General features: G+C 72.9%; 52 protein-coding genes and 1 riboswitch (1 of these 53 cut by a window edge). Of the genes, 25 read left to right on the forward strand and 27 right to left on the reverse strand.

The features are described from left to right. Positions 1-186: 186 nt before the first annotated feature. The 10 genes from ACZ42X_RS31905 to ACZ42X_RS31950 all read left to right on the forward strand — a co-directional run bounded on the left by ACZ42X_RS31905 (position 187) and on the right by ACZ42X_RS31950 (position 10429). Positions 187-795 (forward strand): CDP-alcohol phosphatidyltransferase family protein, encoded by a 609-nt coding sequence (locus tag ACZ42X_RS31905; RefSeq protein ID WP_355367145.1) that lies wholly within the window; start codon positions 187-189, stop codon positions 793-795. Between the two features lie 115 nt (positions 796-910). Then, positions 911-3406 (forward strand): mannose-1-phosphate guanyltransferase, encoded by a 2496-nt coding sequence (locus tag ACZ42X_RS31910; protein ID WP_355367142.1) that lies wholly within the window; start codon positions 911-913, stop codon positions 3404-3406. 123 nt (positions 3407-3529) lie between these two features. Further along, on the forward strand, positions 3530-4459 hold the full coding sequence (locus tag ACZ42X_RS31915; protein WP_468297486.1) for a DUF881 domain-containing protein: 930 nt from the start codon (positions 3530-3532) through the stop codon (positions 4457-4459). Then, positions 4456-4788, forward strand: coding sequence for a small basic family protein (locus ACZ42X_RS31920; RefSeq protein ID WP_064068997.1), 333 nt, complete (start codon positions 4456-4458; stop codon positions 4786-4788). Before ACZ42X_RS31915 ends, ACZ42X_RS31920 begins: the two co-directional genes overlap by 4 nt. Before the next feature lie 5 nt (positions 4789-4793). Next, positions 4794-5774 (forward strand): DUF881 domain-containing protein, encoded by a 981-nt coding sequence (locus ACZ42X_RS31925; RefSeq protein WP_468297489.1) that lies wholly within the window; start codon positions 4794-4796, stop codon positions 5772-5774. Positions 5775-5856: 82 nt separating this feature from the next. Next, positions 5857-6735 (forward strand): FHA domain-containing protein, encoded by an 879-nt coding sequence (locus ACZ42X_RS31930; protein ID WP_361420822.1) that lies wholly within the window; start codon positions 5857-5859, stop codon positions 6733-6735. 17 nt (positions 6736-6752) lie between these two features. Continuing rightward, entirely contained in the window at positions 6753-7505 is a 753-nt protein-coding gene (gene ftsR / locus ACZ42X_RS31935; protein WP_468297491.1) for a transcriptional regulator FtsR, read from the forward strand. 64 nt (positions 7506-7569) lie between these two features. After that, complete coding sequence (locus ACZ42X_RS31940; protein ID WP_033327106.1) at positions 7570-8043, forward strand: bifunctional nuclease family protein; 474 nt, start codon at positions 7570-7572, stop codon at positions 8041-8043. Positions 8044-8280: 237 nt separating this feature from the next. Continuing rightward, on the forward strand, positions 8281-8910 hold the full coding sequence (locus tag ACZ42X_RS31945) for a MerR family transcriptional regulator (RefSeq protein WP_468297494.1): 630 nt from the start codon (positions 8281-8283) through the stop codon (positions 8908-8910). A 79-nt stretch (positions 8911-8989) separates the two neighbouring features. After that, on the forward strand, positions 8990-10429 hold the full coding sequence (locus ACZ42X_RS31950; RefSeq protein WP_468297497.1) for a DNA polymerase IV: 1440 nt from the start codon (positions 8990-8992) through the stop codon (positions 10427-10429). Between the two features lie 115 nt (positions 10430-10544). Here ACZ42X_RS31950 and ACZ42X_RS31955 read toward each other — a convergent pair whose 3' ends face one another. Beyond that, the gene (locus ACZ42X_RS31955; RefSeq protein WP_468297500.1) at positions 10545-10928 is read right to left on the reverse strand and encodes a PRC-barrel domain-containing protein; all 384 of its coding nucleotides are present in this window, start codon (positions 10926-10928) and stop codon (positions 10545-10547) included. Positions 10929-11051: 123 nt separating this feature from the next. After that, a riboswitch (glycine riboswitch) is annotated at positions 11052-11151 on the forward strand. 179 nt (positions 11152-11330) lie between these two features. On the opposite strand from ACZ42X_RS31955, the gene gcvP reads away from it, so the two are divergent. Next, positions 11331-14216 carry an aminomethyl-transferring glycine dehydrogenase gene (gcvP, locus tag ACZ42X_RS31960; RefSeq protein WP_468297502.1) on the forward strand — a complete coding sequence of 962 codons (2886 nt, stop codon included), beginning with the start codon at positions 11331-11333 and terminating at the stop codon, positions 14214-14216. Between the two features lie 69 nt (positions 14217-14285). On the opposite strand, the gene ACZ42X_RS31965 is transcribed toward gcvP, so the two are convergent. Both ACZ42X_RS31965 and ACZ42X_RS31970 read right to left on the reverse strand, forming a co-directional pair. Continuing rightward, positions 14286-14492: a DUF5999 family protein gene (locus ACZ42X_RS31965; RefSeq protein WP_468297505.1), complete on the reverse strand. Its 207-nt coding sequence runs from the start codon at positions 14490-14492 to the stop codon at positions 14286-14288. Between the two features lie 252 nt (positions 14493-14744). After that, positions 14745-15347: a hypothetical protein gene (locus ACZ42X_RS31970; protein WP_468297507.1), complete on the reverse strand. Its 603-nt coding sequence runs from the start codon at positions 15345-15347 to the stop codon at positions 14745-14747. Between the two features lie 505 nt (positions 15348-15852). On the opposite strand from ACZ42X_RS31970, the gene ACZ42X_RS31975 reads away from it, so the two are divergent. Both ACZ42X_RS31975 and ACZ42X_RS31980 read left to right on the forward strand, forming a co-directional pair. Then, entirely contained in the window at positions 15853-17358 is a 1506-nt protein-coding gene (locus ACZ42X_RS31975) for a glutamate-cysteine ligase family protein (RefSeq protein ID WP_468297510.1), read from the forward strand. A 45-nt stretch (positions 17359-17403) separates the two neighbouring features. Further along, on the forward strand, positions 17404-18210 hold the full coding sequence (locus ACZ42X_RS31980) for a CPBP family intramembrane glutamic endopeptidase (RefSeq protein ID WP_468297512.1): 807 nt from the start codon (positions 17404-17406) through the stop codon (positions 18208-18210). 87 nt (positions 18211-18297) lie between these two features. Here ACZ42X_RS31980 and ACZ42X_RS31985 read toward each other — a convergent pair whose 3' ends face one another. Further along, positions 18298-19107 carry a PhzF family phenazine biosynthesis protein gene (locus ACZ42X_RS31985; protein ID WP_468297514.1) on the reverse strand — a complete coding sequence of 270 codons (810 nt, stop codon included), beginning with the start codon at positions 19105-19107 and terminating at the stop codon, positions 18298-18300. Between the two features lie 195 nt (positions 19108-19302). Here ACZ42X_RS31985 and ACZ42X_RS31990 point away from each other — a divergent pair, with 195 nt between their 5' ends. The 3 genes from ACZ42X_RS31990 (at position 19303) to ACZ42X_RS32000 (ending at position 22248) form a co-directional block, all read left to right on the forward strand. Then, positions 19303-19965: a PadR family transcriptional regulator gene (locus ACZ42X_RS31990; protein WP_468297516.1), complete on the forward strand. Its 663-nt coding sequence runs from the start codon at positions 19303-19305 to the stop codon at positions 19963-19965. Positions 19966-20120: 155 nt separating this feature from the next. Beyond that, positions 20121-21113 carry an EamA family transporter gene (locus ACZ42X_RS31995; protein ID WP_468297519.1) on the forward strand — a complete coding sequence of 331 codons (993 nt, stop codon included), beginning with the start codon at positions 20121-20123 and terminating at the stop codon, positions 21111-21113. A gap of 193 nt (positions 21114-21306) precedes the next feature. Next, complete coding sequence (locus ACZ42X_RS32000) at positions 21307-22248, forward strand: DMT family transporter (RefSeq protein ID WP_468297672.1); 942 nt, start codon at positions 21307-21309, stop codon at positions 22246-22248. A gap of 116 nt (positions 22249-22364) precedes the next feature. Here the strand turns inward: ACZ42X_RS32000 and ACZ42X_RS32005 are convergent, their stop codons facing one another. Continuing rightward, positions 22365-23060: a pyridoxamine 5'-phosphate oxidase family protein gene (locus ACZ42X_RS32005; RefSeq protein ID WP_468297522.1), complete on the reverse strand. Its 696-nt coding sequence runs from the start codon at positions 23058-23060 to the stop codon at positions 22365-22367. Between the two features lie 35 nt (positions 23061-23095). On the opposite strand from ACZ42X_RS32005, the gene ACZ42X_RS32010 reads away from it, so the two are divergent. Beyond that, complete coding sequence (locus ACZ42X_RS32010; RefSeq protein WP_468297525.1) at positions 23096-24427, forward strand: aminotransferase class I/II-fold pyridoxal phosphate-dependent enzyme; 1332 nt, start codon at positions 23096-23098, stop codon at positions 24425-24427. A gap of 57 nt (positions 24428-24484) precedes the next feature. Here ACZ42X_RS32010 and ACZ42X_RS32015 read toward each other — a convergent pair whose 3' ends face one another. After that, positions 24485-25441 carry a DMT family transporter gene (locus tag ACZ42X_RS32015; RefSeq protein ID WP_468297527.1) on the reverse strand — a complete coding sequence of 319 codons (957 nt, stop codon included), beginning with the start codon at positions 25439-25441 and terminating at the stop codon, positions 24485-24487. Positions 25442-25515: 74 nt separating this feature from the next. Between ACZ42X_RS32015 and ACZ42X_RS32020 the strand changes: the two genes are divergently transcribed. After that, positions 25516-26421 (forward strand): LysR family transcriptional regulator, encoded by a 906-nt coding sequence (locus ACZ42X_RS32020; protein WP_468297530.1) that lies wholly within the window; start codon positions 25516-25518, stop codon positions 26419-26421. 166 nt (positions 26422-26587) lie between these two features. Here ACZ42X_RS32020 and ACZ42X_RS32025 read toward each other — a convergent pair whose 3' ends face one another. From ACZ42X_RS32025 to ACZ42X_RS32070, 10 genes are all read right to left on the reverse strand, one after another. Next, positions 26588-27046 (reverse strand): Rieske (2Fe-2S) protein, encoded by a 459-nt coding sequence (locus ACZ42X_RS32025; protein ID WP_468297532.1) that lies wholly within the window; start codon positions 27044-27046, stop codon positions 26588-26590. Positions 27047-27168: 122 nt separating this feature from the next. Further along, positions 27169-27720: an NADPH-dependent FMN reductase gene (locus tag ACZ42X_RS32030; RefSeq protein ID WP_468297535.1), complete on the reverse strand. Its 552-nt coding sequence runs from the start codon at positions 27718-27720 to the stop codon at positions 27169-27171. Beyond that, entirely contained in the window at positions 27717-28499 is a 783-nt protein-coding gene (locus ACZ42X_RS32035; protein ID WP_468297538.1) for a cyclase family protein, read from the reverse strand. Before ACZ42X_RS32035 ends, ACZ42X_RS32030 begins: the two co-directional genes overlap by 4 nt. Before the next feature lie 5 nt (positions 28500-28504). Next, entirely contained in the window at positions 28505-29800 is a 1296-nt protein-coding gene (locus tag ACZ42X_RS32040) for an FAD-dependent monooxygenase (protein ID WP_468297540.1), read from the reverse strand. A gap of 11 nt (positions 29801-29811) precedes the next feature. Further along, the gene (locus ACZ42X_RS32045; protein ID WP_468297543.1) at positions 29812-30582 is read right to left on the reverse strand and encodes an SDR family oxidoreductase; all 771 of its coding nucleotides are present in this window, start codon (positions 30580-30582) and stop codon (positions 29812-29814) included. An 80-nt stretch (positions 30583-30662) separates the two neighbouring features. Then, the gene (locus ACZ42X_RS32050; protein ID WP_468297545.1) at positions 30663-30929 is read right to left on the reverse strand and encodes an acyl carrier protein; all 267 of its coding nucleotides are present in this window, start codon (positions 30927-30929) and stop codon (positions 30663-30665) included. Positions 30930-30957: 28 nt separating this feature from the next. Then, positions 30958-32223 (reverse strand): ketosynthase chain-length factor, encoded by a 1266-nt coding sequence (locus ACZ42X_RS32055; RefSeq protein ID WP_468297549.1) that lies wholly within the window; start codon positions 32221-32223, stop codon positions 30958-30960. After that, complete coding sequence (locus tag ACZ42X_RS32060; RefSeq protein WP_468297552.1) at positions 32220-33488, reverse strand: beta-ketoacyl-[acyl-carrier-protein] synthase family protein; 1269 nt, start codon at positions 33486-33488, stop codon at positions 32220-32222. The genes ACZ42X_RS32055 and ACZ42X_RS32060 overlap by 4 nt, the downstream gene beginning before the upstream one ends. Then, positions 33485-34297, reverse strand: coding sequence for a thioesterase II family protein (locus ACZ42X_RS32065; protein WP_468297555.1), 813 nt, complete (start codon positions 34295-34297; stop codon positions 33485-33487). Before ACZ42X_RS32065 ends, ACZ42X_RS32060 begins: the two co-directional genes overlap by 4 nt. A gap of 147 nt (positions 34298-34444) precedes the next feature. Beyond that, on the reverse strand, positions 34445-35266 hold the full coding sequence (locus ACZ42X_RS32070) for an AfsR/SARP family transcriptional regulator (protein ID WP_468297558.1): 822 nt from the start codon (positions 35264-35266) through the stop codon (positions 34445-34447). 236 nt (positions 35267-35502) lie between these two features. Here ACZ42X_RS32070 and ACZ42X_RS32075 point away from each other — a divergent pair, with 236 nt between their 5' ends. From ACZ42X_RS32075 to ACZ42X_RS32090, 4 genes are all read left to right on the forward strand, one after another. After that, positions 35503-35655: a hypothetical protein gene (locus ACZ42X_RS32075; protein WP_468297561.1), complete on the forward strand. Its 153-nt coding sequence runs from the start codon at positions 35503-35505 to the stop codon at positions 35653-35655. A gap of 83 nt (positions 35656-35738) precedes the next feature. Continuing rightward, entirely contained in the window at positions 35739-38018 is a 2280-nt protein-coding gene (locus ACZ42X_RS32080; RefSeq protein WP_468297563.1) for a TOMM precursor leader peptide-binding protein, read from the forward strand. A gap of 43 nt (positions 38019-38061) precedes the next feature. Next, on the forward strand, positions 38062-39666 hold the full coding sequence (locus ACZ42X_RS32085) for a SagB/ThcOx family dehydrogenase (protein WP_468297566.1): 1605 nt from the start codon (positions 38062-38064) through the stop codon (positions 39664-39666). Between the two features lie 211 nt (positions 39667-39877). Continuing rightward, positions 39878-41110, forward strand: a complete 1233-nt coding sequence (locus tag ACZ42X_RS32090; RefSeq protein WP_468297568.1) for a sensor histidine kinase — start codon at positions 39878-39880, stop codon at positions 41108-41110. A 5-nt stretch (positions 41111-41115) separates the two neighbouring features. On the opposite strand, the gene ACZ42X_RS32095 is transcribed toward ACZ42X_RS32090, so the two are convergent. The 10 genes from ACZ42X_RS32095 to ACZ42X_RS32140 all read right to left on the reverse strand — a co-directional run bounded on the left by ACZ42X_RS32095 (position 41116) and on the right by ACZ42X_RS32140 (position 52746). Continuing rightward, positions 41116-41721, reverse strand: coding sequence for a response regulator transcription factor (locus ACZ42X_RS32095; protein WP_468297571.1), 606 nt, complete (start codon positions 41719-41721; stop codon positions 41116-41118). Positions 41722-41808: 87 nt separating this feature from the next. Beyond that, positions 41809-42624: a 4'-phosphopantetheinyl transferase family protein gene (locus tag ACZ42X_RS32100; RefSeq protein ID WP_468297574.1), complete on the reverse strand. Its 816-nt coding sequence runs from the start codon at positions 42622-42624 to the stop codon at positions 41809-41811. Beyond that, the gene (locus tag ACZ42X_RS32105) at positions 42621-44471 is read right to left on the reverse strand and encodes an acyl-CoA dehydrogenase family protein (RefSeq protein WP_468297577.1); all 1851 of its coding nucleotides are present in this window, start codon (positions 44469-44471) and stop codon (positions 42621-42623) included. Before ACZ42X_RS32105 ends, ACZ42X_RS32100 begins: the two co-directional genes overlap by 4 nt. Further along, positions 44468-45394, reverse strand: coding sequence for an SAM-dependent methyltransferase (locus ACZ42X_RS32110; protein ID WP_468297580.1), 927 nt, complete (start codon positions 45392-45394; stop codon positions 44468-44470). Before ACZ42X_RS32110 ends, ACZ42X_RS32105 begins: the two co-directional genes overlap by 4 nt. Before the next feature lie 65 nt (positions 45395-45459). Continuing rightward, positions 45460-46638 carry a nucleotide disphospho-sugar-binding domain-containing protein gene (locus ACZ42X_RS32115; RefSeq protein ID WP_468297583.1) on the reverse strand — a complete coding sequence of 393 codons (1179 nt, stop codon included), beginning with the start codon at positions 46636-46638 and terminating at the stop codon, positions 45460-45462. Between the two features lie 33 nt (positions 46639-46671). Next, on the reverse strand, positions 46672-48090 hold the full coding sequence (locus ACZ42X_RS32120) for an MDR family MFS transporter (RefSeq protein WP_468297586.1): 1419 nt from the start codon (positions 48088-48090) through the stop codon (positions 46672-46674). Positions 48091-48184: 94 nt separating this feature from the next. Further along, positions 48185-49162 (reverse strand): quinone oxidoreductase family protein, encoded by a 978-nt coding sequence (locus tag ACZ42X_RS32125; protein WP_468297589.1) that lies wholly within the window; start codon positions 49160-49162, stop codon positions 48185-48187. Positions 49163-49198: 36 nt separating this feature from the next. Then, positions 49199-50254: an NAD-dependent epimerase/dehydratase family protein gene (locus ACZ42X_RS32130; protein ID WP_468297592.1), complete on the reverse strand. Its 1056-nt coding sequence runs from the start codon at positions 50252-50254 to the stop codon at positions 49199-49201. 99 nt (positions 50255-50353) lie between these two features. Continuing rightward, positions 50354-51241 (reverse strand): mycothiol conjugate amidase Mca, encoded by an 888-nt coding sequence (mca, locus tag ACZ42X_RS32135; protein ID WP_468297595.1) that lies wholly within the window; start codon positions 51239-51241, stop codon positions 50354-50356. A gap of 71 nt (positions 51242-51312) precedes the next feature. Beyond that, complete coding sequence (locus tag ACZ42X_RS32140) at positions 51313-52746, reverse strand: MDR family MFS transporter (RefSeq protein WP_468297598.1); 1434 nt, start codon at positions 52744-52746, stop codon at positions 51313-51315. Positions 52747-52855: 109 nt separating this feature from the next. Here ACZ42X_RS32140 and ACZ42X_RS32145 point away from each other — a divergent pair, with 109 nt between their 5' ends. After that, complete coding sequence (locus ACZ42X_RS32145) at positions 52856-53527, forward strand: TetR/AcrR family transcriptional regulator (RefSeq protein WP_468297601.1); 672 nt, start codon at positions 52856-52858, stop codon at positions 53525-53527. Between the two features lie 18 nt (positions 53528-53545). On the opposite strand, the gene ACZ42X_RS32150 is transcribed toward ACZ42X_RS32145, so the two are convergent. Beyond that, positions 53546-54418, reverse strand: a complete 873-nt coding sequence (locus ACZ42X_RS32150) for an aromatase/cyclase (RefSeq protein WP_468297604.1) — start codon at positions 54416-54418, stop codon at positions 53546-53548. Between the two features lie 139 nt (positions 54419-54557). On the opposite strand from ACZ42X_RS32150, the gene ACZ42X_RS32155 reads away from it, so the two are divergent. Beyond that, positions 54558-55604, forward strand: a complete 1047-nt coding sequence (locus tag ACZ42X_RS32155) for a class I SAM-dependent methyltransferase (RefSeq protein ID WP_468297607.1) — start codon at positions 54558-54560, stop codon at positions 55602-55604. A 13-nt stretch (positions 55605-55617) separates the two neighbouring features. Beyond that, positions 55618-56476, forward strand: partial view of an aldo/keto reductase family protein gene (locus ACZ42X_RS32160; RefSeq protein ID WP_468297610.1) — the 5' portion only. The gene runs 146 nt beyond the window's last position; only the first 859 of its 1005 coding nucleotides appear in the window; its start codon is at positions 55618-55620; its stop codon lies off the right edge, out of view.

Here is a 56476-nt window from a genome sequence, read left to right on the forward strand (position 1 = left end):
GTACTGCAGGGGGGACCCTGTGGGAGAGTAGGACGCCGCCGAACAATTTTTGGGGAAAGCCCCGCACCTTCTGGTGCGGGGCTTTTCTGCGTTCCACAGCCGGGGCCGGCACCCCTGTGCACGGGCCGGTCCGTGCTGACGGTAAAGTCAGGGGGCATCGTTGGCACGTTCCCCAGGAGGCCCCGGGTGGAGGTACAGGAGACCCGCGTTCAGACGGACCGGGTGCTCACCATCCCCAACATCCTGAGCATGGCTCGCCTGGTCGGCGTACCGCTCTTCCTGTGGCTGATCCTCCGCCCCGTCTTCGGCGGGCCGAATAGCGATGGCTGGGCTCTCCTCGTACTGATGCTCAGCGGTGTCAGCGACTATCTCGACGGCAAACTCGCCCGTCGATGGAACCAGATCAGCAGCCTCGGACGCCTGCTCGACCCCGCTGCGGACCGGCTCTACATCCTTTCGACGCTGCTCGGGCTCACCTGGCGCGAGATTCTCCCTCTGTGGTTGACGATCGCACTATTGGCCCGTGAGCTGATGCTGCTGGTGATGGTGGGAATCCTCCGCCGGCACGGCTATCCGCCGCCTCAGGTGAACTTCCTCGGGAAGGCGGCCACGTTCAACTTGATGTACGCGTTTCCGCTCCTCCTGCTCAGCGATGGGGACGGGTGGCTTGCATCACTCGCTGAAGTTTTCGGGTGGGCGTTCGCCGGATGGGGTACAACTCTCTATTGGTGGGCAGGGATCCTCTATGTGGTCCAAGTCCGCCGACTTGTCAAGGCGGATGCCACAGCCGATTGAGCCTGTCCCTCTGGTGCGGTGCAGCGACGAAGCGCGCCCCAAGACGTAAGACGGCCAGTTACCGGATGGGTGAAGTCGGCTAGACCGTCGTCTCTGCAAGGAGGACGCTTCCGACATGAAAGCCGTTGTGATGGCTGGTGGTGAAGGCACGCGCCTTCGCCCCATGACCTCGAGCATGCCCAAGCCACTCCTGCCGGTGGCCAACCGGCCGATCATGGAGCACGTGCTGCGGCTGCTCAAGCGGCATGGGCTCACTGAGACCGTTGTTACCGTGCAGTTCCTCGCCTCGCTCGTAAAGAACTACTTCGGCGACGGCGAAGAGCTCGGCATGGAGCTCACCTATGCCAATGAGGAGAAGCCACTCGGCACCGCGGGGAGTGTCAAGAACGCCGAGGAGGCGCTGAAGGACGACGCCTTCCTCGTCATCTCCGGTGACGCGCTCACCGACTTCGACCTGACCGACCTCATCAGGTTCCACAAGGAAAAGGGCGCCCTCGTCACGGTGTGCCTGACCCGGGTGCCGAACCCGCTCGAATTCGGCATCACCATCGTGGACGAGGAAGGAAAGGTGGAGCGCTTCCTGGAGAAGCCCACCTGGGGACAGGTTTTCTCGGACACGGTCAACACCGGCATCTACGTCATGGAGCCGGAAGTCTTCGACTACGTCCAGCCCGACGTCCCGGTCGACTGGTCCGGCGATGTCTTCCCGCAGCTGATGAAGGAAGGCAAGCCGATCTACGGCTATGTCGCCGAGGGCTACTGGGAGGACGTCGGCACGCACGAGAGCTATGTGAAGGCCCAGGCCGACGTTCTCGAGGGCAAGGTCGACGTCCAGCTCGACGGCTTCGAGATCTCGCCCGGCGTGTGGGTCGCCGAGGGCGCCGAGGTGCACCCGGACGCGGTCCTGCACGGGCCCCTGTACATCGGGGACTACGCCAAGGTCGAGGCCGATGTGGAGATCCGCGAGCACACCGTCGTCGGGTCGAACGTGGTGGTGAAGAGCGGCGCCTTCCTCCACAAGGCGGTTGTTCACGACAACGTCTACATTGGGCAGCACAGCAACCTGCGGGGCTGTGTGATCGGCAAGAACACCGACATCATGCGGGCCGCCCGCATCGAGGACGGCGCCGTCATCGGCGACGAGTGCCTCGTCGGTGAAGAATCGATCGTTCAGGGCAACGTACGGGTCTATCCGTTCAAGACGATCGAGGCCGGCGCCTTCGTCAACACCTCCGTCATCTGGGAGTCGCGCGGGCAGGCGCACCTCTTCGGGGCCCGCGGCGTCTCCGGAATCCTCAACGTGGAGATCACACCCGAGCTGGCGGTCCGGCTCGCGGGCGCGTACGCCACGACCCTGAAGAAGGGCGCGACCGTCACCACGGCGCGTGACCACTCCAGGGGTGCGAGAGCGCTCAAGCGGGCGGTGATCTCGGCGCTGCAGGCCAGCGCCATCGACGTACGCGACCTGGAGAACGTACCGCTGCCCGTCGCGCGTGAGCAGACGGCTCGCGGCAGCGCCGGCGGCATCATGATCCGGACGTCGCCCGGGGTGCCCGACTCCGTGGACATCATGTTCTTCGACGAGCGGGGCGCGGACCTGTCGCAGGGCGGGCAGCGGAAGCTGGACCGCGTCTACGCGCGCCAGGAGTACCGGAGGGCCTTCCCCGGCGAGATCGGCGACCTCTCCTTCCCGTCCAGCGTCTTCGACTCGTACACCGGGTCCCTGCTGCGCAACGTCGACACGACGGGCATCGCCGAGGCGGGCCTCAAGGTCGTCGTGGACGCCTCCAACGGCAGCGCCGGGCTCGTCCTGCCGAGCCTCCTCGGGCGGCTCCAGGTGGACTCGCTGACGATCAACCCCGGACTCGACGAGTCCCGGCCCACGGAGACGGCCGAGTCCCGGCGCGCCGGGCTCGTACGGCTCGGGGAGATCGTGGCCTCGGCGCGGGCGGCCTTCGGTGTGCGGTTCGACCCGGTCGGCGAGCGCATCTCGCTGGTCGACGAGCGGGGCCGGATCATCGAGGACGACCGGGCCCTGCTGGTCCTGCTCGACCTGGTGGCGGCCGAGCGGCGCAGCGGACGAGTCGCGCTGCCGGTGACCACGACGAGGATCGCCGAGCAGGTCGCGGCGTACCACGGCACGCAGGTGGAGTGGACGACCACATCGCCGGACGACCTGACCCGCGTCGGCCGCGAGGAATCGACCATCTTCGGCGGCGACGGCCGCGGCGGCTTCATCGTGCCCGAGTTCAGCAGCGTCTTCGACGGTACGGCGGCGTTCGTGCGGCTGATCGGGCTGGTGGCGCGTACGCAACTCACGCTCAGCCAGATCGACGCGCGCATACCCCGCGCCCATGTGCTGCGGCGCGACCTGGCCACCCCGTGGGCGGTCAAGGGCCTTGTGATGCGGCGGGTCGTGGAGGCGGCCGGGGACCGGCACGTCGACACGACCGACGGCGTGCGGGTGGTGGAGGCCGACGGCCGGTGGGTGATGGTGCTGCCCGACCCGGCGGAGGCCGTCACCCATCTGTGGGCCGAAGGCCCGGATGACGCGTCCGCGCAGGCACTGCTCGACGAGTGGGCCGCCGTGGTGGAGAGCGCCGGCCGCTGACGCTCGGAACGGATCCTGATGCGGATCCGGATACGGATGTGCCGGGAGGCGCCCAGGGGCGCCCCCCGGCACACCGGTGGGGCCATTCGGCGGTAGCAGCCGCGACGTGCGACGATGTGCGGCATGTCGCAGCAGCCCCCCGTTCGGAGCACAGGTTCCCCACCTCCGCGTCCCGACGCGTCCATGTCGCTGCTGACCAATGTCATGGACCACGCGCTCGACGACGGGTACGCGGAGGCCTCGGCCCGCCGCACCGCCGAGGGCGGCGGCCTGCCGCGCACACTGCGGGCCAAGCTGGGGCTCGCGGCGGGGCTGGTACTGGCCGCCGCGGTGGTCACGCTCGGCGCCGCGCAGGCGCAGATCTCGGCCCCGGTCGTCGCCAAGGAGCGCGAGGAGCTCATCGACCGGATCGAGTCGGAGACGACCGCGGCCGACAAGCTCGAGGAGCGGATCGAGGCGCTCCGCACCGAGGTGGGGGAGCGTCAGCGCAAGGCGCTGCAGGAGCACGGTGGGGACCAGGGGGAGCTCGTGGCGCTGCTCTCCGGGGCGACGGAGGTACGCGGCCCCGGCATCAAGCTGGTCGTCGACGACGCCAAGGAGACCGAGCAGGGCGGCGACGGGCCGCGTGAGAGCAGCGGTTTCGCGGACACCGGGCGGGTGCGCGACCGCGACATGCAGCGCGTGGTCAACGGGCTGTGGCAGTCGGGCGCCGAGGCGGTCGCGATCAACGGACAGCGGCTGACCGCCCTGTCGGCGATCCGCGCGGCGGGCGACGCCATACTGGTCGACAACAAACCGCTGGTGCCGCCGTACACGGTGCTGGCGGTGGGAGACGGGAAGAAGCTGAGCACCGCGTTCCAGGACAGCCCCGACGGGCAGTACCTGCACGCGCTGCAGGAGAACTTCGGTATCCGTACCAGCATTTCGGATCAGGGTGAGGTGCGCCTGCCGGCCGCGTCGAGCCTGATCGTACGCACAGCAGAGCCGAGTCCCGCCGGAGCCGGCACGGATGCCGGGCGGGGCGCGGCCGACACAGGGAAGGGCACATCTTGATCGCCGTACTGGGCCTCGTCGTGGGAGTCGTGGTCGGCCTGTTCATCCGGCCCGAGGTGCCGGCGGTCGTCGAGCCCTACCTGCCGATCGCCGTCGTGGCGGCGCTCGACGCGGTCTTCGGAGGGCTGCGGGCCATGCTCGACGGCATCTTCGTCGACAAGGTCTTCGTCGTCTCCTTCCTCTCCAACGTCGTCGTGGCGGCGCTGATCGTGTTCCTGGGCGACAAGCTCGGCGTCGGCGCGCAGCTGTCCACGGGCGTGGTCGTGGTGCTGGGCATCCGCATCTTCTCCAACGCCGCCGCCATCCGGCGGCATGTGTTCCGGGCGTGAGGCCGATGAGCGAGAACGAACCGACTCCGCACGAGAAGCCGACTCCCCCTCCGACTCCGGGGGAGGGCGACCGGGGGCCGCAGAGCCCGGAGCCGCGGCGGCCGGAGCCCCAGCGGCCGGAGCCGCCGGCTCCGCAGGCCATGCCCCCGCAGGAGCTGCCGCCCGAGGCGAAGAGCCCGGAGGCGGACGGTCCGGAGCCGCCGTCGCGGACGGCAGCGCAGCCGTACGCCGCCGAGCCCGGCCCCGGCCGGCCCGCCGATCCGGAGATGACCGGGCGGCAGCGGCTCGCGGCCGGGCTGTGGCCGCCGCGCGTCACGCGCGCCCAACTCATCGTCGCCGTACTGCTCTTCGTCCTCGGCCTGGGTCTCGCCATCCAGGTCCGCTCGACCAGCGACAACAGCGCCCTGCGCGGCGCCCGCCAGGAGGACCTGGTGCGCATCCTGGACGAGCTGGACGACCGGACACAGCGGCTGGAGGCCGAGAAGGCGCGCCTGGAGGACCAGCGCACCGAGCTGGTGAACAGCTCCGACCAGGCGGAAGAGGCGCGTAAGCAGACCCAGGAGAAGGAGCGTCAGCTGGGTATCCTCGCCGGTACGGTGGCGGCGCAGGGTCCCGGGATCACGCTCACCATCGACGACGGCGCCGGGGCGGTCGAGCCGGACATGCTGCTGGACGCCGTCCAGGAGCTGCGCGCGGCGGGCGCCGAGGCGATCCAGGTCAACGACGTCCGGGTCGTCGCCGACACGTACATCTCCGGTGAGGCCGGGGACATCGAGGTGGACGGCCGGGAGATCCGCGCACCGTACCGCTTCAAGGTCATCGGGAAGCCCCAGGACCTGGAGCCCGCGCTGAACATCCCGGGAGGTGTCGTACAGACGCTGGAGAAGGAGCAGGCCACCGCGTCGGTGACCAGGTCCGAGAAGATCGTCGTGGATGCCTTGCGAGCGGCGGAGCGGCCTCACTACGCTCGGTCGTCATCGCAGTGAGGCGGGGGTGCATGGGGGCCGCGAGACAAGGGCATGAGGTTGCGGGGGGTCGGCGCATCACCCGCATGGTGCGTGGTGGAAACTGTCCGGAGGATACGGACGTTGTGAGGGTGTCCGGGTCGGCAGGTGTGTTCAGTCAGGGTTCGTCCTGCCCCACGGGCGGGTCTGTTTCGGTCAAGGGGAATCGCCCGTGAAGTTGTTTGCGAAGTTGTTCGGCAAGAGCGCACGCGAGGACGGCAGCAGTGCCAAGCACCGCGCGTCGCGCCACGCCCAGAATGAGGAGCAGGGCGGCGAGCGCCCGCTGTTCCGCGATGAGGTCGCCGGTCCGGGCGGTGTTCCGGGGGGCCAGGGCGCGTCTGTTGACCCTGCTGGTTCCGGCCGCATAGGTTTCGGGGAACCATCGACCTCGAGTACGGGCGGAGACTCGTCCATGCCGGTTTGTACGAGGTGCGGGCACCGTAACGCCGAGGCGAGCCGGTTCTGCTCCAACTGTGGCGCCCCGCTGCGTCCGGGTGTCCCGGCGGAGCGCGCGTCCGAGACGACGTCGACGATCTCGATCTCGGGCCTGGAGGCGTACGACTCCGAGGCCACCGGTCAGACGCAGCTGCCGTCGCTGTCGCCCGAGGCGCAGGCGGCCGTGGAGGCACTGCCGCTCGGCTCGGCGCTCCTGGTGGTGCGCCGCGGGCCGAACTCGGGCAGCCGCTTCCTGCTGGACTCCGACCTGACGACTGCGGGCCGTCACCCGCAGAGCGACATCTTCCTCGACGACGTGACGGTGTCGCGGCGTCATGTGGAGTTCCGCAGGTCGCCGGAGGGCAGCTTCACGGTCGCGGACGTCGGCAGCCTCAACGGCACGTACGTCAACCGCGAGCGGATCGACTCGGTGGCGCTGTCCAACGGCGACGAGGTGCAGATCGGCAAGTACCGGCTGGTCTTCTACGCGAGCCAGCGGGGCGTGTGACCCGGCAGGGGAGGCGCATGCCGCGACCACCGACGGGCGGTGCCGGACACGGCACCGCCGGGGCGGCCGACCAGCTGGTGAGCATCGGGACGGTGCTCACCCGGCTGCGGGAAGAGTTTCCCGAAGTGACCATCTCCAAGATCCGGTTCCTGGAGGCGGAGGGGCTCGTCGAGCCGCAGCGGACGGCTTCCGGATACCGGAAGTTCAGTCCCGCGGATGTGGAGCGGCTCGCGCGGATCCTGCGCATGCAGCGGGACCACTACCTGCCGCTCAAGGTGATCCGCGAGCACCTCGACGCCCTGGAGCGCGGGGAACAGGTGCGGCTGCCCGCACCGACCCCCGGTGGACCGCGCGAATCGGTGGACGCCGGCCCGTGGGCGCCGGACTTCGACACGCCGACGGCGGCCAGGATCGGCCGTGCGGAGCTGCTCGCGGCCGCCGACGTCGGCGAGGACGAGCTCGCCGAGTGGGAGTCGTACGGGCTGATCGCGCCCGTGGCGGACGGCGCGTACGACGCCGAGGCGGTGACCATCGCCAAGCTCGTCGCGGAGCTGGGCGGATTCGGTCTGGAACCGCGCCATCTGAGGGCCGTGAAGGCCGCCGCCGAGCGCGAGGCCGGGCTGGTCGAGCAGGTCGTCGCGCCGCTGCGCCGGCACCGGAATCCGCAGACCAGAGCCCATGCGGAGGCGACCGCGAAGGAGCTCGCGGCCCTGTCCGTACGGCTCCACGCGGCGCTGCTGCAGACGGCTCTGGGTGTCCGGTTGCACTGACCTCCGAGGGGTCCGGAGGGGCCCCGACTACCCAAACCGGTCCAGCACGTCCTAGGGTTGCAATGTGAACGAGCTCGATGTTGTCGGTGTCCGGGTGGAAATGCCGTCCAACCAGCCGATCGTGCTCCTGCGTGAAGTGGGAGGCGACCGGTACCTCCCCATCTGGATCGGTCCCGGGGAGGCGACGGCGATCGCCTTCGCCCAGCAGGGCATGGCCCCTGCGCGACCGCTCACCCATGACCTCTTCAAGGACGTCCTGGAGGCCGTGGGTCAGGAGCTGACCGAAGTCCGGATCACGGATCTGCGGGACGGGGTCTTCTACGCGGAGCTGGTCTTCGCCAGCGGTGTCGAGGTGAGCGCCAGGCCGTCCGACGCCATAGCGCTGGCCCTGCGGACCGGTACGCCCATCTACGGAAGTGACGGGGTGCTGGACGACGCCGGGATCGCGATCCCGGACGAGCAGGAGGACGAAGTGGAGAAGTTCCGCGAGTTCCTCGACCAGATCTCGCCCGAGGACTTCGGCACCAACAGTCAGTGACCCGGCCGCTTTCGGTGACGCCGGCGCGGTGAATCCGCGGCGGCGTCGGCCGGGTTTCGCCGCTCCGGGCGGTGCCGCGCCCCGTCTTCAGCGCATTCGGTGAGGTGTTCCCGGAAGAGGGACACGGGAAACCACCCTCAGGGTGATTATCACTCGGCGTGCCGAGTGTGGCGATCGTTGACGCACCCCGGGTGACTGCCTACCGTCGAGATGGCAGGTCAAGGACGGAGGGTCGGCGTGATGAGCAGCGGCGACGGTGCGGTTGGGGGTATCCCCGGACGAAGTTGTCCGGGGCAGAGCGGGCCGTATCCGCTTCACGGAAACGCGTCCGTCCACGGGGTGGTTCAGGAGGAGTCGGCCGATCCGACGGCCGACGTCATCGGATACCGGGGCCCGACCGCCTGTGCGGCGGCCGGCATCACCTACCGGCAGCTCGACTACTGGGCCCGTACGGGCCTCGTCGAGCCCAGTGTGCGGCCCGCGTACGGGTCGGGGACGCAGCGGCTCTACAGCTTCCGCGACGTCGTCGTCCTCAAGATCGTCAAACGGTTCCTGGACACCGGGGTGGCGCTGCAGAACATCCGCACCGCCGTCCAGCACCTGCGCGCCCGGGGCGATCGCGACCTGGAGCGCATGACGCTGATGAGCGACGGCGCCACGGTGTACGAGTGCGCGTCGCCCGACGAGGTCGTCGATCTCCTCCAGGGCGGTCAGGGTGTCTTCGGGATCGCCGTGGGCGTGGTGTGGCGGGATGTCGAGGCGGCGCTGTCGCAGCTGCACGGGGAGCGCGTCGACACCGGCGAGACGCTCATCGGGCACAATCCGGCCGACGAGCTGGCGCGGCGCAGGCGCGACAGGGCCGTGTGACGGCGGCGTGGCCGCGTTGCCGCGTGGGCTCGCACGTACGTGCGGGCGATTGTCAGTGGCGTAGGGCAGCATCGGTGATGTGAGAGCCGCGCCGACGATTCTGCATCTGGACATGGATGCCTTCTTCGCCGCCGCCGAGCAGGCGGCGAAGCCGAGCCTGCGCGGAAAGCCCGTGGTGGTGGGCGGCCTCGGGCCGCGCGGGGTCGTCGCCACCGCCTCGTACGAGGCGCGGCGCTTCGGGGTGCACTCGGCGATGCCGATGGCCCAGGCGCGGCGGCTGGCGCCGAACGCCGCGTACCTGGTGCCGCGCTTCACGCTCTACCGGGCGGTGAGCGACCAGGTCATGGAGCTGTTGCGGCGGCTGTCGCCGCTGGTGGAGCCGCTGAGCCTGGACGAGGCGTTCGTCGACCTGGAGGCGGGCGAGGCGGGCGGTACGGCCCGGGACGCGGCGACGGCGCGGGCGACCGGGGAGCGCCTGCGCGCGGACATCCGGGCGGTCACGGGGCTGACCGGCTCCGTCGGCCTCGCGGGCTCGAAGATGCTGGCGAAGATCGCGTCGGAGCAGGCGAAGCCCGACGGGCTGGTGCTCATCGAGCCCGGGACCGAGCGCGAGCTGCTCGGGCCGATGTCGGTGCGGATCCTGCCGGGAGTCGGCCCCGCCACCGGCGAGCACCTGCGGCGGGCCGGGATGACGACCGTGGCCGACCTGGCGGAGGCGGGCGAGGACGAGCTCGTACGGCTCCTGGGCAAGGCGCACGGGGCCTCGCTGTACCGGATGGCCCTGGGGCACGACGACCGGCCCGTGGTGGCCGAGCGGGACGCCAAGTCCGTCTCCGTCGAGGACACCTTCGACGTGGACCTGCACGACCGCGTGCGGGTGCGCCTGGAGGTGGAGCGTCTGGCCGACCGGTGCGTGCGGCGGCTGCGTGGCGCCGGGCGCTCCGGGCGGACGGTGGTGCTCAAGGTGCGCCGGTACGACTTCTCGACGCTGACCAGATCCGAGACCCTGCGCGGACCGACGGACGACCCCGCGGTGGTGCGGGAGGCGGCGGCCCGGCTGCTGGAGTCCGTGGACACCACGGGCGGCGTGCGGCTGCTGGGCGTGGGCGTGACGGGGCTCGCGGACTACACCCAGGAGGACCTGTTCGCCCAGGCCGCCCTGGTGGAGGCTCCGGCGGGTGCACAGGGCGACGGGGCCCCGGAGCCGCAGGAACCGCCTGCAGGGGCAGGGGCAGGGGCAGGAGCAGGCGGGGGCGGGAGCGGTGAACCGGGGGCCGCGGAGGACGCCGGCGGCGGGGAGCGCAGGTGGATGGCCGGGCAGGACGTACGGCACGCGGAGTACGGGCCGGGGTGGGTGCAGGGCAGCGGGGTGGGGCGCGTGACCGTGCGGTTCGAGGAGCCGGGCTCGCCCCCGGGCCGGGTGCGGACCTTCCGGACCGACGACCCGGACCTGGAGCTGTCGGACCCGCTGCCGCTGGTCGCGGTGGAGGCGGCGGTGGAGCGGGCGCCGTCGCCCTGAAGGGCGGGCCGGACGGGCCGGACGCCCGGGGGGCCGCGGCCTGCGGGGCCGCCCTGCCGGAGCCTGGCGTGCTGGGCGTGTTCGGCCGCCGGTGCCGCGAGTTCCGGAAGGCGCGTCAGCCGTCGCGGCCGGCCAGGTTGCCGAGGCCGGGGTCGGGGTCCGGGTCGGGGTCCGGGTCCGGCGGAGACGGGAGCTCCAGGCCGTAGTGGTGGTAGAGCTGGAGCTCCTGCTCGGGGGAGAGGTGGCGGCCCACGCCGAAGTCCGGGGCGTCCTTGATCAGGGCGCGGTCGTACGGGACGTGCAGGCCGTCGGCGGCGAGGTCGCTGGGGGCCAGGGGGACGAAGGCGTCGCGGCCGAAGAGGCCGGTACGGACGGCGGCCCACTCGGGGACGCCCGTCGCGTCGTCCAGGTACACCTCGTCGACGGTCCCGATCTTGTGGCCGTTGCGGTCGTAGGCCTTGCGGCCGATCAGGCTCCGCGGATCGATATCGGTCTGCACGGTCCCTCCAACAGGTCGCACCCGCTCGCAACTGCGCTACATCACTACGAAAGTGCACATCGGTGACGTCGGCCACTCGAGGGATCGGGCCCGGACCTCGCTGGTAGGCTGGCAGACGGCTGTTGACCCCATGCGGGAGAGTCCTTCGGAGAAACCTTTCGGAGGCGCCGAAGGAGCAAATCCTCCCCGGAATCTCTCAGGCACCCGGTACCGCATGGACGAGGTCACTCTGGAAAGCAGGGCGGGCGTCGGACGGCATCCGCTCTCACCGACGGTGAAAGCCGGGCGGCTCCCCATGGCGCCCGGTGAAGCTCTCAGGTTGAGATGACAGAGGGGGAGGCCGTCCGGGCACCCGCGCCATGGTGCCCCTCGCAGGTCGTGACGACCAGGAGGCCTCCGTAGATGACCGCCAACCGTACTCCGCTCTCCGAGCTTGAGCAGGGCATCCCCTTCGAGCAGCGGCACATCGGCCCCGACGCCGAGGCCCGCGCCAAGATGCTTGCGCAGGTCGGCTACGGCTCGCTCGACGAGCTCACCGCCGCCGCCGTGCCGGATGTGATCAAGACCGCCGAGGCGCTCGGTCTGCCGGCCGCGCGCACCGAGGCCGAGGTCCTCGCCGAGCTGCGCTCGCTCGCCGACCGCAACCAGGTGCTCGCCCCGATGATCGGGCTCGGCTACTACGGCACCTTCACGCCCCCGGTCATCCTGCGCAACGTCATGGAGAACCCCGCCTGGTACACGGCGTACACGCCCTACCAGCCGGAGATCTCGCAGGGCCGCCTGGAGGCGCTGCTCAACTTCCAGACCATGGTCGCCGACCTGACCGGGCTGCCCACCTCCGGCGCCTCGCTGCTCGACGAGGGCACCGCCGCCGCCGAGGCCATGTCGCTGGCCCGCCGCGTCGGCAAGGTCAAGGGCGGTGTCTTCCTCGTCGACGCCGACGCCCTGCCGCAGACCATCGCCGTCATCGAGACCCGGGCGGAGCCGACCGGTGTCGAGGTCGTCGTCGCCGACCTCGCCGAGGGCATCCCGGCGGAGGTGGCCGAGCGCGGCGTCTTCGGCGTGCTCATCCAGTACCCGGGCGCCTCCGGTGCCGTACGGGACATCAAGCCGGTCATCGACCGGGCCCACGAGCTCGGTGCCGTCGTCACCGTCGCCGCCGACCTGCTCGCGCTGACGCTGCTCACCTCGCCCGGCGAGCTGGGTGCCGACATCGCCGTGGGCACCACCCAGCGGTTCGGCGTGCCGATGGGCTTCGGCGGTCCGCACGCCGGCTACATGGCCGTGCGCGACACCTTCGCCCGCTCCCTGCCGGGCCGGCTCGTCGGCGTCTCCGTCGACGCCGACGGCAACCGGGCGTACCGCCTGGCGCTCCAGACCCGCGAGCAGCACATCCGCCGCGAGAAGGCCACCAGCAACATCTGCACCGCGCAGGTGCTGCTGGCCGTCATGGCCGGCATGTACGCCGTGTACCACGGCCCCGACGGGCTGAAGCAGATCGCCCAGCGCGTGCACCGGTACGCCACGATCCTGGCCGAGGGCCTGCGCGCCGGCGGCGTCGAGGTCGTCCACTCGAGCTTCTTCGACACCGTGACCGTCCGGGTGCCGGGCAAGGCCGCCGAGGCCGTCGCCGCCGCCCGCGAGAACGGCGTCAACCTCCGTCTCGTCGACGCCGACCACGTCTCGGTCGCCTGCGACGAGACCACCGGCCGCGCGCAGCTCGCCGCCGTGTGGGAGGCATTCGGCGTACGCGGCGACATCGAGACGCTGGACCTCGAGACCGCGGAGGCGCTGCCCGAGGCGCTGCTGCGCTCGGACGCGTACCTCACCCACCCGGTCTTCCACGCGCACCGCTCGGAGACCGCGATGCTGCGCTACCTGCGCAAGCTCGCCGACCGCGACTACGCGCTGGACCGGGGCATGATCCCGCTCGGCTCCTGCACGATGAAGCTGAACGCCACCACCGAGATGGAGCCGGTGACCTGGCCCGAGTTCGGCCAGATGCACCCGTTCGCGCCGGCCGACCAGGCGCAGGGCTACCTCACCCTCATCCGTGAGCTGGAGGAGCGCCTCGCCGAGGTCACCGGCTACGACAAGGTGTCGATCCAGCCCAACGCCGGTTCGCAGGGCGAGCTCGCCGGTCTGCTCGCGGTGCGCGCGTACCACCGCGCCAACGGCGACACGCAGCGCACCGTCTGTCTGATCCCGTCGTCCGCGCACGGCACCAACGCCGCCAGCGCCGTGATGGCCGGGATGAAGGTCGTCGTCGTCAAGACCGCCGACGACGGCGAGATCGACGTCGAGGACCTGCGCGCCAAGATCGAGCAGTACCGCGACGAGCTCTCCGTCCTGATGATCACCTACCCGTCGACGCACGGCGTCTTCGAGGAGCACGTCGCCGACATCTGCGCCCAGGTGCACGAGGCCGGCGGCCAGGTGTACGTGGACGGCGCCAACCTCAACGCGCTGGTCGGGCTGGCGAAGCCGGGCGAGTTCGGCGGCGACGTCTCGCACCTCAACCTGCACAAGACCTTCTGCATCCCGCACGGCGGCGGCGGCCCCGGCGTCGGTCCGGTCGGCGTCCGCGCCCACCTCGCCCCGTACCTGCCGAACCACCCGCTCCAGCCGGGCGCCGGCCCGGAGACGGGCGTCGGCCCGATCTCGGCGGCCCCGTGGGGCTCGGCCGGCATCCTGCCGATCTCGTGGGCGTACGTCCGGCTCATGGGCGGCGAGGGCCTCAAGCGCGCCACGCAGGTGGCGGTGCTCGCGGCCAACTACATCGCCAAGCGCCTGGAGCCGCACTACCCGGTGCTGTACACCGGCCCGGCCGGGCTCGTCGCGCACGAGTGCATCATCGACCTGCGCCCGATCTCCAAGGCGACCGGCGTCAGCGTCGACGACATCGCCAAGCGCCTGATCGACTACGGCTTCCACGCGCCGACCATGTCGTTCCCGGTGGCCGGTACGCTGATGATCGAGCCGACCGAGAGCGAGGACCTGGCCGAGCTCGACCGGTTCTGCGACACGATGATCGCGATCCGCGGCGAGATCGAGAAGGTCGCCTCGGGTCAGTGGCCCGCCGAGGACAACCCGCTGCGCAACGCCCCGCACACCGCGGCCGCGCTGGGCGGCGAGTGGTCGCACGCGTACAGCCGTGAGGAGGCGGTCTTCCCGGCCGGGGTGTCCGCCGCGGACAAGTACTGGCCGCCGGTGCGCCGGATCGACGGCGCGTTCGGCGACCGCAACCTGGTCTGCTCGTGCCCGCCGCTGGACGAGTACGACAACTGACGGCGTCGGTCATGACGAAGGGCCGGTACGGAGTGATCCGTACCGGCCCTTCGCCGTGCGCCGGCCGGCTCAGGCGGCCGTCATGATGTGTGAGGTGCCGAGTGGCCGGTGCGGCGCGATGATCTGGCCGTCCGGCAGCAGTTCACCGGTGTCCTCGAAGAGGAGGACGCCATTGCACAGCAGGCTCCAGCCCTGTTCCGGGTGGTGCGCCACCAGGCGGGCCGCCTCCCTGTCGGCGGAGTCGGCGGTCGGGCAGGCTGGCTGGTGCTGGCACATGGATGGGTTCTTTCGCTGCGGTGTGGTGTCTGTCCTGCGGCTCGATGCGGTGTTCATGGCCGCCCCCCGTTGTGTCGGTCGATCCGGTCCCAGTGTTGCCCCACGGGCGTCCGTCCGCAGGGATTTCGCGGCAGCTCTTCCTACTGCCTAAGGACGTATCACCCGTGCGGATGGTTCAGCTCAAACCCCCTGTCCCTTCGGGTGGTTCGGGGTGGCCCCAGTGGGCTAGCCCGTACGGGCCACCCCGCGGCGTCACGCGGTTGACTCCAGCAGCGGCGGCGGTCCGAGGCGCAGTGTCAGGACCGGCAGCAGGTCGGCGACCCGGTACGGGAGGTGGGCGGCGATCCCGGGCGGCGCGGGCGCCAGCGGCACCAGCAGGTCCGTCGGGGCGGGGCTGCCGGTGGCCGGGTCGGCGTCCGGGTCGCCGTGCAGCCACAGCGTGAGCATGTACAGCTCCGGCACGGACAGCAGCCGTGGCTGGTAGTGCGTCGTCATCGTCTCGGCCTGGTGCAGGGCGCGCTCGGTCGAGGCGAGGTAGGGCCCCTCGAAGAAGTGCGAGAAGGCCCACCCGTCCGGGGTGAGCCTCGTGTCCGCGGCGGCGACGGGGCGGTCGCCGCCGCGGATCAGGAACCGCCAGCCGGTCAGACGCGTGCGGGGCGCGCCGGCGGCCGGAACGACCTGGTCCCGTACGTCCAGCACGTCCAACACGTGGACGGGCAACGGGAGTTCGGGGCTCAGCGGTCCCTGGACGGACCGCAGAGCGGGGGTGTGGGCCTCACGGACGGCGGCGGAACCGAGGGCCATGAGAACACTGCGAAGGGCGGGCGCGGGTGCCTGGGAGACATGGAGCGGCATGGTTGGGTCGCCTCTCACTCAAGAGACAGGTGATGCGGGGGAGGTGCGGACGGCGCTGTCGGCGACGGGGTCAGAGGGCGGGCCGGTGCGGGGGCCGTCGGGCCATGGCCGGGCGCCGACTCTCTGCCTCGTTCGCGGAGTTTATACGACGCGTGTTCACGTGATGTTTCCGCTAGCTGTCGCCGATATTGCGAACAAGCCCGGATCGGGACTTTGTTATGCGGAGTTTCTGTAGATTTCCCGTGAACCCCACCGCCCCGGCCTGCGCTGCTGCTCAGAGCGCGGTCGGCCGAATCTCGCCGGTGTTTATCATCGGAAGTCAGCGGGACTTGCCCGTGGTAACCACGCGCTGCGGCTTGCCCCCGGAATGTGCCGGACGGTCTTCCTATCCAGCCTACCCGCCACGCGGTGTCGGCGGGGGCGTTACAGATCAGTCCGGCTGGGCATTATCGTCCGTGACGCGGGCGGCCGACGCCGCGCGCCACCCACGAGGAGGGACGCTTCGATGGGGGAGAAGGTCGTGGCGGGCGCGTTCGACCTGTCCGATCGGCAGAGGTATCGCCACAAGCTCCAGCAGTGTCTTACGGCCCTTGAGCGACTCCTCGCCGAGAAGAGGTTCGACCGCCCCAAGAATCTGATGGGCTTGGAGATCGAGCTGAATCTGGCGGGCTCGGACGGCCTGCCGCGGATGATGAATGCCGAAGTGCTGGAGCGCATCGCGAGCCGGGATTTCCAAACGGAACTCGGAATGTTCAACCTGGAAGTGAACATCGCCCCGCACCGGCTCGGCGGCCGCGTTTTCGATCAGCTCGCCGAGGAGCTGCGCACCGGCCTCGGGTACGCGCACCGCAAGGCCAAGGAGGTCGACGCCGGGATCGTGATGATCGGGATTCTGCCCACGCTCACCGAGGGCGATCTCGTCTCCGGGAACCTGTCGGACGTCGACCGGTACATGCTGCTCAACGACCAGATCGTGGCCGCGCGGGGCGAGGACTTCGCGCTCGACATCGAGGGCGTCGAGCACCTCAGCTCCACCGCCAGCTCCATAGCGCCCGAGGCGGCCTGCACCTCCGTACAGCTGCACCTCCAGGTCACGCCGGCGCGGTTCCCGGACGTGTGGAACGCGGCGCAGGCCATCGCCGCCGTCCAGATCGCCGTCGGCGCCAACGCGCCGTTCCTCTTCGGGCGCGAGCTGTGGCGGGAGTCCCGGCCGCCGCTGTTCACGCAGGCCACCGACACCCGGCCGCCCGAGCTCCAGGCGCAGGGCGTACGGCCGCGGACGTGGTTCGGCGAGCGGTGGGTCTCCTCGGCGTACGAGCTGTTCGAGGAGAACGTGCGGTACTTCCCCGCCCTCCTGCCCATCTGTGACGACGAGGAGCCGCTGCGGGTCCTCGACGGCGGAGGCGTACCGTCCCTCCAGGAGCTGGTCCTGCACAACGGCACGGTCTACCGCTGGAACCGGCCGGTGTACGGGGTGGTCGACGGCGTACCGCACCTGCGGGTGGAGAACCGGGTGCTGCCGGCGGGGCCGACCGTCGACGACGTACTGGCCAACGCCGCCTTCTACTACGGGCTCGTACGGGCCCTGGCGGAGGAGGCGCGGCCGCTGTGGCGGCGGATGCCGTTCGCGGACGCGGCCGCCAACTTCGACACCGCGTGCCGTTACGGCATCGACGCCGAGCTGCGCTGGCCCCGCCCGGGGCGCGGCGGCGGGACCACGTCCGTACCGGCGGTGAAGCTCGTACGGGACGAGCTGCTGCCGCTCGCGTCGGCGGGGCTCGACGCATGGGGCATCGAGCGTGCGGACCGGGACCGGTACCTGGGGATCATCGAGGAGCGGTGCAAGCGGCGGGTGAACGGCGCGTCCTGGCAGGTGGAGACGTTCCACCGGGCGCTGGGGGCGGGCCTGGGGCGCGAGGCCGCGCTGGCCGCCACCACGCGCCGCTACTGCGAGCTGATGCGGCGGGGCGAGCCCGTGCACACCTGGCCGGTGGGGTTCCCGGCGCCGTAGGGTCTGTCTTCCGGATCAACCCGGGGCAGTGAAGTGGAGACAGGTGTGCAGGCAGAGGCGGGGCGCGTGGCCGATTCCCTTCCCGAGGAGGGGGCGGGGGGCCCTCGAAGGTTCGTCCGTTCCGAGCTGCTGCTCGTGCTGGCCCTCTCGCTCGGGGCCAGTGCGGTCGCCTCGCTGATCAGCTTCGTCGGGGCGCTGACGAAACCGGGCGGCCTGAAGGACCAGGCGGCCCACCTCAACAGCTCGGCGGCGCCCGGGCGGCCGTGGCTCGACCTCGCCTGGCAGCTGTTCGGCATCGCGACGGCGCTCGTCCCGGTCCTGCTCGTGGCGCACCTGCTGCTCAGGGAGGGGACCGGCCTGCGCGCCATCGGCTTCGACCGCCGCAGGCCGTGGAGCGACCTCGGCCGCGGGGCGCTGGTCGCGGCGGGCATCGGCAGCGCGGGCCTGGCCTTCTACCTGGTGGCGCGGGCGGCCGGGTTCAACCTGACCGTCGTCCCCGAGTCGCTGCCCGGGGTGTGGTGGAAGTACCCGGTCCTGATCCTGTCGGCGGTGCAGAACTCCGTGCTGGAGGAGGTCATCGTCGTCGGATACCTGCTGCGCAGGCTCGGCGGGCTCGGCTGGACGCCACTGGCGGCGCTGGTGGCGAGCGCGGTGCTGCGCGGCTCGTACCACCTGTACCAGGGCATCGGCGGCTTCGTCGGCAACATGGTGATGGGCGCCGTCTTCGTGGTGCTGTACCGGCGGTGGGGGCGGGTCGGCCCGCTGGTGGTGGCGCACGCGCTGCTCGACATCGTGGCGTTCGTCGGGTACGCGCTGCTCAAGGGGCAGGTGGGGTGGTTGCCCGTCGAGTGACGGGACCCCTGGTGGAGGGGGGGGGGGGGGGGGGGGGGGGGGGGGGGCCCCCCCCCCCCCCCCCCCCCCCCCCGCCCCTTCGCCGTCTCAGGTGAGCAGGTCGCCCTCGATGACCGTCACCGCGTGGCCCGTGAGCAGGGTGCGCGTGCCGCGCAGCGCGGTGCGGACCAGGCCGGTGCGGGCGCCGCCCTGGAAGCCGGTCAGCTCGTCGCGGCCCAGGCGCCGCGACCAGAACGGCGCGAGCGCGGTGTGCGCGCTGCCCGTCACCGGGTCCTCGGCGATGCCGAGCGCCGGGAAGAAGCAGCGGGAGACGAAGTCGTAGCCGCCGGCCGGTTCCGCGGCGGCGGCCGTGGCGATGACGCCCCGCTCCGACAGGCCGGCCAGTGCCGCCAGGTCCGGCGCCAGGGAGCGCACGGCCTGCTCGTCCGCCAGCTCCACCAGCAGGTCGCCGATGTGCGCGGCGGTGTCGTGTACGGAGACGACGTCGGCGCCGAGCGCCTTCGCGAGCCCGTCCGGCGCGGGCACCGGCGTCAGCGTGGAGGTCGGGAAGTCCAGCGTGACCGAGCCGTCCGCCGCGGCCGTGGCCGACAGGACGCCGCAGCGTGCGGCGAAGCGGACCGTGCCGGTCGCGCGGCCGGTGGTGTGCAGGACGTGCGCGGTGGCGAGGGTCGCGTGGCCGCACATGTCGACCTCGGCGACCGGGGTGAACCAGCGCAGCGCCCAGTCCGCATCGCCGCCGGGCGGGAGCGGGTGGGCGAAGGCGGTCTCGGAGAGGTTGACCTCGGCGGCCACCTTCTGGAGCCAGTGGTCGTCCGGGAAGGCGTCGAGGAGGAGGACCCCTGCCGGGTTGCCGGAGAAGGGGCGGTCGGTGAAGGCGTCGACGATTCGAATCCGCATGGAGCTGACGGTAGGGGGACGGCGAAGCGGCGGGCCAAGGCCAATCCGGGGTCGCTGGACTCGATGTCCCGTCGGAGATCGGGAGAACGGGAACGGCTGCGCAGGCGAGTGCCCCGTCGGAACGATTGCCTAACGAAGTGTTCCGATATATCGTTGAAGCATCGCGATCAGTCATCGATCGAGGGAGTGTAAGAGATGCGTTCAGCTGAGCACGGACATGGACACGGGCACGGACACGCGCAGGGGCATGGCCATGGGCGCGGGCCCGGCTGGGGCGGGGAGCCCGGCGGCTTCGAGAGGCTGCGTGCCGCCTTCGGGCCGTTCGGGCCGGGCTTCGGGGGAGGGCCGGGCTTCGGTGGCGGCCCCTTCCGCGGTGGGCCGTTCGGTGGTGGACCCGGGCGCGGAGGCGGCCGGGGGAGGGCACGGCGCGGCGACGTCCGCGCCTCGATCCTGGCGCTGCTGAAGGACCGCCCGATGCACGGCTACGAGATGATCCAGGAGATCGCCGAGCGCAGCGGCGGGGCCTGGCGGCCCAGCCCCGGCTCGGTCTACCCGACCCTCCAGCTGCTGGAGGACGAGGGCCTGATCGTCAGCGAGAGCGAGGGCGGCAAGAAGCTGTTCACCCTGAGCGACGCCGGACGGGCGGAGGCCGAAGCCGCGCCCGACGCCCCCTGGGAAGAGGCCGGGCGCGGGGTCGACTGGGAGGCGCTGAACGAGATCCGGCAGGCCGGCGCCGGCCTGTTCGAGGCGTTCGGGCAGGTCTGGAAGACCGGCAACGCCGAGCAGCGTCGGAAGGCCCTCGCCGTCGTCAACGACGCCCGCAAGAAGCTCTACCTGATCCTCGCCGACGAGGACTGACGGATCTCATGGGTGCGGCGGGTTCCGCGACGGGCTCCCGGGCGCGGGACACGCCGTCCGTGTGAACCGCTGCCGCAGGTCGGTGACTTGCCGAAGTCGTCTCAACAGGTGTCACAGCCTTTACGCTCCTGACCGACTGCTGCCATGATGTGCCGATGCACGCGTCTCAGGGGAGAAGCGCCGGCCTGGGACTTGCCCTGGCCTCGGCCTTCGCATTCGGTGGATCAGGTGTCGCGGCCAAGCCGCTGATCGAAGCGGGTCTCGACCCGCTGCACGTGGTGTGGCTACGGGTGACGGGCGCCGCGCTCGTCATGCTGCCCGTCGCCTGGCGCCACCGTGACCTGCTGCGCCGCAAGCCCTTGCTGCTGGCCGGCTTCGGGCTGCTCGCCGTGGCCGGCGTACAGGCCTGCTACTTCGCCGCGCTCTCCCGTATCCCCGTCGGGGTCGCCCTGCTGATCGAGTACCTCGCCCCCGCGCTCGTCCTCGGCTGGGTGCGGTTCGTCCAGCGCCGGCCCGTGACGCGCGCCGCCGCCGTCGGCGTGGTCCTCGCCGTCGGGGGCCTCGCCTGCGTGGTGGAGGTGTGGGCCGGGCTGAGCTTCGACCTGCTGGGGCTGCTGCTGGCGCTCGGCGCCGCCTGCTGCCAGGTCGGCTACTTCGTCCTGTCCGACCAGGGCTCCGACGAGGCCGAGCCCGCCGATCCGCTCGGCGTCATCGCGTACGGGCTGCTCATCGGCGCCCTCGTGCTCACCGTCGTCGCGCGCCCCTGGGGCATGGAGTGGTCCGTGCTCGGCGGCACCGCCGACATGGGCGGGACCGAGGCCCCGGCCTGGATGCTGCTCGGGTGGATCGTGCTGATCGCGACGGTTCTCGCGTACGTCACCGGGATCGTCGCCGTGCGCAGGCTCTCGCCGCAGGTGGCGGGCGTGGTGGCGTGCCTGGAGGCGGTCATCGCGACCGTACTGGCGTGGGTGCTGCTGCGGGAGCACCTGTCGGCGCCGCAGATCTTCGGCGGTGCGGTCGTACTCGTCGGGGCCTTCATCGCGCAGTCGTCGACGCCCAAGGCCGCGCCGGCCGAGCCCGTGGCGGGGTCGGAGCAGCCCGAGGCGGGGGCCGGGAACCAGGTGGCCGCCGGGCGGGCCGCCCCGTAAGGTGACGATCATGCATTCGACCGTGCTGCCGCCTCCCGCCGCGTAAACGCGGGCGGGACTCTCACCAGCCTCCTCTGACGAGGACCGGGCTCGGGGCCCAGGGGCCCCGAGCGGTTCGTCGCTGCCCGCGTACGGAGTCAAGCGGCCACCTTTCCCGTTCTTCGTACGGAGACGTCACGTGTCGAATCCCTCCATGGCCCTGCCCGTCGGGCGGAGCCTCCTCTATCTGATCGTCGCCGGAGTGGCGTGGGGCACCGCCGGAGCGGCTGCCTCGCTCGTGTTCCGGGTCAGCGATCTGGGGCCCCTCGCCCTGTCGTTCTGGCGCTGCGCCGGCGGGCTCGTCCTGCTGCTCGGCGCGCTGGCGCTGCGCCGCGGGCCCGCGGCCCGTAGTACGGAGCCCCGGCGGCGCCGGGTGCTGCGCATCCTCGCCACGGGGATCGGGCTCACCGTCTTCCAGAGCGCCTACTTCGCGGCGGTCCAGCTGACCGGGCTCGCCGTGGGCACCGTCGTCACGCTCGGCGCCGGCCCCGTGCTCATCGCGCTCGGGGCGCGGCTGGCCATGGGCGAGCGCCTCGGGCGCGGCGGGTCCGTCGCCGTCCTGGGGGCGCTCGCCGGGCTGTGCGTGATGGTCCTCGGCGACGGCACCGGGCAGGTTCATCCCGTGGGGGTCGCCCTGGCGGTCCTGTCGGCGGCCGGGTACGCGGCGATCACGCTGCTGACGCGGTGGCTCGGCCGGGACGGCGGCGGCGGGGACCCGCTCCTCACGACGGTGTGGGCCTTCGCGATCGGTACCGCGGGCCTGCTGCCGATGGCGGCGGCGGAGGGGCTGCTGCCGCACACGGCCGAACTCGTCGGGGTCGTGGGGTTGTTGGCGTACATCGCCGCGGTGCCGACCGCGTTGGCGTACGCGCTGTACTTCGCCGGGGCGGCGGTCGTGCGGGCCGCGACCGTGTCGGTGATCATGCTCTTGGAGCCGGTGAGCGCGGCGGTCATCGCGGTGGCGGTGCTCGGTGAGCGGCTGACGGCGGCCACGGTGACCGGGACGCTGCTGTTGCTGACGGCGGTCGCCGGGCTGGCGGCCGCGGAGGCGCGGGCCGCGTCGGTGGTACGGGCGCGGCGGCGCGCGGCGGCCTGAGGCTCCGCGCGTCGGGCCCCCGCGCCCGGGCCCCCGTGCCCGGGCCCCCGTGCCCGTGCGGGCGCGGGGGCCGCGTACGTGAACGTGTCCCGTACGGACTCGCTCGCTCCCCGGGCTCAGAGCGCGGAGAAGTACCCGGGCAGGGCGATGGACGGGTCCAGGTCGTCGGCCGGTATCGGGGCGCCGTAGGTGGTGTTCAGCGGGATGACGCCGGTCCAGTGGGGGAGGCCGAGGTCCTCGGGGTCGTCGTTCGGGCCGCCGGTGCGCACCTTGGCGGAGACCTCGGTGAGGTCGAGGCGCAGGACGGCGGTGGCGGCGAGCTCCTTGGTGTTGGCGGGGCGGGAGTCGTGCGAGCGGCCGGGGATCGCGTGGTCGACGAGCGCGTCGAGCGCGGTGGTCTTCTCCTCGGGGTCGGTCACCTGGTGGGCGGTGCCGTGGACCACGACGGAGCGGTAGTTGAGGGAGTGGTGGAAGGCGGAACGGGCCAGGACCAGGCCGTCGACATGGGTGACGGTCAGGCAGACCGGAAGCCCCGGGTCGGGCTTGCCCGCCATGCGCAAGGGGCGCGATCCGGTCGAGCCGTGGACGTACAGGCGCTCGCCGACGCGGCCGTAGAGAGTCGGCAGGACGACGGGCCTGCCGTCGCGGACGAAGCCGAGGTGGCAGACGTACGCCGCGTCGAGGATCGAGTGCACCAGCGCGCGGTCGTACGAGGCACGCTCGCGGGCGCGGGTGAGGACGGTGAGTTCGGTCGGCTCGTACGCGGCCTGCCCGTGAGAGGTCGGCTCGTGGGCGACGGTGGTCTCCGGCATGGCGGACTCCATTGCACTAGTGCATAATGTTGTTTGTGCTAGGAGACTATCGGATCGTAGGCCGCCGTGCATCCGAGATCGCCGCGAGCGTCGAGCAGGGCGTCGGTGCGGGCCGGCTGCAGCCCGGGCAACTGCTGCCCCCCATGCGGGAGTTGGCGTCAGAGTTGGGGGTCAATCCCAATACGGTGGCGGCCGCGTACCGCACCCTGCGCGAGCGGGGAGTGATCGAGACGGCCGGGCGCCGGGGCAGCCGGGTGCGGCCCCGTCCCGCCACCACGGTGCGCGGGTCGCTCCGGATCGACGCCCCCGAGGGCGTACGGGGCGTGGGGGAGGGCAACCCCGATCCGGCGCTGCTGCCGCCGCTCGCGGAGGCGCTGGCGACCGCGGCGCGGCGCAACGCCGAGGAGCCCGTGCTGTACGGCCGGGCGCCCGTGGACGAGGACCTCGCGCGGCTCGCGCGCGCCGCGCTGGACGCCGACGGGGTGCCGGACGGGCCGATCGCCGTGATGTCCGGATCGCTGGACGCCACCGAACGGGTCCTCGCCGTGCATCTGAAACCGGGGGACGCGGTCGCCGTCGAGGACCCCGGCTGGGGCTCGCTCCTCGACCTCGTACCGGCGCTGGGGCTGCGGACCGTGCCCGTCGCCGTCGACGACGAGGGGCCGTCACCCGGCGCGGTCGACGGCGCGCTGCGCGACGGCGCGCGGGCGCTCATCGTGACCTGCCGGGCGCAGAACCCGACGGGCGCGGCGGTGAGCGCCGCCCGCGCCGCGGAACTGCGCGAGGTGCTCCGCCGGCGCCGCGACGTCCTGCTGGTCGAGGACGACCACGGGCACGGCTTCGTCGACCTGCCGGCGCACCCATTGGCGGGCGCGACGGACCGCTGGGCGTTCGTACGGTCGGTCGCCAAGGCGTACGGGCCCGATCTGCGGCTCGCCACGCTCACCGGGGACGCCGTCACCATCGACCGGGTGCAGGCGCGGCAGGGGCTCGGTCCCGGCTGGGTGAGCCTGCTGCTCCAGCGCGCGGTCGTCCACCTGTGGGAGACGGGCGCGGTGGACACACGGGCGGTCGCGCGGGCGTACGCCGAGCGGCGCGACGCGCTCGTACGGGCCCTGGCGCGCCGCGGTGTCGAGGCGCACGGCCGCAGCGGCATGAACGTGTGGGTGCCGGTGGCCGACGAGACCGGGGCGGTGGCCCGGATGCTGCACGCCGGTTGGGCGGTCGCCCCCGGCGCGCGCTTCCGCATCGCGGCGGGGCCGGGGATCCGGGTCACCGTCTCCGGGCTGACGGCGGCCGACATCGAGGCGCTGGCCGACGCGGTGGCGGCGGCCGCCGGGCCGATGCCGGCGCGCGGCTACGCCTGAGGCGTCCCCATGCCCGCCGCCGGGGCCACGCGGGCACCCCGGAGGCGAAGGGAGACCTCAAGCGGTGCGGGAGGCGCGGCTCTGGGTGAGGGCCGCGCCCGCCAGCACGATGAGGGCGCCGACCGGGGTATTCCAGGTGAGCCGCTCGTCCAGGAGCGTCACGCCGGCGGCGGTGGCGATGACGGGGATGAAGTAGGTGACCATCTGGGCCGTGGTCGGGCCGACCTCGGCGACGATCGTGTACTGGAGCAGCACGGCCAGGCCCGTCCCCAGGGCGCCCAGCGCGACCACCGCGAGCAGCGGGAGGACCGGGAACGCCTGCGGCCACGAGGTGAACAGCGGGGTGACGGCCGCCAGTTGCAGCGTGGCCAGGAACAACTGCGCACCGGTGAGGGAGAGGTGCGACTCGCCGCGGCCCGCGAGCGTACGGCGGACGTAGATCCAGCCGACGGGGTAGCTGAGCGAGGCGAACAGCGCCATGGCCGTGCCGGTGACGTCCAGTCCGGAGAAGCCCTGCCAGGCGCCGAGGACGGTCAGGACGCCGAGGAAACCGATGCCGAGCCCCGCGACGCGGCGGCGGGTGGGCCGGTCCTCGGAGAGGGCGACCAGGGACAGGAGCATGCCCCACAGGGGCGAGGTGGCGTTGCAGATGCCGGCGAGCGTCGAGGGGATCGTCAGCTCGGCGTACGCGAAGAGCGAGAACGGCAGCGCGTTGAGGAGGAACCCCGCCACCGCCAGGTGACCCCAGGTGCGGGCGCCACGCGGCAGGGCGGTGCGCTTCACCGCCATCGCGACCGCGAGCACCGCCGTACCGAACAGCAGGCGGCCGAAGGTGACGTGGAACGGGGCGTAGGCCTGGGTGCCCACCTTGATGAGGAGGAAGCTGAAGCCCCAGATGAGGGCGAGCACCGCGAAGCGGATGCGCCAGTCCAGGGAGCGGCGGGGGGTGACGGCTGCGGGGGCCGCGGGGGTCGGGGTGGCCGACCGGGGCGCGGAGGATGTTGCGGTGCTCATGCCGACCACTGTGGACGCTATGACATCGTAGAACAAGCGAGATCTTGTCGACGGCTTCGCTTAGCATTGCTTACATGTTGAACCTGGAACGCCTGCGGACCCTGGACGCCGTCGCCCGCCACGGCTCGGTGACCGGCGCGGCCGACGGACTGCACGTGACGACGTCGGCCGTCTCCCAGCAGCTCGCCAAGCTGGAACGCGAGGTCGGACAGCAGCTGGTGGCCAAGAACGGGCGCGGGGTGCGGCTCACCGACGCGGGCCGGCTGCTGGCCGATCACGCGGCGCGGATCCTCTCCCAGGTGGAGCTCGCGCAGGCGGACATCGAGGCGCAGCGCGGGCAGGTGGTGGGCGAGGTGCGGGTGGCCGGCTTCCCGACCGCCGCGCGCGGGCTGTTCCCGGCGGCGATCAGCCGCCTGCGCCGCGACCACCCCGACCTGTGCGTGCGCACCAGCGAGCTGGAGCCCGAGCGTGGCATCGAGCACGTGATGCGCGGTGACATGGACCTCGCGGTGGTGCTGGACTGGAGCAACAAGCGGATGCCGATGCCCGCCGCGCTGGCGCGCGAACCGCTGCTGGACGACGCCGCCGACATCGCGGTACCGGCCGGCCATCCGCTGGCGGGGCGGGCGGAGGTCGACCTGGAGGACTTCGCCGACGACGACTGGGTGTCGTGGCCGCAGGGCGAATTCTGTTACGAGTGGCTGATGTTCACGCTGCGGTCGAAGGGCATCGAGCCGCGCATCGCCCACCTGGCCGGGGAGCACCACACCCAGCTCGCCCTCATCCGGAAGGGGCTGGGGGTGTGCGTCACGCCCCGGCTCGGGCGCGGCCCCGTGCCGGAGGGCGTCACGCTCGTGCCCGTACGGCAGCAGATGCGCCGGCACATCTACGCGGTGTGGCGCGCGGACGCGGACCGGCGCCCCTCGATCCGGGCGGCGGTGGGGGCGCTGCGGGAGGTGGGGCGGGCGGTCGGCGGCTGAGCGCGGCGCTGCCGCGGGGCGTAGGCCGTGGGGCGGGCGCGGTGCCCGGCGGGGTGGAGGCGGGCCCGGTCGGTGGCCGGAACCCCCGGGCGGCCGCCGCGGGGATCCCCTCCGTGCACCCCCGCGATGACCCGGCCGCGCCTTCCCCGCCTAGGGCCGCTTGTCCTCAGGCCAGCTTGATCGAGTCGCCTTCGACCTTGATCGACGCCGCCGGGAGCGGTGACGTGGCCGGGCCCGCCTTGACGCTGCCGTCCGTCGCGTCGAACTTCGAGCCGTGGCACGGGCAGTTGATGACCCCGTCCGCCACGTCCTTCACCGCACAGCCCGCGTGGGTGCACTTGGCGGAGAACGCCTTGAACTCGCCCGCCCTCGGCTGCGTCACCACGACCTCGCCGAAGACCTTGCCCCCGCCCTCCGGGATGTCGGCCGTCTTCGCGAGCACCTGCCCCGAGCCGCCCGCACCTCCGGTGGTGCCGTTCCCGGCGGCCGGCTGTCCGGCACCGGACGGGGCCGGGCTGTCCGAGCCCCCGCACGCGGTGAGCACGGCGGCCAGCCCCGCCCCGCCCGCCGCCGCGACGACGGTACGGCGCCCCACCGTGCCGGTGGTCCCCTGCGATCCGGTCATCCCGGTTTCCCTTCCACGATGGTCACAACGTCACCAAGGGGTACGGGGCGGCCGGGTCGGGCGTTCAGCCGCGCAGCGGCCTTTTGAGGAAGTCCGGTTCGAGCAGGAGTGGGGCTGCCACGCTACGCGGCGTACGGGCGGGATGTCCGGGCCTCACGCAGGGGCAGGGCCCACCAGGCGAGCTGGTCGAGGAGCTTCTTCGCGGCCGCCTCGGCGCCGGCGGAGTCCCGTGGGTGTCCGTCGGCGCCGAAGCGCTCCCAGACGTTGTGGAAGCTGACGCCGTCGCGCACGGTTGTGGCGTGCAGCTCGGCGAAGACCAGCCGGAGCTGCTCCACCGCCCGCAGGCCGCCGGACATACCGCCGTAGGAGACGAAGCCGACGGGCTTGGCCTGCCACTCGGTTCTGTAGTGGTCGATGGCTTCCTTGAGGGGAGCCGGGAAACTGTGGTTGTACTCGGGGGTGACGACGACGAACGCGTCCGCGCCGGCCAGGCGCGCCCCGAGCGCCTCGGCGTCCCGGGGGAAGCGGATCCCGGCGAGGTCGACGGTGTCCACGGCCAGGTCGCCGCGCTGCCCGGCCTGCCCGGTGAACCATTCGGCGACCGTCGAGCCGAGGCGGCCGGCCCGGGTGCTGCCGACGATGACGGCGAGCCGGAGGGGCGCCTCGGAGGTCATGACGCGGACTCCTCGACGAGAGCGACGGCCCGGGCCCAGCCGGCGCCGGAGCCGACGAGCTTCACGGGGAGGCAGGAGACGGTGTAGCCGAAGTCGCCGGGGAGCGCGTCGAGGTTGCTCAGGCGCTCGATCTGGCAGTACTCGCGGCGCCGCCCGGCGAAGTGCGCCGGCCACAGCACGGAGCGGTCACCGGTCTCCTGATAGCGGCGGATCATGTGGCCGAAGGGTGCGTCGAGGCTGAAGGCGTCGGTGCCGATGACCTTGACGCCCATGTCGAGCAGGAAGTCGGTCGCCTCGCCGTCCAGACCGGTGAATTCGGTGAAGTACCGCTCCGTGCCGACGTACGCGGAAGCGCCGGTGTTCAGCAGGACGATGTCGTACGGCTCGGGGGCGCGGCCGATCCGGGCGAGCTCCTTCTCGATCACCTCGACACCGGCCGCGCCGACCGGCTGGTCCCGCAGGTCCAGGCGGAGCGCCGGACGGTGGAACCAGTCGAGCGGCATCTCGTGGATGTGCCGCGGCGTGCCGTAGGCGGCGGTGGAGCCGTAGTGCGACGGCGCGTCGACATGGGTGCCGGTGTGGCTGGTGAGGGTGAAGGTGTCGAGCGAGAGCAGCTCCCCGTCGGGCAGCACCGAGGGGTCGAAGTCGATGCCGAAGTGGGCCTTCATCTCCTCGCTCATGTGGCGGGCGCCCTCGGCCGGGGTCAGGATCCGATGCACCACCGGATCGGGTTCCCACACCGACGCGTCGACGGGCGAGGAGAGGTCGATGATACGCATGCGGGTCATCCCTTCGTGTCCGCCTCGGGCCCCAGGGGCGCGAGCCGGACGGTCGATGTGGTGAACAGGTCGGTGCGTACGCCGACGGGCGTGCGCCCGAAGGCGACGCGGTCGGTGATCCGCACGCCGAGGGGGGTGCGCCGGATCAGGCGGGCGGCGGTGGAGCGGACCGCGTCGGCGACCGGCCCGCCGACCCCGAACATGCCCTTGGCCTGCAACTGCTGCATCTTCATCACGGCGTCCACGGCCGGCGTGCGCGCCGCGGTGAAGGACGCGAGCCGCTCCCTCGACAGGTCGCCGTCCGCCAGGGCCGCCAGCAGCAGCGGGTGGAGCACGGCGGCGTCCTGCAGCGCGAGGTTGATGCCCTGGGCGCCGAGCGGGCTGTGCGTGTGCGCGCTGTCGCCGATCAGGACGAGCCCGTCGCGCACCCACGCGTCGGCCTTGCCGGCGAAGACGTCCAGCAGGGTGAGGTCGGCGAGGCCGCCGAGCCCTTCCTCGATCAGATCGGCGTACTTCGGGAGCGCCGTGACGAGTTCCCGCTTGACGTGGCCGATGCCTCGGGCGGAGATCTCCGGCCAGCTCTTGTGCGGCAGGGTCCAGCCGATCTGCAGTTTGCCGGGGTGCGAGTCGTGGACCAGCACGGGGCTGCCGGCGGTGCGGTGCACCCGTACGCGGCGGGTCTGGCGGCCGGGCGCGTCCAGCTTGAACCACAGCACATCGTGCTGGAACGCCTCGACGCGCCCGGCCCCGATCCCGGCGAGCGCCCGCGTCTTGGAGTACCGCCCGTCGGCGGCCACGACGGCGCGGGCGTGGACCGTCCGGCGCTGCCCCAGGCAGGTGGCGACGGCACCGGTGACCCGGCCCTCCTCCTCCAGCAGCGCGCTGACGCGGTGTCCGTCGAGGTAGCGGAAGCCGGGCAGGGCACGGCAGGCCTCCAGCAGAGCGGTCAGCAGATGGAGCTGCGGTACGGCCAGCAGGTGGTCGTACGGGGCGGGCAGCCGCCGGTAGTCGATGTCCAGCAGGACGCGCTCGCGGTCGACGAGCTGGAAGCCGTCGAGTTCGCAGGCACCGGCGGCGCGTGCGGCGGTGAGCACGCCGAGGTCGTCGAGGATGCGCTGGCCGCCGGGTTGCAGGATCTCGCCGCGGAACTCCCGGCGGAAGCCCGTGGACTTCTCCAGGACGGTGACGCGTACGCCGGAGCGCAGCAGCATCAGCGCGAGGGCGAGGCCGGCGGGGCCGGCGCCGACCACGCAGACGTCCGTCTCCGGGTCCGGCCCGGGGGTCGTCGTGGGGTTCGTCATGGCCGGCCCCCTCAGCCCGCGACCAGGCCGAGCCCGCCGTCGACGGTCACGACCTGGCCCTGCAGCCAGCCGGCCTCGTCGGTGCACAGCAGGGCGACGACGTCGGCGAGGTCCTCCGGGGTGGTCAGCCGTCCGCCGGGAGTGCGCCCGGCCATCGCCTTGGCGACCTCGGGCGGTACGGACCCGTCGCCCTTGTCGAGCTTGGCGGCCGACGCGGCGTTGACGGCGATGCCCCGCCCGGCGAGCTCCACGGCGAGATAGCGGACCAGGGACTCCAGCGCCGCCTTGGCCGTACCGGCGGCCACGTAGCGGGGCACGACGCGACGGGCCCCGGCGCTGGAGACCGCGACGATCCGGCCGGGCCGGCCGGCCATCAGCTCGGCGAGCCGGGGAGCGCCGTGCAGCAGGGGCCGCAGGGCCACGGCGAGGGAGCGGTCGACGGTGTCGGGGTCGGCGGCGAGCGTCTCGGAGGGCCGGAAGTAGGAGGTGTTGTGGACGAAGACGTCGAGGCCCCCGAAACGGCGCCGCACCTCGGACAGCAGGGTGTTCAGGGCCTCCGGGTCGGTGACGTCCGCCCGGACGGCGGTGGCGGTGCCCGGCAGACCGGTGAGCGAGCGGACCGCGGCCGCGGCGTTCGCCTCGTCCTGGGCGTAGGCGACCATGACGTCGGCACCGCAGGCGCACAGCTTCCGGGCGACGGCGAGGCCGACGCCCCGGGTGCCCCCGGTCACCAGTGCGGTGCGGCCCGTCAGACGGGGGGCGGTGGGGTGATGCGTGGTCACGGTGCGGCTCCTCCAGGGGGGTGTGCGCGTGCGAGTGGGGCCCGGCGGCCCGCCCCCGGTGCGGGGGCGGGCCGGACGGGTCAGACCGCCTGCTTGACGGCGAGGGCCTGGTTGACCAGGTCGAGGTACTGGCGCGGGGTCTCGGCCTCCGACACCGCGTCCTCGTCGAGGACCAGGTCGTGGTCGCGTTCGATGCGGCCGGTGGTCTGCAGGATCGCGAGCGAGTCATAGCCGAGTTCGGCGAACGACACGTCGAGGACGTTCGAGGCCAGGTCGACGGTCTCGTCCTCGCCCGCGCACTCGCGGAGCAGGGCGGTCAGGTCGGTGAGGGTCAGCTGTGCGGACATGGTGGTGCTCTCCTTTGTGTCGGTGTGGTCAGCGGGCGGCCCGGACGACCGCCGCGGCGTTGAAGCCGCCCCGGCCGCGGGCCAGTACGAGGGCGGTGCGCAACGGCAGCGGGCGGGGGCCGCCGGTCACCAGGTCGACGGGACAGTCGTCGGCCGGTGCGGCGACGTTCACCGTCGGGGGGACGACCTGGTCGCGCAGGGCGAGCAGCGCGGCCGCCAGGTCGAGCGAGGCGCCGCCCGCAGCGAGGCGGCCGGTCATGGTCTTGGGCGCCGTGACGGGGACGCCGTACGGGCCGAAGATCTCCGCGAGGGCGATGGCCTCGGCCAGGTCCTCCTCGCGGGAGCCGGCGGCGTCGGCGAACACGACGTCGACCTCGTCGGGGCCCACCCCGGCGTCGGCGAGAGCCAGTTCGGCGGCCTGGCGCAGCCGCGGCGGGGCGCCCGTGCCGGGGGCGGGATCGAAGGTGGCGGCGTATCCGGCGACGGCGCCGTACACCCGGGCGCCGCGCTCACGGGCCGCCGCCGCGTCCTCCAGGACGAGCAGGGCGCCGCCCTCGCCGACGACGTGCCCGTCGGCGTCGGCGGAGAAGGGCAGATAGGCGCGGGCCGGATCGGCGGCGGTGCTGACGCGGCCGCCGGCGATGTGGGCGGCCCAGCCCCAGGGGCAGATGGCGGAGTCGACGCCTCCGGTGACGACCATCCGTACGCCCTTGCGCAGCTGGCGGCGGGCCTGGGCGACGGCGTCGAGACCGCCGGCCTGTTCGGTGACCAGGACGCCGCTGGGGCCGCGGAGTTTGTGGCGGATGGAGATCTGGCCGGTGTTGACGGCGTAGAACCAGGCGAAAGACTGGTAGGCCGACACGTACTGCCCGCCCTTGCTCCACAGCGCCTGCAGTTCGCGCTGGCCGAACTCGAATCCGCCGGCCGAGCCGGCGGTGACGACCCCGGCGGCGTACTCGGGGAGCTGCTCCAGGTCGATCCCCGAGTCGTCGAGCGCTTCCTGAGCGGCGGCGAGCGCGAGGCGGGTCATGCGGTCGGTGGACGGCAGCAGCCGGCTGGGGATGTGGTCGGCGTCGACGAAGCCGGGCACCTCGCCGGCGAGTGGCGCCGGGTAGCGGCTGCCGTCGAAGCGGCCCACCGGGCGGATACCGCTCTCGCCGCGCAGCACGGCGTCCCACCAGGCGGCGGTGGTGAGCCCGTTCGGGGCGGCGACACCGATGCCGGTGACGACGGCCCGGTCGGCGGGCGTGTCGCCGGTGGTGGCGGAGACGTTCTCCGGGGCGAGGGCGGTCATGCCGACTCCTTGAGGCGGGGGCTGGTCAGGACCATGGCGCTCTGGAATCCGCCGAAGCCGCTGCCGACGCTCAGCACGGTGTCGATGCGCTGTTCGCGGGCGGTGAGCGGGGTGTAGTCCAGGTCGCAGGCCGGGTCGGGTTCGTGGAGGTTGGCGGTGGGCGGCACGGTGTCGTGGTGGATGGCGAGGGCGCTGGCGGCCACCTCCAGGGAGCCGATGGCGCCCAGCGAGTGGCCGATCATGGACTTGATGGAGCTGACCGGCACCCGGTGGGCGTGGTCACCGAGGCTGCGCTTGAAGGCGGCCGTCTCGTGCCGGTCGTTCTGCTTGGTGCCGGAGCCGTGGGCGTTGATGTAGTCGACGGACGTGGTGTCCAGCCGGGCCTCGTCGAGGGCCACGCGGATCGCCTCGGCCATCTCCTTGCCGTCGGCGCGCAGCCCGGTCATGTGGTGGGCGTTGCAGCGGCTGGCGAAGCCGGCGATCTCGGCGTAGACGGCGGCGCCCCGGCGGCGGGCGTGTTCGAGCTCTTCCAGGACGAGGACGGCGCTGCCCTCGCCGAGGACGAAGCCGTTGCGGGTGCGGTCGAAGGGCCGGGAGGCGGTGGCCGGGTCGTCGTTGCGGGGCGAGGTGGCCTTGATGGCGTCGAAGCAGGCGACGGTGATGGGGGAGATGGGGGCCTCGGTGGCGCCCGCGATCATCACATCGGCGCTGCCCTCGCGGATCAGCTCGGTGGCGTGTCCGATGGAGTCCAGGCCGGAGGTGCAGCCGGTGGAGATCATGGACACGGGGCCCTGAGCGCCGGCGCTCCAGGCGACCTCGGCCGCCATCGAGCTGGGCACGAAGTAGTCGAAGAGGTGCTCGACGGCGAGGGTGTGGTCGACGTGCCAGTCCGAGCCGCCCCGGCTGACCTTGTTGTACTCCGTGTCCAGGCCCATGGTGCAGCCGACGGCGCTGCCCAGCGCCACCCCGGTACGCAGCGGGTCGAGCTCGCCGGTCAGACCGCTGTCGGCGAGGGCCTCGCGGGCGCTGGTGAGGGCGAACTGGGCCGCGCGGTCGAGGCGTTCGGCATCGGCGGGGCCGATGCCGTGCTCGGCGGGGTCGAAGTCGACCTCGGCGGCGATCCGGGAGCGGAACGACGAGGCGTCGAAGAGGCTGATGGCGCGGGTGGCGGTGCGGCCCGCGGTGAGCTGCTCCCAAAACGCCTTGGTGCCCACTCCGCCGGGGGCGACGACACCGATTCCGGTGATGACGACGCGACGGTTCACCGGAGTTCTCCTCGCAGGGCCGTGGTCATGGGTGCTGTCCTCCTGGGTTCGGGGATGGGTGCGGCTCGCCCCGCGAGGCGCCCGGCGACGCGGCAGGCCCGGCCGAGGAGTCGGGGCAACTGCCGGTCGCGCAGGAAGAAGTGGCCGCCGGGAAGGGTGCGGGCGGTGAAGCGCCCGGTGGTCCAGGTGCGCCAGCCGGCCATCACGTCCGGGCCCGCGATCGGGTCCCGGTCGCCCGCGACGGCCAGCAGCGGCACGGTCAGCGGCCGGGTCGCGGCGGCGCGCAGGGCCCGGGCCAGCCGCAGGTCGTCGCGGAGGACGGGCAGCACCGTGCGGTGCCAGACGTCACCGGGCCGGACCCCGGCCGGTACGGAGCCGAAGACGTCGAGCAGTGCGACCAGTTCGGCGTCCGGCAGGTCGGCGCCGTCGGCGACGGCCGCCTCGGCGTCGGGCGGCGGGCAGGCGCCGACGGCCACCAGGGCCGGAGCGGGCAGGCCCGCCTCGTGCGCGTCCCGGGCCAGGGTGTAGGCGACGAGACCGCCGAGGCTGTGCCCGTACAGGGCGTACGGGCCGGTGGGGGCCGGCTCGAGGGTGCGGGCGAGGTCGGCGAGGAGCGCGGCGCGGTCGGTGACTCTCGGCTCGCGCCGCCGGATCTCCCGGCCGGGCAGGAGCACCGGCCGGGGGACCAGGCCCGGCTCGGGGCGCCACAGGCGGAACGCCGAGACGCCCGCGCCGGCGTGCGGGATGCAGTACAGCGGCATGGGCCGGTCGCTCGGGCCGGTCGTTCCGGCCGGGGCCCCCGTCGTCATGGCAGCTCCTCCTCGGGCTGACGCCCCGTGTGTTGTTCCGATGTCAACGAGGTTCGGCGAGGGGCCTAGAGAGGCGCTCGAAGTGCGCAGGACCCGCCCCGGCGGGCGCCGGAACGGGTCCCGGGCGGCATGCCGCGGGCTGTCCGGTCAGGCCGCGAAGAGGCGGTAGGTGGGGCCGGGGCGCGGTTCCAGGTGTCCGTCGAGCGCCGGATCGGCGGAGATCATGGCCTGGTGCACGCGCTGGAGTTGGGGGGAGGGCTCCAGTCCGAGCTCCTCGATCAACCGGGCGCGCAGCATCCGGTACACGTCCAGCGCCTGGGCCTGCCGGCCGGAGCGGTAGAGCGCCACCATGGCCTGCGAGTGCAGGCCCTCGTGGAGCGGATGCCGGGCGATGAGCGCGGTCAGTTCGGTCAGCAGGGCGGTGTGCCTGCCCAGCCGCAGGTCGGCGTCGATGCGCAGTTCCAGGGTGCCGAGACGGCTCTCCTCCAGCCGCATCTTCTCGATCTCGAGGATGGGTCCGACGCGGACGTCGACGAGCGCGGGGCCCCGCCACAGGCCGAGTGCCTGGCGCAGCAGTGTGCTCGCGCGCTCGTCGTCCCCGGCGTCGAACGCGGCCCGCCCCTGCGCGGCGAGCTGTTCGTAGGCATGGACGTCCACGCCGTCCTGCGGCATGTCCAGCAGGTAACCGCCGTGCCGGGTGACCAGGACGTCCTTGGCGGTGCGGCCGGAGCCGGCCGGGAGCGCGGCGCCGATCTGCCGGCGCAGCTGGAGGATGTAGGTCTGCAGGGTGGTGAGGGCACTGCGGGGCAGGTCGGTGCCCCAGATCTCCTCCATGAGAGTGGGTACCGGCATGATCCTGTTCCGGTAGAGCGCGAGCAGCGAGAGGATCTGCCGCGGCTTGCCAGCCGTGGGAACGATCGATCCCCCGCACACCTCGGCGCTCAACGGTCCAAGAACTCTGATGTCCACGGCAAAGTCCTCCGTACGTCGTTCGCCAATCGGTGGCCCGACGCTGTCATCCGGCGGTCCTTCACCACCAGTGCAGGAGTCCTCAAGCGGCAGTGAGAGTCGGCACGGGCGGACCATGAGGACTTCATGGGTGGTGCATGACATGGGCACTGGCCGCGGGTCCGCCCGGCGGGCGAGACTGCGTGCTGTCGCCGCGGGGAGCGGCGCGCAACAAGACCACCCTGGAGGAGCCAGACATGAGCACCACGTCCCCCACCGTCTCCGTCTCCGCCTCCGTCGTGTCCATCGCGCACGACGACCTGATCGTGGAGGACTTGTCGCAGCCGGCCGTGGAGGAGTTCCGGGCGGGCACCTGCATCTGCTGGGTCGACGAGCGCCTGGCCGCCTGAGCGTCGGCGTCCGGGGGCCGGACCGGCCCGCCCCCGGACGCCGACGTACGCCGTAGTCCGCACCACGCGTTTCTGGGGGGAATGTGACCGACTCGACGACCGCCGTTCCACTGCTCGCCTTCAAGCCGCATCTGAAGGCGGAAGTCGTTCCCGGTGAGGGGGTGTACCTGGTCTCCGAACGGGGTGTCACCGCGCTGCGCGGCGCCGGCGTGACCGCGGTGGCGCCGCTCTTGGACGGCACGCGCACGCCGGAGCAGGTCGTCGCGGACGTCTCCGGCACGGTGGCCGCCGACGTGGCACGGCGCATCGTCTCCCGGCTGGTGGACGCCGGTTTCCTGACCCACCGGGAGCCGTCGGAGCCGGACCGGGCATCCGAGCGGGCGTTCTGGGAGCTCGCCGGGCTGGACGGCGACGTGCTGGCCGGGCGTACCGCGGGCGGTACGGTCGCCGCGCTGGCCGCCGGTACGGCGAGCGCGGCGGGACTCGCCGAAGCGCTCGCCGCGGCGGGGCTGCGGGTCGGTTCCCGGGACGCCGGTCCCCACGCGCCCGCGCTGTCGGTCGTCGTGTGCGACGACTATCTGGATCCGTCCCTGGCGGACGTGGACGCCGCGCACCGTGCGTCGGGGACGCCGTGGCTGCTGGTGCGGCACAGCGCCTGCCGGCCGTGGATCGGGCCCGTGTTCCGGCCCGGCGAGGGCCCCTGCTGGACGTGCGCCGCGGACCAGCTGCGCCGCAACCGGCAGGCCGAGACCCATGTCGACCGGTCCGTGGGCCGACGGGTGGCGCCACCCGGGTCGTCGCTCGCCGCCGGGCGCGCGCTCGGCCTCCAACTGGCCGCCCTGGAGGCCGTGAAGTGGCTGGCCGGCTACCGCCACGACGGCCAGGACGCCATCTTGACCTTCGACTGCCTGGAGGCGGCGGGGGAGCGGCATCCGCTGCGCCGCCGCCCGCAGTGCCCCACCTGCGGCACCCCGGACCTGGTCACCAGGCGCACCGGCGGCCCCCTCGTGCCGCGCAGCCGGATCAAGGCCGACCAGGACAGCGCCGGTGACCGGCACCTGACGCCGGGACAGATCATGGAGCGCTACGGCCACCTCGTGGACCCGCTGACGGGAGTGGTGAAGGAGATACGCCGGGACGGGCGCGGCCCCGCCTTCCTGAACTGCTTCCACGCCGGGCACAATCCGGTGGCCTCCTCCATCGGTCTGGCGGCGGTCCGGGCCGGCCTGCGCAGCCACAGCTCCGGCAAGGGCACCAGCGAACTCAACGCCCGGGTCAGCGCGCTGTGCGAGGCCCTGGAGCGGCACAGCGGCTATTTCCAGGGCGATGAGCCGACCGTCCGGGCGACCTACCGCGCGCTCGGGGAGCGGGCGGTGCACCCGGACACCGTGCAGCTGTTCCACCCCCGGCAGTTCGCCGACCGGGAGCGATGGAACGCCCGGCACGCCCCGGCCCACCGGGTGTGCGAGCCGTTCGACGAGGACGCGCTCCTGGACTGGACACCGGTGTGGTCGCTGACCGGGAACAGACAGCGGCTGCTGCCGACGTCCCTGCTCTACTACAACGCGCCGAAGGGCCCCGGCAGCCGGTTCTGTTCGGCGAACTCCAACGGTTCGGCGGCCGGCAGCAGTGTCGAGGACGCCATCGTGCAGGGTTTCCTCGAGCTCGTGGAGCGGGACGCGGTCGCCCTGTGGTGGTACAACCGCACGCGGCAGCCCGCCGTGGACCTCGACGCGTTCGACGACGCCTGGGTGACCGGTGTACGGACCGCGCACGCCGGGATCGGGCGCGAACTGTGGGTGCTGGACGTCACCAGCGACTTCGGCGTTCCCGTGTTCGCCGCGCTGTCCCGGCGCACCGACAAAGCGGCCGAGGACATCTCGCTCGGCTTCGGCGCCCACTTCGATCCACGCATCGCGTTGCGCCGCGCGGTGGCCGAGCTGAACCAGATGCTGCCACCCGTGGTGGGGGCCCGCGCCGACGGCGGCGGGTACGACTGCGACGACCCGGCCGCCCTGGACTGGTGGTGCACCGCCACGGTGGCGGGCCGGCCGTACCTGGTGGCCGATCCGGATCTGGCCGCCCGGAAACCCGGCGACTTCGCCCACCGGCGGCATGCGGACCTGCGCGACGACGTACTGGCGATCGAGGAGCTGGTCCGCTCCCGGGGCATGGAGCTGCTGGTGCTGGACCAGACGCGCCCCGATCTCGGCCTGCCGGTCGTGAAGGTGATCGTGCCCGGACTGCGCAGCTTCTGGACCCGGTTCGCCCCCGGGCGGCTGTACGACGTGCCGGTGGCCCTGGGGCGGCTCGCCACGCCCACCCGTTTCGAGGACCTCAACCCCGTGCCTCTCTTCCTCTGACACGTCTCAGACCTCCTCCGATCCCTGAAAGGCCTTCTCCCCCGTGCCCGGCAGCGTCCCGCCCCTGTCGCTCCCGCAGTCCCTGTCCGACACCGTGGAGCTGTGGTCGCTGCGTCAGGACACCCTGGTCGAGCTGCCCGTGGCGCCGTCGGACGGCGATGTGGTGCTGATGACCCGCTGGGGGGACGTACGGCTGGCGGGGCTGGGCGAGAGGCTGCGACTGACGATCGAGCGGATGTCCTACGGCCCGGTGTCGCTCGGCAACCTCGTCCCCGGCTTCGGCGTCCCCGGCGACGGCGGCGGTGAGGACGGGGCACTCCTCACCGACCTGCTCGACACCCTCCAGCACGTGGTCGTCAGGTCCCTGGCGACCGACACCGGCCGGCCCCTGCTGTCCGTGGTGCCGATGTCGCCGCAGGCCCGGTTCCGGCCGGGCCTGGCGACGGCCGACAGGGTGCACCGGCTGTCCCGGTTCGCCGCGCTGCGCACCGACGAGGAAGGGCTGTGCGTGGAGTCCCCGCTGTCCCGGCAGCGCGTGACGCTGCACGGCAGGCGGGCGGCGTGGCTGGTGGGCTGTTTCGCACAGGCGGCCTCCGCGCGGGAGGCGGCGGACCTGCTGGGGATGCCGGTGGAGACGCTGCGTGCCGCGGTCGGCTACCTGGTGGCGGCGGGCATGCTGGTGCCCGGTGAGGTCCGCGCCGACGGCACGGGACACGACTTCGCGGAGGACCGGGACCCGGCGCTGCTCGGCTGGTCGCCGTACGACCTGATGATGCACGCGCGCAGCCGGCTGGGCCGCCACGACGGGCCGACGGGTGCCACCTACGAGGGCGCCGGCGGGGCGGCCGCGGAACCGGCCACGCTTCCCCCCGCTCGCGACGAGCTGCTCGACACCGTCGCGCTGCCCTTCCCGGACCTGGACCGGCTGCTGGCCGAGGACCCGCCGGTGACTCTGGTGCTGGAGGCCCGTGAGTCGGTGCGCTCCTATGGCGAACAGCCGCTGGAACTACGCCAGTTCGGCGAGCTGCTCTACCGCTCCGCCCGGGTGCGGTCCGTGGTCGCGGCCCCGACGGCCGATCCGCGGGAGCCGCCCGTGACCAGCCGGCCGTACCCGAGCACGGGCGCGTCCTATGCGCTGGAGCTGTATCTGACCGTGAGCAGCTGCGTCGGGCTGGAGCGCGGCACGTACCACTACGACCCGGTGCTGCACCTGCTGCGCCGGGTCGACAGCGACCCGGCGCTCGTGGACGAGTTGCTGGCGCAGGCCCGGGAGACGGCGGGGCTGGCTGCGGAGCCGCCGGCGCTGATCACGATGACCGCCCGGTTCCGCCGGATGAACGGCAAGTACAGCGGCTTCGCGTACAGCGCGTTGCTCAAGGACGTCGGAGTGCTCCAGCAGACGCTCTATCTGGTGTGCACGGCGATGGGCCTCGCCCCGTGCGCCCTGGCGGTCGGCGACAGCGATCTGTCGGCGCGGGCCCTCGGGCTGGACTGGCGGACCGAGTCGAGCATCGGGGAGTTCGTACTGGGCCCGCTCCCCCCGGAGCGCGAGGAGACCCCGGTCCCCGCAGTGGGTGTCAACGGGCACGACTGGCGGGAGCGTTGTGCCGAGGCGCTGCGGCGTATGCGGGCCCTCGCCGAGCGGTGACGGCCGGCCTCTGGTGAGAGCGCCGTCCGGTGAGATCGCCGTCCGGCCCGGGAGCCGTCGAGGGGGCGTCGTACCGCCTCGGAGAAACGAACGAAAGTCCGAATCGGAGTATTAAGCTTCGAACCGGCCCGACGGCGAGGAGAGGAAGAAGCGCACCAGGTGCAGCCGCGGGCCCGCACGCTTCGCGAACAGTTCAGACCCGGGGGAGTTCATGAGCAGGCAGTCCGCACCCGTCTTCAGTGACCCCGCACACCCAGACCGGATGCCCCGGCAGGCGGACCTGGCCCCACGCGTGGCCACCACGATCACCGTGGTCGTGCTCTGCGGCTTCTTCGCCGTCGCGGTCACGTACGTGCTGAGCAGCTCCTACTCGGCGCTCACCCTGGTCGGCTGCGTCGCCGCGCTGACCGTGCTCTGCGGTCTGCAACTGTGCCACTCCTTCCCGCACATGTCGGTGCGGCTGGCCCGGCACCAGAAGGTCACCCTGGCCCTCCAGGCCCTGTTCACCTACCTGCCGTTCTCGGTCTTCCACGCCGCCTGGCTGGGGATGCCGGGCATCCTGTGCGCGTCCACGCTGCTGGTACTGCGCGGCTCGCGCGCCTGGGCGGCCTTCGGCTGGGTCGCCGTCACCACGGGCATGATCCAGTTCGCCGTGGGCTACGGCTACGAGCAGCTCGGCTACAACTTCGTCGCCACCTGCCTGACGGGACTGGTGCTGTACGGGCTGAGCCGGCTCACGGCCCTCGTGCAGGAGGTGCAGGCGGCGCGCGGCGAGCTGGCCCGGATGGCGGTCGCCCAGGAGCGCCTGCGGTTCTCCCGTGATCTGCACGACCTGCTCGGCTACAGCCTCTCCACCATCGCCCTGAAGTGCGAACTGATGCTCAGGCTGCTGAAGCCTCAGCCGGACCGGGCGGAGCAGGAGCTGCGGGAGATCCTCCAGACCGTGCGCCAAGCCCTGGCGGACGTCCGCTCGGTGGCCAGCGGGTACCGCCGGATGAGCCTCGCCCTCGAGATCGGGGCGGCCGAGGTCATGCTGGACGCGGTGGGCATCCGCACCAGGGTGCTGCTCCCGGAGACAACGCTGTCGCCCGCCTCCGACACCGTGCTGGCGACCGTGCTGCGCGAGGGCGTCACCAACATGCTCCGCCACAGCAAGGCCCGGAACTGTGTCATCGAGGCCGTGCCCCGCGGGCAGAGCATGCGCCTGGTCATGACCAACGACGGTGTGGGCGCGTCCCGTTCACTGCTGCCCGTCGAGGACCGCGGTGACGGCGGCAGCGGACTGCACAACCTGGTCGCGCGGGTGGAGGCGCTGGGCGGCCGGCTGACCGCGGGCGTACGTGCCGACGGCTGGTTCGAGCTGGCCGCCGAAGTGCCGTGCCACGCCCCCGGGGAGGAGCGGCCCGCCGACGACGCCATGGCCGTCGGCGGCGCGCTGCTCTGAGGCGGTTACAGCCAGCCCGACATCCGCGCGATCCGCACCGCGTCCACCCGGTTGCGCGCGTTGAGCTTGGTGACGACGGCCGTCAGGTAGTTGCGCACGGTGCCCGCCGAGAGGAACAGCCGCCGTGCTATGTCGGAGATGTCCTCACCGTCGGCAGCCAGCCGCAGCACCTCCGTCTCCCGCGCGGTCAGCGGGCTCTCCTCGGCCTGCAGCGTGGCCAGGGCCAGCTGCGGATCGACGGCCCGCTGACCGGCGACCACGGACCGGATGGCGCCGGCGAGCTGGTCGGGGTCCGAGTCCTTGAGCAGGAACCCGGAGACATGGGCGTCCAGGGCGCGGCGCAGGTTCCCCGGACGGCCCAGGCTGGTGAGGATGACCGTGTGGCACTCCGGCAGTTCCTCGTGGAGCCGCGCGGCGGCGCGGATGCCGTCGGTGCCCGGCAGGTCGATGTCGAGGACGGCGACGTCCGGCCGCACCTCCAGCGCGCGGGGGACGATGTCGTCCCCGGACTGCACCTCGGCCACCACCTCGAAGTCCTGCTCCAGCTCAAGCAGGGACACCAGCGCCCGGCGCAGCATGAGCATGTCCTCGGCCAGCAGAATCCTGATCATTCCGTCCCCCTGTCAACGGCCTCGCGGGCCGCCCGTTCGAAGAAAGGATCCTAACTCGCGGGTGCGTACGGGAACGGAGCGAGCGAATCAGCCGGCCCAGTCGGCCACCACGGCCATGAAACCCTTGTCCAACATGGTCTCCACGGAGATGTCCCGGTCGCCGTCGAGGCCGGCGTCATGGCCCGCGACGCTCAGGAGATAGCGGTCGAGAACGGTGAACGTGGCGAATGCCCACTCCCCCCGCTCCGCCCGCTCGCCCTCCGGCGTGAGCAGTCCGCCACGGTCCCGCACGCCGAACCCGAACTGCGTGAAGGACAGCCGCATGCCCTGCCCCAATGCCTTGGTGTACGCCTCCTTCAGCGTCCACAGACGGCGCAGTTCCGCCTCCCGCTCCCGGGCCGGCAGACCGGCCAGCGCCGCCCGCTCGGCCGGGGTGCACACCAGGCGGCGCATGTCCCGGTAGGCGAGCCGGCGTGTGACCGGTTCTCCGTCCACGCCGATCCTCCCGTGCCGGTTCAGACCCACGGCGATGAGGTCCTCGGTGTGCGTCAGGCTCACCTCCAGCTGGTCGAAGCCGCGCAGGTACGGGCGTCCGCCGGGGCGGTAGGCGAGCTCCAGGGCATGCGCGGGCGTGTTCAGGGCGCAGGCCGCCGCGTACTTCACGATCAGGCGGGAGGCTGCGAAACGGGCCCGCACCGAGGGCTCGGCGGTACGGCTGTACCGGTGCCAGTCGCGGCCCAGCAGCGGCCGCAGGGAAGGGTCCTCCCGCACGGACGGCAGCCATTCGCGCCAGGTCGCGTACACCACGGCGACCCCGCGTCCCGCCATGGCGTCACGCACCGCCGACCAGGGACCTTGCCGGCCGGGCACATGGACCGGCCGGCCGATGCGCTCGTCGTTCACGCGGCGTACTCCTCCGGCTCCTCGGGTGCCCGGTCGTCGAGGACCCGGTCGTCAGCGGCGGATCCATCGAGGGTCCAGCGGTCCAGGTCGTAGCCGCGGCCCTCGGCGAAGCGGGCCAGCACCTCGTCCAGCACACGCGGCACACAGGTCCTCGGAAGCTCCGGAGGGACCGCCCCGAGCCGGCGTACCAGCCGGGCGAGGCAGAGGACCACCCACTCGGCTCCGGCCAGGAACGGGTCCCGGCCGTCCTGCGCCTCCCAGACGCCGAGGCACGCGGCCGCCGCCAGCAGCAGCGCGTGCCGGTCCACGGCGGCGAGCGCCTCGGGCCCGGCCGGCGCGCCACGGTCGAACGCCGGCCGGGTACGGCACTGCCGGCGCAGGTCCAGCAGCTCGCGCACGCACATCCCGGCCAGTTCGCGCAACGCCTCGCCGGCCGGGCCGGCCGGTGCGGCGCCGGCGCCGAGACGGGCGGCGGAGCCCAGCAGGGAGGCGACGAGGAAGTCGTGGCCCCCGGCCGGGTCGAGCGCGGCGAAGTCGAAGGGCGGCAGGGGCGCCTCCGGGGCGAACAGCGCGGCGGCCGGTTCCTCCGCCACGCCCCAGGAGCGCTCGGCGAGGCCGCGCAGCTGCGGCAGGATCACCGCCTGGCAAGCGGCGGTCCCGGCGTGCCCGAGCCCGGCCATCGGCAGGTCCCGCACGAGCTTCTGGTAGCCGCCGTAGCCGCCGCCGCGGTGGTAGCCGCGCTCACCCAGTACGGCGGCGAGCTCCTCCACGCCCTCCCGCAACAGATCGGGGACGAGGTACTTCACGGCGGCGGCCGGGACGCCGGTGGCTCCGGGGAACAGGTGCAGGGCGCGCAGCCCGGTCCGCACCATGCTGTCGGCGATCAGCAGGTCGGCGAAGACCCCGGTGAGGGGGGCTTGCAGACGGCGGGCCGGGGGACCGGTCCGGCCGGCGGTCGCGGCCCGCACCGCGGAGCGCAGCGCGGTGTCCACCCCGGCGTGCACGGCCGCCGGGACGAGACAGCGGTTGAGCTGGAAGGTCCGCAGTGCCAGGTGTATCCCGGTGCCCTCCTCGCCGACCAGGCTGTCGCCGCCCACCGCGCAGTCGGTGAACTCCAGTCCCGTGTAACGGCACCCGCGCATCCCGGAGGTGGAACGGCGCGCCACGGTGCGCCAGGAGCCGCCGGGCAGCCCCTCGGTGTCGAGCAGGAGCACCGAGTGGCTGTGCGGTCCGGGCGCCGGGTGGGTGCGGGCGTATACGACGAACGCGCCCGCCCGGTGCGCGTTGAGCACGGCCTCCTTGCCGCCGGTGAGGGCGAAGCCCCCGGAGGTGGTCCGGGTGGCGGTCACCTCGTCGCGGTGGATCACATTGGAGTGGGCGAGCGTGTGGTGCACGATCGCGGCTCGGCCGCCGCTCAGCAGCAGCCCGGCCATGCGGGCCCGCTGCCCCGCATCGCCCGCGGCCCACACGGCCCCGGCCGCGAACAGCGAGGGGAGCCCGAGGCCGAAGCCGAGGGCGAGGTCGCGGCGGAAGACCGGCCGCAGCACCCGGGCCAGGTCGTCGGCGCCCGTCAGCCGCCCGCCGAGCTCCGCGGGCACGAACTCGGCGGTGATCCCGGCCCGTTCCAGCAGTTCCTCGGTGGCCCGGGGCAGTTCACACGCCTCGTCGGCGGCGAGGATGGCCTCCAGCCCGTGCGGGTTGGCCGGGTCACCGGGGTCGCCGAGCAGTCGCTCCAGCTCGGCGACCCGCTGCCGGACGGGCGTGGCGGAGGCGGTGTGCGGAACCCCGGCGGGCCGGGCGCCCGCGTCGGACCGGGGCCCCTGGGGCCGGGCGGTCCGCCCGCTCACGCGCCGCCCTGGGACCGGGCGGTCGTGCCGGACCAGCTCGCCAGGAGGAAGACGGCACCGTCGCGGACGCTGCCGGGCACGGCCGGGTCGAGCAGCGGCGGCACGGGGCGGCCGTACGCGTCCGCGCAGTCGGCCGGGCTGTGCGCCTCGACCCGCCAGCCGGAGCGGGTCAGCCAGTCGGCCGGGGGTTCGCCGGGGCCGCCCTTGACCAGCTGTTCGTACTCGAGCCCGGTGGAGTCGGCGGTCTCGGCGTTGTCCCCCTCCATCATGGCGGCCTCGATGTGGTCGGTGACCAGCCGGCTGCCGGGCGCGGAGAGGGCGCTGACGTCGTCCAGCATGCGCTGGTTGTCGGCGGGCGTCAGATAGTGCAGCAGACCCTCGGCCAGCCACACCGTCGGCCGTGTCGCGTCGAAGCCGGCGGCGCGCAGCGCCCCGGACCAGCCCTCGCGCAGGTCGAAGGAGACGGCGAGGCGTTCGCAGGCGGGCGTGGCGTCGCTGTCGCGGAGCACTGCCTCCTTGAACTCGGTCAGTTCGGGCAGGTCGAGCTCGAACAGCCGCAGCCCGGCGGGCCAGTCCATGCGGTACGCGCGGGTGTCGAGACCCGCGGCGAGCAGCACGACCTGGCGGATGCCGTCGTCGGCGGCCCGGCGCAGGATGTCGTCCATCCAGCGGGTGCGGATGGCGACGTAGTCGCCCATGGCCGTGAACGGGTTGGCGAGCACGTCGTCGGCGGCTCCGGCGAGGGCCTCCTCGCCCGCCTTGATGTACGGTGCCTCGCCGCCGACGGCGGTCACGAACCGTCCGGCGAGGTCGTCGGTGAAGAGCGGGTCCGGCCGGGAACCCTCCTGAGCGCGCATCCAGGCCGCGCCCAGCGCGGTCCAGCTGACGTCGGGCATGTCGACCTGGGTGTGGGTGTCACTCATGACGGCCCTGTCCTTCCATGTGTCGGGTGGTGTGGGTCGGCGTGGGTTCGGGGTGGCGCGGGGGGTCAGCCGCGGGCGCGGGCCTCGAGCTCGGCCACGACGTGCGCGGGGCCGGGCATCGCCACGATCTCGCCCTGGATATCGCGGGCCCGGCGGGTGTAGGAGTCCCGCGCGAGCAGGTCGGTGAGGGCGGCGGCGAGCGCGCCGGGGCGGGCGCGTTCCTCGGGGCCGAGCCCGATTCCGGCGCCGGAGCGCTGGATCTGGTCGGCCCACAGACTCTGGGTGGAGCCGGGGCCTTCGGGGACGACGAGCTGCGGCACGCCGTGCGCCAGCGCGGTCATACTGGAGCCGGCGCCGCCGTGCTGCACCAGCACGCGACAGGTGGGCAGCAGCGCGGTGAGCGGAACCCAGCCGGTCATCCGGACGTTGGAGGGCAGGGGCCGGCCCTCGAAGGCCTCGGGGCGGGCCACGGCCATGACCACATCGGCGTCGAGTCCGGCGACCTCCTCGAGGACCTGCCGGCCGAAGTCGTCGATGGTGTGGGTGGTGATGCCGCCGGTGACGCAGATCCGGGGTCGCTCGGGCTCCTCCCGCAGCCACCGGGGCACTTCGCCCGCGCCGTTGTAGGGGACGTACCGCATGGGGATGCGGGGCACCGGATGCGGGGTACGCAGGGCGGGCGGGGTGCAGTCGATCCAGGTGTCGGTGCCGATCCGGGGCGCCACCCCGAACCGTTCGAACATCCGGAGGTAGGCGGGCGGCACCTCGTCCTTGTGGAGGAAGTACAGGCCGATGGGCTGGCACCAGTTGTGGGCGACGGAGGGCACGCCGGCCGCGGCGGCCGCGACGAATCCGGCGACCGCGCCGACGTCGTGGACGACGAGGTCGGGCCGCCAGGAGCGGGCGAACCCCACGAGGTCGTCGGCGAGCGAGTCGGCGAGCGCGAGAACCTGGTCGGCCCAGCTGAGGCGGCGCTCCTCGGACCAGCCGAGGGGGCCGCTGGGCCAGTCGTCGGGCACGTGCGCGGCGCGCTCCCCGGAGTCGGGGGTGGCCCAGCGGGCGAAGGTGTCGCCCGCGGCGGCGTCACCGACGGGGACGGCGATCAGACCGGCGGCCGTCACCTTGGCGAGGGACTGGGGCCGGGCGGCCACGCGTACCTCATGCCCGGCGAGCTGGCTCGCCCAAGCGAGCGGCACGGTCCAGGGAACATGGGCGGGCCCATGGGCCACGAAGAGAATGCGCATGGTTTCACCTGCTTCGAAGGAGATGACGGCCGGTCAGCCGGCCCGCTTCTGACGGCCGGGGAGCAGGAGCGCGGGCAGCACCGTCAGGCAGCTGATCCCGAACGCCCACCAGAAGGAGTGGCCGAACGCGGGCGCGGGCGAGGAGACGGTGAGCTGGTGCTGGACCACGATGGCCAGGGCGGCGGTGCCGACTGAACCGCCGATGCGATGCAGGACGTTGGTGAGCCCGGCCGCGCGCGGAATCTGCTGCGGCTGGACGCTCTTGAACACGGCGGCCATGGCGGGCGTCATGGTGGCGCCCAGGCCGACACCGCGGACGAACAGACCGGCGGCGAGAAGGAGTTCGCTCGGCTCGTCACCGACCTGGGTGTACGGCAGGGTGCCGAGGAGGGCGAGGACGATACCGGCGAGCACGATGGGGCGGGGCCCGCCCATGCGGTCGGCGAGCTTGCCGGCGAACATCATCGAGACGGCGACACCCAGGTCCTGCGGGATCAGCAGCAGTCCGGCGTGCAGCGCGTCCTGCCCGCGCACCTGCTGGTAGTAGAGCGGCAGCAGGAACATGGAGCTGAACAGCGCGGCGCCCAGCAGGAACGAGGTGGCCACGGAGACGCTGAAGCCGCGGCTGCGGAACAGCGAGAGATCCAGCAACGGGGTGCCGGTGTGGCGCAGAGCGTGCACCACGTAGCCGACGAGGAGGACGACGCCCGCGACGACGGGGACGACGACCCTGGGCGAGGTGGGGCCGGCGTCACCCGCGGCCTCGGAGAAGCCGTACATCAGCGCCGCCACGCTGGGGCAGGCCAGGACCAGTCCGAGCACATCGAGCCGGTGACCGCCCCGAGGCTCGGAGGCGGGCAGCACCTTGGCCGCGAGGACGAGGGTGAGGATGCCGACGGGGACGTTGATGTAGAAGATCCAGGGCCAGCTGAACGCGCCGAGGACCAGACCGCCGAGAACCGGCCCGAGGACGGGTGCGAAGGTGAGGGGGATGACGAGCATGCTCATCACCCGGCCGAGCCGCTGCGGCCCGGCGGCCTGGGCGATCATCGACTGCCCGATCGGCTGGATCAGTCCGCCGCCCAGTCCCTGCAGCACCCGGAAGGCGATCAGGGAGCCGGCGGACCAGGCCAGGCCGCACAAGGCGGAGCTGACCACGAAGCAGGCGACGGAGGCCATCCACACCTGCTTGGCGCCGAAGCGTTCGGTGGCCCAGCCGCTGAGCGGTGCGACGAGCGCGAAGGACAGCAGGTAGCCGGTGCTGATCCACTGCATGGTGGACAGCGGGCTGCCGAAGTCGCGCTGAATGGCGTCGATGCCGACGCTGACGATGGTCGCGTCGAGCACGGCGACGATCGTGCCGAGGATGAGGACGACACCGAGCTTGAGCAGGGCCGGGTCGATGCGGTCACTCTGCTCCTGCTGTGCCGTGGAGCTGACGGAGGTCGTCATGACCTGCTTCCTTGTGCGGGCGGATGCGGGAAGGGTGCGGTGGCCCGGCCGGTACGGGGGTGGAACGGCCGGACCACCGCGGTTCAGGGGGGCCTCAGGGGATGAGCACGACCCGGCCGAGCTGGGTCCGCTCCTCCATCACCTGGTGCGCCTTGGCGGCCTCGTCGAGCGGCACCTCGGTGTGCACGACGGGCCGGACCCGGCCGGAGAGGACCATCTCACCGACGGTGCGGGCGCCTTCCTCGATGGCTTCGAGGTCGCCGTCGAGGGCGGCCATCGTGAAGTGGGTGACGTACCGGACACCGGCGATGTCCGCCATGGACACGGACGGCAGCTCCTTGCCGCCGGCCGCGGAGCCGTAGAACACCAGCCGGCCGTGGGGCTTGAGCAGGGCGACGCTCTTGGGTGTGATGTCCGCGCCGACGCTGTCGAGGACGATGTCGACGCCGTCCCCGCCGGTGATCTCGCGGACCTCGTCGTCCCAGCCGTCCCGGCTGTAGTCGACGCCCGCGTCGGCGCCCAGCTGCTTGGCGAAGTCCAGCTTGGCCGGGGAGTTGGCGGCGGCGATGACGGTCCCGGCGCCGAGCGCCTTGACCATCTGGACGACGAGGTGGCCGATGGCGCCGGCCGCGGCGTGCACGAGGACCGTCTCGCCCTCGCGGAGCCGGGCCGCCCTGATGACCTCCAGCCCCACCTGGCCGGGGGAGGAGAGCATGGTGGCCTGGGCGGCGTCCATGCCGGCGGGGACGGGCACCAGGTCGCGGGCGCGGGCCAGTACGTAATCGGCGTAGGCGTCCTGGAAGATGACGCTGGCGACGCGGGCGCCGGCCTCGACGCCGGTCACGTCGGGCCCGATCGCGTCGACGAAGCCGACGGCGTCGCCGCCCGGGGAGGCGGGCAGCGGGATGCTGCGGGCGTAGAAGATGCCCTTGCGCTCCTGGAGGCCCGCGAAGTTGACGCCGATGGCCTCGGCGCGCAGGCGCACCATACCGGGGCCGGGCTCGGGCTTCTCGGTCTCCTCGACCTTCAGGACCTCGGGGCCGCCGTACTCGTGGTAGCGGACGATACGCATGGAACTCGCTTTCTGGGTGTGGGAAAAGGCGTGGGGTCAGTGGCGGGGACGGGCGGCGAGCCAGCGGTCCTCCGCCGCGTAGTCGAAGAAGGAGAAGCCGGCCGGATGGTGGGCCATACCGGGGAAGACCTCCTTCCAGTCCTTGTCGCGGGCGGCGGCCAGCATCCAGTCGACGGTCCCCGGCAGCGACTCGAGGTAGCCGGTCACCGGCTTGTAGCCGATCTCGCGCTCGGCCCGGGCGAGGCCGAGCACGAAGGGATGGGGCACGCCGTAGGGGTGGAAGCCGGCCATGCCCTCGGCGGGGCCGGGCATACCGACGATCTCGGAGGTGACACCGAGCACCTCGTCGACGGCGGCGGCGATCCGCGCGGCCGTCGGCACCTCGGGGTCACCGATGTTGAGGACCCGGCGGCCGGCGTTGTGGGCGGCGAGCCGCGCGGCCTCGGCGATGTTGGACACGTGCGCCGTGTGGAAGCGGGTCCGTCCACCGTGGGCGAGGAGCCGTACCGGCCGTCCGTCCAGGGCGCGCTTGGCGAACCACCACTCGCAGGGCTTGAGCCCACCGGGTCCGTGCGGTACGCCGACCCGTAGCAGCGTGACGGGCAGCGGGGCCCCGCCGTGGCCCGGTGCCCGCAGCGCCGCGATCTCCATGGCGCGCTTCTGCTGGAGGTAGCCCTCCGGCGCGGGGTCGATGACGGGCTGGGTCTCCTCGACGGGTTCGGGGAAGACGCCGAAGCCCTCCGGGCTCATCAGGGTGGCGAAGCCGCGCCCCCGTTCGTCGGTGTAGAGGGCTGAGGTGGAGATGACGACGGCGGAGCCCACCAGGCCGGCCAGCGAGCGGAGCTGGTCACCGTGGCGCTCGGTGTAGGCGATCACGTCGACCAGGGCGTCGGCCCCGGCCACGGCCGCCCGCAGCCGGGCGTCGTCGTCGCGGTCGGCCCGTACGGTCTCGACGCCCCACTCCGGGTTCCAGCGGGCGTCGCGGCCGGTGCGGCTGACGGCCCGCACCCGCCAGCCGTCCTCGGCGAGGGCGCGCACCACGGCGGGTCCTATCTGCCCGGTGGCGCCCAGCACGACCGCGGTCTTCTCCATGTCCATCCTCTTGGTCGGTGTCCGTGCGGCCAGCCTCGCGGCGGCTGCTGGAGGCGGGGTGGAGCAGTGGTCGACGCGGTGGCCGAGCGCGGACGCCGGTCAGTGGGGGTCGGCGACCACGCCCTGGAAGAGGTCGTCCTCGGGCAGGCGGGTGCGGACGTGCGAGGAGACCAGGTGGTAGTCCTCGGTGGGCCAGGCGGCGGCCTCCAGGTCCATCGGACAGGCGAGTTCGGGTCCGTCGGGGTTGACCTGGGTCTCGTGGGCGAGAAGGGCCGCGCGTCGGACGGGGAAGTACTCGGCGCACGCGACTCGCGTGGTCGTCTCCCAGGTGGGCCAGGAGTCGGGCCAGTCGTCGAGGAGCTCCCGGGCCGGGGAGTCGAGCCCGGCACCGGTCATCGCGGCGTCGATGGCCTCGAAGTACTCCTTGCTGAAGGCGCAGGTGTAGTACAGCTTGAGCGGCTGCCACGGGTCACCGGTGCCGGGGTAGCGCTCGGGGTCCCCCGCGGCCTCGAACGCCTCGACGGTGACCTGGTGCGTCTTGACGTGGTCCGGGTGCGGGTAGCCGCCGTTCTCGTCGTACGTGACCACGACGTGCGGCCTGAAGGAGCGCATGGCCTCCACCAGGGGGCGGGCGGCGGTGGTGAGCGGCTGGCGGGCGAAGCAGCCGTCGGGCAGCTCCTCGCCGTCCTTCGGCAGCCCGGAGTCGACGAAGCCGAGGAACCGCTGGTCGACGCCGAGGATCTCGCGGGCACGGGCCATCTCCCGGCGGCGGCGCTCGGGGAGTTCGGCCCACACCTCGGGCCGGTCGAGCCGGGGGTTGAGGACATCGCCGCGCTCCCCGCCGGTCATGGTGCACACGAGGATCCCGGCGCCCTCGCGGGCGTACTTGACGAGGGTCGCGGCGCCCTTGCTGGACTCGTCGTCGGGGTGGGCGTGGACGGTCATCAGCCGCAGGCCGGCGCGGGGCGGTCGGGCGGAGGTGGTCATGTGGTTCTCCCGTGGTGCGGTGTACGAGGAGGGGGGGGGCGGGTGCCGTGCGATGGTGCGGTCGGCCGGGGTCAGCCCTTGCCCGGGGCGTGCCGCGGGTACAGCGCGGCGGGGATGAGGGTGAGGGCGCTGAAGGCGAGGGCCCACCAGAAGGTCCGGGCGTAGGCCTCGCCCACTCCACCGGCCCCGCCGCCGGCCAGGGACGTCTGGAGGATGACGGCGAGCACGGCGGTGCCGAGGGAGCCGCCGACGCGGTTGAGGACGGTACGGGCGCTCGTGGCTGCGGGCACCTGGGCACGCTGGACGGAGGTGTAGGTGGCGGCGACGTTCGGCGGGGTGATCGCGCCGAGCCCCACGCCCCGGACGAACAGGGCGACGACGAGGACGGTGATGCCGGGAAGGGTGTCGTCCAGGACGAAGGGCACGGTGCCGGCGATGGTCAGCAGGATGCCCACGATCACCACGGCGCGGGGACCGTAGGCGTCGGTGACCTTGCCCGCGAGCGGGGTGATCACGGCTGTGCCGAGGGCCTGCGGGGCCAGCATCAAGGCGGCCTCGAAGGGACTCATGCCGCGCACGTCGACGAAGTAGAGCGGCAGCAGCAGCATCGAGCTGTACAGCGCGGCCCCGAGCAGGAAGGTGTTGATGCTCGCGAGGGTGAAGCCGCGCCCGGCGAACAGCCTGAGGTCGATGAGCGGGGTGCGGTCGGTGCGGAGTGCGTGCACCACGTATCCGGTGATCAGCAGGAATCCGCCGATCAGCAGTCCCGTCTGCAGGGGGTCGAGGCCACCGGCCCCGGCCTGGGAGAGGGCGTAGACGAGCGCCGCGAGTCCCGGTGGCAGCAGGGCCAGCCCCAGGCCGTCGGGGCGCAGTCCGGTCTGCCGTTCGCCGTCGTCGCCCGGGACGATGCGGGCGGCGAGGACCAGGGCGATCAGCCCGATGGGGATGTTGACGTAGAACAACCAGCGCCAGCCCGCGGCGTGCACGATCAGGCCGCCGACGACCGGTCCGAGGATCGGCGCGAGGGAGACCGGCGCGGTGATCACGCCGATCAGCCGGCCGATACGCCGGGGCCCCGCGATGCGGGCGACGATGGCCTGCCCGATGGGCTGCATCAGTCCGCCGCCGAGGCCCTGCGCGATGCGGAAGGCGATGAGGGTCTCCGGCGACCAGGCGAGGCCCGCCAGGGCGGAGGCGGCGACGAACACGGCTACCGAGGCGAGCCACATCCGCTTGCCTCCGAAGCGCTGGATGAGCCAGCCGGAGAGCGGCGCGACGAGGGCAACGGCCAGCAGGTACCCGGTGCTGACCCACTGGACGGCGCTGAGTGAGGCGTCCAGCCCGTCGGTGATGGAACCGACGCCGACGCTGACGATCGTGGTGTCGAGCTGGGCGAGGACGGCGCCGAGGATCAGCACCCCGCCGATCCGCAGCAGCTCGGGGTCGAGACGGTCCTCCGGTGCGGCTGTCTGCGCGGTGGGACGGGGAGCGATCGAGCGCTTCAAGGAGCCTCCAGACGGCTGGTGGGGGTGGACGGGAAGAAACTTAGGTCCGACCATGATTTATGTCAAACACAAAAATTGGCCGCACCTAAGGGGGCTTACCATGGGTCGTATGCAGGACGAAGCAGCGCGGTCGGCGGCGGGCACGGCCGGCACCGGTCTCAGGGAGCGCAAGAAGCAGGAGACCCGCCGGCGACTGGCGCATGTGGCGACGCTGCTCTTCATCGAGCGCGGCTTCGACCACGTGACCATCAGCGAGATCGCCCAGGCCACCGGCGTCTCCAAGATGACGGTGACCAACTACTTCCCGCTCAAGGAAGACCTCGTCTTCGACGCGCACGAGCTGGTCGTGGACAGCCTCGCGGAGGCGGTCCGCCGGCGCGGGGCCGGTGAGTCCGCGCACCACGCGCTGTACCGCGCCTACATCGAGGCCCTCGGCGGTGCCTACCCCGTGCTGACCGGGCACGCCTCCATCGGGTTCGCCCGGATGGTGCACGACAGCGCACGGCTGCGGGCCCGCGAGCGCGAGATCGAGGAGCAGCGCGAAGAGCGGCTCGCCGAGACCCTCGCCGCGGAGACCGGCGCCGCGCCCGGCGACCTCACCCCCCAGCTCGCGGCGGCCCAGCTCGCCGGCGCCCACCGAGTGCTGTTCCGCCTGGTCCGCTCCCTGATGCGCGAGGGCGTCCCGCACGCCGAGGCCGACCGCCGGGCCGCGCAAGCCGCCCGCGAGGCCTTCGGACAGCTGGAGCCGGCCCTGGGCGACTACGCGGTGCGCGAGCCCTGACGGAGGGCCGGGCCGCTGTCACCGCCGGGCGAAGCGGGTCAGCGCGCGGGTGGCCGCCATGGACAGCCAGCGGTGCAGCACGGCCGGCGCGGGGCCGTCCGGGGAGGACGTCGCGCTCACCGCGAGTGTCACCACCACACCGTCCGGCGTCTCGGCCGGCACCGCCCGCGCGGTGACCGAGTGCAGCCGTCCGTCCGGGCCCGCGACCCGCTTGAGGACCACGGCACCCCCCGGCACCAGGGCCTTCGCCCAGCCCTCGCCGTACGCCCCGGCCGCCTCTGCCAGGCGCTCGTGGACGGCCGCCACGCGCTCACCGGGGACCAGGGCGCGCGCCTTCACCTCGACCGTGCGGGCGGTCAGCGCCGCGTAGGACTCGGCGACGGCACGCAGTTGGCCGAGCTGGGCCCGGCCGCCGCGGTCGATGTCCGCGAGCGCGCCCTCGACCGCCGCGGCGTCGGTGCCCCCGGCGAAGGTGAGGGTGTGCTCCAGGCTCACCTCGGCCGTGCCGTCGGCCGTCTCGGTGAAGGACCACTCGCCGCGCATGCCGGTCAACGGCGGCCTGCCGCCCGCATGGCCGAAGACGATCCGGCGGGCCGCCGCGTCGACGGTGCGATGCGCCGTCCAGTTGCGCACGGTGCCGTCGGGGGTGACCACCCAGCGTTCGACGGTCTCACGGCCGTCGGCGCCGGCGGTCACCTCGGCGTGCAGATGGCTGTCGAAGAACAGCGGCGCGCGCTCCACCCGCGCCACCAGGTCGAAGCACAGCCCGGCGGGTGCCGCCACCACGGCACGGTGCACGACGGTCCGGTCCTCGGGGGCCAGGTCGCCGGTGGCCATGTCCCCGGTGGTGAGGGGCGCCGCGGGGTCCTGCTCGCTCACGGATGCCGACATGATGCGTTCCTCTCGCTCGACTGCCGGTCACGGCCAGCCTCGCCGGACCTCCTCAACGGCCGATCGAGGCCGCTTCGAGCGGAAGACCACAGCCTGGCCGAGCAGTTCCGCATCCGGAGCGAGAGGAAGAACGACATCCATGGCCGCTGTGGCACCACCCCCCGGTCCCCTCACCCGACAGACCATCCTGGAGACGCTGCTGGCCTTCAAACGGACCAGTGTGCTGCGCACCGCGATCGAACTGCGCCTGTTCGACGCCCTCGCGGACGGCCCGCGCGACGCGGCCCACGTCGCCGAGGCGATCGGCGCGCCGGCCCGCTCGGTGCGCGTGCTGCTCACCGCGCTGGCCTCCGCCGGCCTCGTCACCGAGCAGGGCGCCCCGGAACACGAGGAGTTCGGCCTGGTCGAGGGCGCCGAACGCTTCCTCGTCACCACCGCACCCGAGTACGCGGGCGACGCCGCGCTCGTCGCCGCCTCGCAGCTGGAGTGGGAGACGATGGGCTCCCTCACCGACACCATCCGGGCCGGCCGCACCCTGCTGGACCGGGACGCGGCCCACCCGGACTTCACCTACTGGCAGGACTTCGCCGCGCACGGCACCTTCGCCACCCGTCCGGTGGCCGCGGCGCTCGCCGACGTGCTCCGCGACTGGGCGGCCGGACGCGAGGACCTCCGGCTGCTGGACGTCGGCTGCGGACACGCCCTGTTCGGCCTCATGTTCGCGCAGGCGTTCCCGCAGACCCGGGTCGTCGGCCTGGACTGGGAGGGCGTCCTGCCGCGGGCCCGCGAGAACGCCGAGGCGATGGGGCTCGCGGACCGGACCACCCTGCTGTCCGGTGACGCCTTCACCGCCGACCTCGACGGCCCGTACGACCTGGTCGTCCTCGCCAACCTCCTGCCGCAGTACGACGAGCGGGACGGGGTGCGGCTGCTGCGCCGGATCGGCGGGGCGCTGGCCCCCGGCGGCAAGGTCGCCGTCGCCGGGTTCACCGTGGGCGATTTCGGACCGGCCCGGGAGTTCGGCGGGCGGATGCTGTCGCTGCTCCTGCTCGCCTGGACGCAGGGCGGGGAGGTCCCGGCCACCGAGGGCTACCTGCGGATGTTCCGGGCCGCCGGGTACGCCGAGCCCGAGATCCACGACGTCCCCGGGCTGCCGACCCGGGTGTTCGTCGCCGAGAAGCGCTGAAGGGGGGACGATCGTGCAGTACGCACCGCTGGGCGCGAGCGGCCTGATGGTCAGCCGGGTGTCGTTCGGAAACTCGCTGACGCACGGCAACCAGATCGACGACGAGGCCGCCCGGGCCTGTGTGCACGCCGCCCTCGATGCCGGGATCACGACGTTCGACACCGCCGACGTCTACGCGAACGGGCAGGCCGAGGAGGTGCTCGGCCGGATCCTCGCCGGCCGGCGCCGCTCCGATCTGGTGCTGTGCACCAAGGTCGGCCGCTCGCGGCGCCCCGGCCCCAACGAGGGCCGGCTCTCCCGCAAGCACATCCTGGAGTCGGCCGAGGCCTCACTGCGCCGCCTCGGCACCGACCACATCGACCTCTACCAGGCGCACCGCTGGGACGCGCAGACCCCGCTGGAGGAGACGATGTCGGCCTTCGCCGACCTCGTACACGGCGGAAAGGTCCTGTACGTCGGGGTCTCGGAGTGGACGGCCGCACAGATCCGGGCCGGGGCGGCGCTCGCCCGGGAGCTGCGCGTCCCGCTGGTCTCCAACCAGGCGCAGTACTCGATGCTGTGGCGCGTGATCGAGGAGGAGATCGTGCCGGTGTCCGCCGAGGCGGGCGTCGGCCAGATGGTGTGGTCGCCGCTGGCCGGGGGAGTGCTCACCGGCAAGTACCGGCCCGGCCTGGCAGCGCCCGACGGCAGCCGGGTGGCGTCCGCGCAGGGCGGCGCCCTGTCCGTCAAGCGCTGGAACTTCCTGGACGAGGCCGTGCTCACCGCGGTCGCCGCCCTGCAGCCGCTCGTCGAGGAAGCGGGGCTCACCCTGCCGCAGTTCGCCCTCGCCTGGGTGCTGCGCAATCCGGCCGTGTCGACGGCGGTCACCGGGG

It is taken from the genome of Streptomyces sp. NPDC030862, from assembly GCF_055571835.1.

Coding starts and splice junctions, on each gene's coding strand:
- ACZ42X_RS31910 (WP_355367142.1), top strand. CDS start 911: ATGAAAGCCGTTGTGATGGCTGGTGGTGAAGGCACGCGCCTTCGCCCC.
- ACZ42X_RS31915 (WP_468297486.1), top strand. CDS start 3,530: ATGTCGCAGCAGCCCCCCGTTCGGAGCACAGGTTCCCCACCTCCGCGT.
- ACZ42X_RS31925 (WP_468297489.1), top strand. CDS start 4,794: ATGAGCGAGAACGAACCGACTCCGCACGAGAAGCCGACTCCCCCTCCG.
- ftsR (WP_468297491.1), top strand. CDS start 6,753: ATGCCGCGACCACCGACGGGCGGTGCCGGACACGGCACCGCCGGGGCG.
- gcvP (WP_468297502.1), top strand. CDS start 11,331: ATGACCGCCAACCGTACTCCGCTCTCCGAGCTTGAGCAGGGCATCCCC.
- ACZ42X_RS31965 (WP_468297505.1), bottom strand. CDS start 14,492: ATGTGCCAGCACCAGCCAGCCTGCCCGACCGCCGACTCCGCCGACAGG.
- ACZ42X_RS31970 (WP_468297507.1), bottom strand. CDS start 15,347: ATGCCGCTCCATGTCTCCCAGGCACCCGCGCCCGCCCTTCGCAGTGTT.
- ACZ42X_RS31975 (WP_468297510.1), top strand. CDS start 15,853: ATGGGGGAGAAGGTCGTGGCGGGCGCGTTCGACCTGTCCGATCGGCAG.
- ACZ42X_RS31985 (WP_468297514.1), bottom strand. CDS start 19,107: ATGCGGATTCGAATCGTCGACGCCTTCACCGACCGCCCCTTCTCCGGC.
- ACZ42X_RS31990 (WP_468297516.1), top strand. CDS start 19,303: ATGCGTTCAGCTGAGCACGGACATGGACACGGGCACGGACACGCGCAG.
- ACZ42X_RS31995 (WP_468297519.1), top strand. CDS start 20,121: ATGCACGCGTCTCAGGGGAGAAGCGCCGGCCTGGGACTTGCCCTGGCC.
- ACZ42X_RS32000 (WP_468297672.1), top strand. CDS start 21,307: ATGGCCCTGCCCGTCGGGCGGAGCCTCCTCTATCTGATCGTCGCCGGA.
- ACZ42X_RS32005 (WP_468297522.1), bottom strand. CDS start 23,060: ATGCCGGAGACCACCGTCGCCCACGAGCCGACCTCTCACGGGCAGGCC.
- ACZ42X_RS32015 (WP_468297527.1), bottom strand. CDS start 25,441: ATGAGCACCGCAACATCCTCCGCGCCCCGGTCGGCCACCCCGACCCCC.
- ACZ42X_RS32020 (WP_468297530.1), top strand. CDS start 25,516: ATGTTGAACCTGGAACGCCTGCGGACCCTGGACGCCGTCGCCCGCCAC.
- ACZ42X_RS32025 (WP_468297532.1), bottom strand. CDS start 27,046: ATGACCGGATCGCAGGGGACCACCGGCACGGTGGGGCGCCGTACCGTC.
- ACZ42X_RS32030 (WP_468297535.1), bottom strand. CDS start 27,720: ATGACCTCCGAGGCGCCCCTCCGGCTCGCCGTCATCGTCGGCAGCACC.
- ACZ42X_RS32035 (WP_468297538.1), bottom strand. CDS start 28,499: ATGCGTATCATCGACCTCTCCTCGCCCGTCGACGCGTCGGTGTGGGAA.
- ACZ42X_RS32040 (WP_468297540.1), bottom strand. CDS start 29,800: ATGACGAACCCCACGACGACCCCCGGGCCGGACCCGGAGACGGACGTC.
- ACZ42X_RS32050 (WP_468297545.1), bottom strand. CDS start 30,929: ATGTCCGCACAGCTGACCCTCACCGACCTGACCGCCCTGCTCCGCGAG.
- ACZ42X_RS32055 (WP_468297549.1), bottom strand. CDS start 32,223: ATGACCGCCCTCGCCCCGGAGAACGTCTCCGCCACCACCGGCGACACG.
- ACZ42X_RS32065 (WP_468297555.1), bottom strand. CDS start 34,297: ATGACGACGGGGGCCCCGGCCGGAACGACCGGCCCGAGCGACCGGCCC.
- ACZ42X_RS32075 (WP_468297561.1), top strand. CDS start 35,503: ATGAGCACCACGTCCCCCACCGTCTCCGTCTCCGCCTCCGTCGTGTCC.
- ACZ42X_RS32090 (WP_468297568.1), top strand. CDS start 39,878: ATGAGCAGGCAGTCCGCACCCGTCTTCAGTGACCCCGCACACCCAGAC.
- ACZ42X_RS32095 (WP_468297571.1), bottom strand. CDS start 41,721: ATGATCAGGATTCTGCTGGCCGAGGACATGCTCATGCTGCGCCGGGCG.
- ACZ42X_RS32110 (WP_468297580.1), bottom strand. CDS start 45,394: ATGAGTGACACCCACACCCAGGTCGACATGCCCGACGTCAGCTGGACC.
- ACZ42X_RS32115 (WP_468297583.1), bottom strand. CDS start 46,638: ATGCGCATTCTCTTCGTGGCCCATGGGCCCGCCCATGTTCCCTGGACC.
- ACZ42X_RS32120 (WP_468297586.1), bottom strand. CDS start 48,090: ATGACGACCTCCGTCAGCTCCACGGCACAGCAGGAGCAGAGTGACCGC.
- ACZ42X_RS32125 (WP_468297589.1), bottom strand. CDS start 49,162: ATGCGTATCGTCCGCTACCACGAGTACGGCGGCCCCGAGGTCCTGAAG.
- ACZ42X_RS32130 (WP_468297592.1), bottom strand. CDS start 50,254: ATGGAGAAGACCGCGGTCGTGCTGGGCGCCACCGGGCAGATAGGACCC.
- mca (WP_468297595.1), bottom strand. CDS start 51,241: ATGACCACCTCCGCCCGACCGCCCCGCGCCGGCCTGCGGCTGATGACC.
- ACZ42X_RS32145 (WP_468297601.1), top strand. CDS start 52,856: ATGCAGGACGAAGCAGCGCGGTCGGCGGCGGGCACGGCCGGCACCGGT.
- ACZ42X_RS32150 (WP_468297604.1), bottom strand. CDS start 54,418: ATGTCGGCATCCGTGAGCGAGCAGGACCCCGCGGCGCCCCTCACCACC.
- ACZ42X_RS32155 (WP_468297607.1), top strand. CDS start 54,558: ATGGCCGCTGTGGCACCACCCCCCGGTCCCCTCACCCGACAGACCATC.